We start from the raw sequence: 57,671 nt of genomic DNA, 5'->3' as shown, positions 1-57,671 counted from the left end.
TAGATAATTGAGGGGTGTGGATAGTTAAGCATGGCAGACGTACGCGACCGCCAACAGAAGATACGGAATTTTTCCATTATCGCGCATATTGACCACGGGAAGTCGACGCTGGCCGACCGTATTCTGGAATATACCGGAGCATTGACCTCCCGCGAAATGCAATCGCAGGTACTCGACCAGATGGATCTCGAGCGCGAGCGCGGCATCACCATCAAGCTGCAGGCCGTGCGCCTCGGCTACAAGGCCGATGACGGGGAAGAGTACATCCTGAACCTGATCGATACGCCCGGACACGTCGACTTCACCTATGAAGTCTCCCGCAGCCTCGCGGCCTGCGAAGGCGCGCTGCTGGTCGTGGACGCGGCCCAGGGCATCGAGGCCCAGACGCTGGCCAACGTCTATCTGGCGCTGGACAACAACCTGGAGATCCTTCCGGTCATCAACAAGATCGACCTGCCGAGCGCGGAGCCGGAGCGGGTCAAGCAGGAGGTCGAGGATGTCATCGGGCTCGACGCGAGCGACGCCGTCCTCGCTTCCGCCAAGGCGGGCATCGGCATCAAGGAGATTCTGGAGCAGGTCGTCAAGAAGGTTCCCGCTCCGACGGGAGATCCCGACCAGCCGCTCAAGGCGCTGATCTTCGACTCCCATTACGATCCGTACAAGGGCGTCATCGTCTACGTGCGCGTCGTCGACGGCAGCATCAAGGCCGGCTCCAAGATCCACTTCATGGCGACCGGCGCTGAGTTCGAGGTCATCGAGGTCGGCGCCTTCAAGCCGCGCATGAGCATCGTGGACGAGCTTGCCGTAGGAGATGTCGGCTTCATCGTCGCCGGCATCAAGAATGTCAAGGACACGCGCGTCGGCGATACGGTGACCGAAGCGAAGCGCAAGGCTCCCGAGCCGCTTCCGGGCTACCGCAAGATCAACCCGATGGTATACTGCGGCCTGTATCCGATCGACAACACGGAGTACAACGACCTGCGCGAGGCGCTCGAGAAGCTGCAGCTGAACGACGCGTCCCTCACCTTCGAGCCGGAATCGTCGACAGCGCTCGGCTTCGGCTTCCGCTGCGGATTCCTGGGCCTGCTCCATATGGACGTCATCCAGGAGCGCATCGAGCGCGAGTTCAACATCGACCTCATCACGACCGCGCCGAGCGTCATCTATTCCGTGACGCTCACGAGCGGCGAGGTGCTGAGCATCGACAATCCGTCCAACTACCCGGAGGTCGGCAAGATCGAGCATGTCGAGGAGCCGTACGTCAAGGCAGCCGTCATCGTGCCCAACGATTTTGTCGGCACCGTCATGGAGCTGTGCCAGAACAAGCGCGGCGAATTCGTGAACATGGAGTATCTGGATACGAACCGCGTCACCATTACGTACCAGATTCCGCTGTCGGAGATCGTCTACGACTTCTTCGACCAGCTGAAATCCAGCACGAAGGGGTATGCTTCCTTCGACTACGAGCTGTCCGGCTACCGCCAGTCCAAGCTGGTGAAGATGGATATCATGCTGAACGGCGAGACGGTCGACGCCTTGTCCGTCATCGTGCACCGCGACCGCGCCTATCAGCGCGGACGGGTCATCTGCGAGAAGCTCAAGGATCTGATTCCGCGCCAGATGTTCGAGGTGCCTATCCAGGCGTCGATCGGACAGAAGGTCATCGCGCGCGAGACGGTCAAGGCGATGCGCAAGAACGTTCTTGCCAAATGCTACGGCGGCGACATCAGCCGGAAGCGCAAGCTGCTCGAGAAGCAGAAGGAAGGCAAGAAGCGGATGAAGCAGGTCGGCAATGTCGAGATTCCGCAAGAGGCGTTCATGGCCGTCCTGAAAATCGACGAGGATTGATGGCTGGACATAGGCCGTATGGGCGCTTCCGCCCATTCGGCCGCCAGCTTCGCTGGAGGAGAGCCGCGGCTCTCCTCTTGCAGCGTTTAAGGGAACCCGAAGTGCAGCGGTTCCCGGTAGAGGAGGCATCGCCATGCTGAAGCACGCGCCCAAGGCGCTTTACATTCATATTCCTTTTTGCACGAACAAATGCTTTTATTGCGACTTCAACTCCTATGTGCTGCAAGGGCAGCCGGTGGACAGCTATTTGACCGCGCTGGAGAAGGAGATGGAGCTCACTCTGGCCGCGATTCCGGCCGAGCGCATCGATACGGTATTCGTGGGGGGAGGCACTCCGACGGTGCTGACTCCGCCTCAGATGGAGAGATTCCTTGCCGCCGTAAGGAAGCATTTCCCGCTGCATGAGGGAACGGAATTCACGATGGAGGCCAATCCCGGCACGACCGATCCGGACAAGCTCGCGGTCATGTTCGCGGGCGGGGTGAATCGGCTGAGCTTCGGCGTGCAGTCGTTCGACAACGGGCTTCTGGAGCGGATCGGCCGCATCCATAACGTGGACGACGTGTACCGCAGCCTGGACAATGCGCGGGCGGCGGGCTTCCGCAACTTGTCCATCGACCTGATGTTCGGCTTGCCGAAGCAGACGGTGTCAATGCTGTCCGACAGCGTCGACAAGGCTCTGGAGCTGGATCTGCCGCATTACTCGCTCTACAGCCTCAAGGTGGAGGAGAACACGCTCTTCCACCATATGTACGAGCGCAACGAGCTGCCGCTGCCGACCGAGGACGAGGATCTGGAGATGTATCTCCATCTCATCGAGCGTCTGCAGGGCGCGGGATACGAGCATTACGAGATCAGCAACTTCGCGAAGCCCGGCTTCGAGAGCCGGCACAACTCCACCTACTGGCGCAATGAGCCCTATTACGGGCTTGGAGCCGGCGCGCACGGTTATAGCCACGGGCTCAGGCATGTCAACATCAAAGGCGTGGAGCCTTACATCGATGCCGGTCTGCAGCGGCTGCCCCGCCTGTCGGAGGAGCGGGTCCCGGATACGGACGCGATGGAGGACTTCATGATGGTCGGCCTGCGGCTGCTGGACGGCGTCCGCGACCGGGATTTCGAGCACCAGTTCCCGGGGCATACGATCGAAGGCGTATTCGGAAGCCAGCTGCAGCCGCTGCTGCAGGAAGGCTTGATGCAGCATGTCGACGGCGGCGCCGAGACATTGCCGGGAGGCACGCCGCTTAGTCCGGGCACCGGCTATCGTCTGACTTCGCAAGGGGTGCTGCTCGGCAACGAGGTGTTCGGCGCGTTCGTCGGCGTGCTGGGCGAAGAGACGGCCGACGTATAAACAGCCGGTACGGGCAGCATGATTGATTATGAAGCGATAAAAGGGGAAATTTCCATTGAAACAGGAAGAATTCAAGCCGGAGCAAGAACAAGAACTGGATCCTATGGCGGAGCTCAAGCGCGCGGCTAGCCGCACTTCCGACTGGAAGGCGCGTCTTGCCGCCGTCAAGGAGCTCGGCAAGCACAAGCAGCCTCAGTCGGTTGAGATCATGACGCGCCTGCTCGCGAGCGACCCGGTCTATGCCGTCCGCGAGGCGGCCTACTCGGGGCTCAAGGGCTTCGGCGAGCCGGTTCAAGCTCCGGCACGCAGCAAGTCCGAGCCGGTCAAGGGCGTGTCCAAAATCATCGTCCGCATCCGCAAAAGCCTTCCGGAAGGCCATACCCTGGAGGATTTCAAGGAGAAGCTGCGGAAGACGAGAAGCGACGTGTATGACGTCTACGAAGGCGAAAAAGGCCCTGATTTCGATTCATGGCTGGAAAGCGTTTGGAAAGCTTCGTTCGACCGCAAATAAGCTCTGCAAGCCAAGCCGGGCCGGATCTGTCCAGGACAGATCCGGCCCGGCTTTTTTTTTGGAGCCTGGACGGTCAGCGACTGCCGGCTCTCATCCAGCGTCTTATCTGAACGGCATTCATGGCCCGGCTCTCTTCGTTCCGACCGGTGCCGCATTCGGCATGTTCCAATTCCTGTGCATGCTCTTTTATCGGGACGGGAGGCATCTGATCGAGCAGGGGCATCGCCATATCGCGATGATCAACGGCCACAACGATGCGGCGGTCAGCCTGGAGAGGCTGAGCGGCTACCGGAAGACGCTGGAGAAGCACGGGATCGCCTACAGGCCCGAGCTGGTGTTCAACGGCAGCTTCTCGGAAGAGGGCGGCTGCGAGGCGATGTTCGAGATCCTGCTTCATCATCCTGAAGTGACGGCCGTATTCTCGGCGAGCGACTTGATGGTTCTCGGAGCGCTGAGGGCGGTCGAGCGCAGCCGCGGCAAGGTTCCGGAGAGAATCTCGATCGTGGGATGCAACGACATTGCGATCGCGCCCTACAGTTCTCACAAGCTTACGACCATCCGCCAGAACAAATACGAAATGGGCTATCAGGCTGCCCAGCTGCTCGTTGACCTCATCGAAGGCAGGCCTGTGAACCACAAGATCATGCTCCATAATGAACTGATGATAATCCGGGCTGGTGTCGCCGGAAAGAGCGGAGGCGGTTGCCCGCCGGCTCGTCTCGACGGAGATGTTCAGCGGTTATGGCGTCCGCACGATGGCGGAAGGCGAGAAAGCCTTCAACCCGATGAGCTACCATGACGGCAGCATCTGGCCGCATGACAATTCGCTTTGCCTGATGGGTCTGGCCAGATACGGCCTCAACGAGGAAGCCGCTGTGGTGATGGATGACGATCTTCTTCGGGATGGGGCGGGAGCTGCCGGTACAGGACAAGAGCCAGGATGAAGTTGATTAAACCGATGCAACCGGTGGTGTACAGACGCATCCAGGCGAAGGCGGATAGCTTCGGCGGCCCGTTCCCGATCGGCCCCGTCTTGGGCACGTTCAGAGCCCACCAGATGTCGATTAGAATGAACAGGAAGAAGACGATAAGAATGAGGCTGAAGACGAGATAACCGGTCACGAAGAAGCGATTGTTCCTCATCAGCCGCTTCTTTTCGCTTCATTAAAAGCGTCCGAGCCTCCCCTGGGGATGCTGAGCGTGTGCCAGTCTCCGGAACGGTACGCCTTGGCGGCATATACGATCTGGCCGACATGATGGCTGAAGTGGGCGACCTGGCGCTGGATCGCTTCGACGACGGTGTGCCGCTCGCCGCGGATGAGGACGGTGCCGAGCAGATCTTCCGGCTGCAGGGAGTCGAAGGCCGTCCGGAGAGCGGCCCATCCCTCCTCCCAGCCGGAGAGGACATCCTGCCTGGTCGTCCCGGGCGGAAGCTCGAATTCCCCGTCCCGGTTGCGATCCGGCTTCTCCCCGTCGGCCGTCAGAAAGTCGGTCCATCTGGACTTCAAGTTCCCGGACAGATGGCGGACGATGACGGCGATGCTGTTGGATTCCGGCGAGGGCGCCCAGAACAGGCCCCTGTCGTCGATTTGGCCGAGCGAGCGGTCCGCCAGCTTCTTCTGGCTTTCGAAGGTCGCGAGGCAGCTTTGCAGCAGATGGCTCCCGAGCTGTTGAGAAGACATGAATTTTCCTCCTTAGGCTTGTGCTGTCCCTATCATACTCTTTGATGGAAATATCAGGCAAACCGATTTTATGATCGGCAGGCCAAGCTTTTTCTATCGGTAGACGGCAGGTAGGCGGGCGGATTTTTTTCTTGAGCATTAATTCTATTTGATGTATATTTATTCATATTGTAAAAAGGGCCGAGAGGAGGACCATGGATGCTGGTAAAGGAAGCGTTGTGCCGCAAAGCAAGCCCCCAGGACGTGGATACGCTGTATGAGCTGATCAAAAATTATGCAGAGAAGGGGATCATGCTTCCGAGGTCCAGGGAAGTGCTCCTCCGGCAGATCGATACGTTCGTCATTGCCGAGATCGATGGAGATGTCGTCGGCTGCGGCTCTCTTACGCGTCTTGGGCAGGACCTGGTCGAGATCCGCTCGCTCGGGATTACGGAAGGATACAAAGGATACGGCATCGGCAGCAAAATCGTCGATCTGCTGATCAAGAATGCCCAGGAGCAGGGCATACCCAAGATCATGGCGCTGACCTATGAAGTCCGTTTCTTCGAGCGCAACGGATTTGCCGTCGTGAACAAGGATATCTTTCCGGAGAAAGTATGGACCGATTGCGTTCATTGCTCCAAGCAGCATGCTTGCGATGAAATCGCGGTGCTGCGGAATATTTGATCACGCTGGATTCAGGGCAGGAACTGAAGGGGTCGATCGCGAAGCAGGAGAAGGAGCCGCCCGGGGGACGGGCGGTTTAACTTTTAGGCACGCTGCCTGCCTGAATTGTCCGGATATATAGAGATGGAAGGTGAGTCCTCGGGCCTTAATCCGGCCTGACATGAAAGCGATTTCTTCAACATATGCTTATCTCAAAAGGAGATGCTGCCAAATGTCGTATTTATCCGTCAGCACATGGAGCCTGCATCGGCTCCTCGGTCCTCTTCGCTGGACGATATGGGACAAGGAAGATGGCGTTCACAGGACGGCGCTGGAGCCGCAGCCGGAAGAGCTGACCTTGCTGGAGCTGCCCGCTGCAGCGGCGGCGAAAGGCTTTCAGGCGCTCGAGGTATGCCACTTCCACTTCCCTTCCAGGGAGCCGAACTATCTGATCGAGCTTAGAGCCGCATTTCGGAATGCTGGAATCGCATTCGATACGCTGTTGCTGGATTACGGAAATCTGACTTCACCGGATCTCCGCAGAGTCGAGGCGGACGAGCGATACATCTCGTCCTGGATCGATGCAGCCGCCCTTGCCGGAGCGAAGAAGGTGCGGGTCATTGCAGGAGAAGCGATGCCGACGGATGAGGATGCTCTCGCACGCTCCGCGGCGAGCCTGGACAGGCTGTCGGCCTATGCGCAGGAGTGCGGAGTGCGCATCGTGACAGAGAATTTCAAGCCTCTGACCTCCACCGGCCTCAGCTGCCTGAAGCTGTTGGGGCGGACGGAGAGGCCGCTGGCGATGATAACGGATTTCGGCAATTTCAAGGGAGCGGCCAAGTACGAAGAGCTGGCGATGACGCTGCCGAGAAGCTTGTCCGTTCATGCCAAGGCCGAGTTCGACGAGCACGGCATCCCGGATGAGCAGGAGCTTCGCCTTTGTTTGGAAGCTGTCCGCAATTCGGGTTACGATGGCTCCTACGTCATCATCTACGACGGTCCCGGGGACATGTGGGCCGGAATCGAAAGGGTGCGCCGGATCGTGGAGCCCTATGCGGCCGGCTGAAGCCGGACAGATACCAAATCACTTGACAATTGTCGAGTAGGTTTGGTATTTTTGTATTAAATGTTAGCACTCATCAAGGTGGAGTGCTAACGGTGAACCGGCAATCCGGCCGAAAATGGAAACGCACGGGAGGAGAAAGCGGATGTTGACCGAACGACAGCAGCTGATTCTTGGCGCCATCATCAATGACTATATCCGGTCTGCCGAGCCTGTAGGTTCCCGCAGCATCTCCAAGCGGGGAGACGTAGGGTTCAGCCCTGCGACCATCCGCAACGAGATGGCGGACCTGGAGGAGCTCGGCTTCCTGGAGCAGCCCCATACATCAGCCGGACGCATCCCTTCCATTCAGGGATACCGGTATTACGTCGATCACTTAATGAAGCATGACAGCGTCACGGACAGCGAGCTCAAGACGATGCGTTCGTTTTTTGCGAGCCGGATGATCGAGATGGAGCAAGTCGTCCAGCATGCCGCGATGATTATCTCGAACCTGACCAATTACACCTCGATCGTGCTCGGACCCGACTCGGTCAATCAGGCGCTCAAGCATTTCCAGCTTGTTCCCCTTGGCGGAGACAAGGCAGTCGCGATCGTCGTCACGGATACCGGCCATGTCGAGAACCGCACGGTGACGATTCCGGCCGATCTGGACATGAGCGACATGGAGAAGGCTGTCCGTTTCCTCAACGAGAGGCTGAGCGGAGTTCCTCTGTTGCGGCTCAAGTCGCGGCTGTTCTCGGAAGCCGGGGAAGAAATGGGTCGTTACGCCGAGCAGATCGAAGGCCTTCTGGGCATACTTGAACAGGCGCTGCGGCCGGAGCAGGACGGCAGGCTGTTCGTCTCCGGAACGACCAATATTCTTACGCAGCCGGAATTCAAGGATGTCGACAAGGTCAAGACACTGTTCGATCTGCTCGATGAGACGCCGACGATGATGAAGCTGTTCTCGTCCATGCCCGAAGGCATCCAGGTGCGGATCGGAACCGAGAACGACCATGAGGCGATAGCGAGCTGCAGCCTGATTACGGCGACTTATGCCCTCGATGGACATTCGCTCGGCACGATCGGCATTCTCGGCCCTACCCGGATGGACTATGGCAAGGTAATCAGCCTTCTGGGAGTGCTCAGCAGCAACATGCATTTGATGATCGGGCGTGGAGGGCCGCGCTGAAGCGGAGACATTTGATCCCGCACCGCCATGGTGCGGGTTGGCCGGGGGGGATCCCGGTACATAAGCCGCTAGCGGCGATTATTGCAGGAGGTGAGTATGCTTGGAATCCAAGAAGAATACGCTAGATGAACAGGAACAGCATCACGAAGGGGATATCATGAACCCGGATCAGCAGACGGCCGAGCAGGCATCGGCTGCAGCAGCAGGCGAGCCGGCTCCGGCAGAGGGCGCGGCGGAAGCCGAAGCTCCCGCAGGAGATTCGCGCTACGACGAGCTGTCGAAGCAGGCGGAGGAGCATCAGCAGCGCTATCTGCGCGCGCAGGCGGACTTCGATAATTTCCGCCGCCGCACGCAGAAGGAGAAGGAAGAGCTAGCCCAGTACGCTTCCTCGAAGCTTCTGACGCAGCTTCTGCCGGTCGTCGACAACTTCGAGCGCGCGCTTGCGGCCGCAGCCGGCAGCGGCGATTCCGATTCGCTTGCCAAAGGCGTGGACATGATTTTCCGCCAGCTGCAAGGCGTCCTTGAACAGGAAGGCCTCAAAGCGATGGAAGCGGTAGGCAGCCCGTTCAACCCTGAGTTCCATCAGGCGATCATGCAGGTGGAGTCGGACGAACATGAGGAAGGCATTGTCGTGGAGGAAGTCCAGAAGGGCTATATCCTCAAGGACAAGGTGCTTCGTCCGGCGATGGTCAAGGTCAGCGGTTGAGCCGGCGTCCTGACGCGTTAAGCTGCCTTTAAGATACAGAGGTTATACTTCATTTATAAAATGTGGATGAAAACGAAGGAGGATATACTCATGAGCAAAGTAATCGGCATCGACCTTGGAACAACGAACTCCTGCGTAGCGGTAATGGAAGGCGGCGAAGCCGTCGTCATTCCGAATCCGGAAGGCAACCGCACGACCCCATCGGTCGTCGGCTTCAAGAAGGACGGCGAGCGCATCGTCGGAGAAACGGCCAAGCGCCAAGCGATCACGAATCCGGACCGCACGATCATGTCGATCAAGCGCCATATGGGAACAAGCCACAAGGAAACAGTGGACGGCAAAGACTTCACGCCGCAAGAAATTTCGGCCATCATCCTGCAGAAGCTGAAATCCGATGCGGAAGCCTACCTGGGCCAAGCCGTGACGCAAGCGGTCATTACCGTACCGGCCTACTTCAACGATTCCCAGCGCCAGGCGACCAAGGACGCAGGCAAAATCGCCGGCCTCGAAGTGCTCCGCATCGTCAACGAGCCGACAGCGGCGGCGCTGGCTTACGGCCTCGAGAAAACGGAAGATCAAACGATTCTCGTCTATGATCTTGGCGGCGGCACGTTCGACGTCTCCATCCTCGAGCTCGGCGACGGCTTCTTCGAAGTCAAAGCGACAAGCGGCGACAACCACCTCGGCGGCGACGACTTCGACCAAGTCATCATCGACCATATCGTATCGGAGTTCAAGAAGGAGCACGGAACAGACCTGTCCAAAGACAAAGCTGCCGTCCAGCGCTTGAAGGATGCGGCCGAGAAAGCGAAAAAGGAGCTGTCCGGCGTCCTGACGACGACGATCAGCCTGCCGTTCATCACGATGGTAGACGGCGTTCCCCAGCATTTGGAGATGAGCCTGACCCGCGCCAAATTCGAAGAGATCGCAGCTCCGCTCGTCGAGCGCACTCTCGGACCTACGCGTCAAGCTCTGAGCGACTCCGGCCTGTCCGCGAGCGAGATCAGCAAGGTCGTCCTGGTCGGCGGCTCCACCCGCATTCCTGCCGTGCAGGAAGCGATCAAGAAGCTGATCGGCAAAGAGCCGCATAAAGGCGTCAACCCGGATGAAGTCGTCGCTCTCGGCGCTGCCGTGCAAGCAGGCGTCCTGACCGGCGACGTCAAGGATGTCGTGCTGCTCGACGTCACTCCGCTCTCCCTCGGCATCGAGACGGCTGGCGGCGTGTTCACCAAAATGATCGACCGCAACACGACGATCCCTACGAGCAAATCCCAGGTGTACTCCACCTATGCGGACAACCAGACAAGCGTCGAGATCCACGTTCTGCAAGGCGAGCGCTCCATGGCTTCGGGCAACAAGACGCTTGGACGCTTCATGCTGGGAGACATTCCTCCGGCTCCGCGCGGAATTCCGCAGATCGAAGTCACCTTCGACATCGACGCCAACGGCATCGTGAACGTCAGCGCCTTGGATAAAGGCACGGGCAAGAGCCAGAAGATCACGATCACATCCTCGAGCGGCCTGAGCGACGAGGAAGTCGAGCGCATGATGAAGGACGCCGAGCTGAACGCCGAGGAAGACCGCAAGCGCAAAGAGCTCGTCGAAGCGAAAAACAATGCCGACCAGCTGATCTACTCCGTCGACAAGACGGTTAAGGATCTGGGCGACAAAGTCGATGCGGGCGAGATCGAGAAAGCGAACAAAGCGAAGGAAGCTCTCCAAGCGGCTGTCGGCGGCGAGGATCTCGAAGCCATCCAGAAGGCGACCGAGGAGCTGACTGAAATCGTTCAGCAGCTGTCCGTGAAGCTCTATGAGCAAGCGGCTCAAGCCGAGCAGGGCGCTACTGGCGCAGACGCGGGCGGTGCTTCCGCCGGCGGCGGCAAGGACAACGTCGTGGATGCCGACTACGAAGTCGTCGACGACAAGAAGTAAGCTAGGTGCTTCCTCGACGCGAATGGCGAGGGTGGACTTGAAGGAGCCATTCGCGTTACCATAACAATAGCCATCCATCAAGCGGCTCCGCCTTTTTCCAAGCAGCGCCCTGCGGCCACCCGGCCCGGGGCTCCGGGAGGGAGAGGGCGGCAAGCCGTTTGTTGCGTGTTTGAGCAAGGGTGAAAGAAAGATTTTAGATGCGGAATATGCGGCAGTGGTCTGTTCGAATCTGGAAAAACGTCCGTGGTCGCCTTTGAAGACAAATTTCAACCCTATTAAGGGATTGTGAAAAAAAGAAATTTGTCTTCAACAGCGATTGGAAGATCGAACAGGCACTATAGCATGCTTGAGCATATCTATAAAATCTCATGGGGGTGAGAGAGGTTGGCGGACAAACGCGATTATTACGAGGTGCTTGGAGTCGATAAAGGCGCCTCGGGCGAAGACATCAAGAAGGCCTACCGCAAGATGGCCAGGCAGTACCATCCCGACGTGAACAAGGAAGCGGATGCGGAAGCCAAGTTCAAGGAAGTGAAGGAAGCCTACGATACGCTGAGCGACGACCAGAAGCGCTCGGTGTACGACCAGTACGGCCATGTCGACCCGAACCAGTTTGGAGGCGGCGGCTTCTCGGGGCAGGACTTCGGAGGCGGCGGCTTCGGCGACATCTTCGACATGTTCTTCGGCGGCGGAGGCGCCCGCCGCGATCCCAATGCGCCGCAGCGGGGCAACGACCTGCAGTACACGATGACGATCGAGTTCAAGGAAGCGGTATTCGGCAAGGAAACCGAAATCACCATTCCGCGGACCGAAAATTGCGATACATGCCACGGCTCCGGCGCCAAGCCGGGAACGAAGCCGGAAACCTGCTCCGTCTGCCGCGGCAGCGGCCAGCAGGAGGTCGTGCAGAACACGCCGTTCGGACGCATGGTCAACCGCCGCGCCTGTACGAACTGCGGCGGCTCCGGCAAGATCATCAAGGAAAAATGCGGTACCTGCCATGGCGCCGGCAAAGTCAAGAAGCAGCGTAAAATCACGGTCAAGATTCCTGCGGGCGTGGACGAAGGCGCTCAAATCCGCCTGACTGGCGAGGGCGAGGGCGGAACGAAGGGCGGCCCGAACGGCGACCTGTACATCGTGCTGCGCGTCAAGCCGCATGAATTCTTCGACCGCGAGAACGACGACATCTACTGCGAGATCCCGCTGACGTTCGCGCAAGCCGCTCTCGGCGACGAGATCGAGATTCCGACGCTGACCGAAAAGGTCAAGCTGAAGATTCCGGCCGGCACTCAGACGGGCACGTACTTCCGCCTCAAGGGCAAAGGCGTGCCGAAGCTGCGCGGCTACGGCAACGGCGACCAGCATGTCAAGGTCACGGTCGTCACCCCGACCGCCCTCAGCGACGAGCAGAAGGATCTGCTTCGCCAGCTCGGCGGCTTGGGAGGCTCCTCGGCTCCGGGCCAGGAGCAGGAGCATCACGAGAGTATTTTCGACCGGATGAAAAAGGCTTTCCGCGGCGATTAGTAAATTAAAGTTGAACGTGTCGGTCCCATCGGGATGGACACGTTTTTTTGTACCATCAACGTATTTGAATGCCTTTCAAATACCGGTAAAAAATGAAGCGGATTGAGGTCGACCCGGTGAATATCGCCATGGCAAAGGCGCAACCTAGGAGAGGCCATTCACACGAAGGACACAGGGAGGAAAACAAGATCATGGAAATTCAGGCTGCCTTTACGTCGCAGGAGGGAATCAGGGAAGCCTCCCGCAAGCTGGAAATGCTGCGAGCTGCGGAAATCCGCGCGGGAGAGGATGGAATGCTCACGGCCGTCGTGGACGATACTTATTTCGCCCAGGCGCTGGCGGTCATATCCGGAGCCGGAGGAACGGTGGAAGGATAATCCGCTGCCCGGAAGAGAATTGGAAATGCCGGTGTGCCCGAGTTTGAAATCAGCCGGTCTTAAATGAGAAACAGCCCGGAGGAGGAGGCCTCCGGGCTGTTCGGAATGAGCCTGAGGCCGCTCGGTTCGTCTATCTGTCGCCGTCTGCTGGCAATGATGACCACACCTTCGTGTCCCTTTTAAGATGAGGCTAACCGTTCAAAAAGACCGGAAGCCGTCTAAGCCCGAACATCAGGTTGCTCTCGATCCGCTCCAGCGTCACGGAGCGGTCGCGGCTGAACCGGGGATAGCGTTCCAGCAAGGTTTCCAGGACGATGCGGGATTCCAGCCGGGCGAGCTGGGCTCCAAGGCAGTAGTGGATGCCGCTGCCAAGCCCCACATGGGCATTGGGAGAGCGGCGGATGTCGAAGCGCTCCGGCTCCGGAAATGTCTTCTCGTCATGATTGGCCGAGGCAATGTAGAGGAAGACGGGATCGCCGGCTTTCATGGCCATGCCCCCGAGCTCGGTATCCCGCTTCACCGTCCGGAACATCATCTGCACCGGCGAGAAGTACCGGAACACCTCTTCGATGGCGGAAGGAATGAGCGTGCGGTCGGCGAGCAGCTCCTCGCGTACTTCGGGCAGGCTGTCGAGGCACAGGAAGATCGAGGTGATCAGGTTGGTCGTCGTCTCGTTGCCGGCGACGAGCAGCAGGATGCAGAAGCCGATCAGCTCGATCTCGCTCAGCTGCTCTCCGTCTACCTTGGCATTGACGAGATTGCTGATGAGATCGTCCCGCGGCTCCAGCCTGCGCTTGGCGGCGACAGCCGAGAAGTAAAGGCTCATCTCGCGCTGGCATTGGACGTAGCGCTCCTGGTTCGTTCCAACCAGATCCTCCGACCATTGCTTGAAGCGGCTCAGTTCGTCCTCCGGGATGCCCAGCATGCGGGCGATGACGGAGATGGGCAGCGGGCTTGCCAGATCTTCCAGGACATCGAAGCTGGCTTTGGCTGCCGCCTTGTCGAACAATTCTCCCGCGAGCTTGCGGATGGCGGGCTCCATCGATTCGATGACACGCGGCGTGAAGGCTTTGGACACGAGCATCCGAAGCTGGCGATGCTTCGGCGGATCCTGCCTGAGAATGCTGGCATCGATCGGGTCGTCCGGGTTTTGCTCCCCTTGGGAGGAGAAGCGCTCATAATCCGTAAAGGCGGCCTTGACCTCGTCGTAACCGAAAAGCCTCCAGCCGGTATAGCCCTCTCCTTCGAAACGCTCCACGGGAGACCGGCGTCTCAGCTCTCTGAACCGGTCCAAAGGGATCAGCTGCGGTTCGTTCCATTCCACTGTATTCACCTCGTTGGGGATGCATGATTGTCTGTCCGGTGCTGCAAGGCTGGATTCCGTCTTCTGGCAGTCGTCTCCGATTTCCATTTTAATCCTTATCCAAGCAGGCGGAAAGTCCAGTCTTTCCCGGGTCGGAAGTTTTGTGCCGCCTATCGCTTCTGTTGTAGAATAGACGGGATAGCAAGTTAGGAGGCTTATGCGAAGATGAAATATCATGAACTCACGATATCGACCACCGAGGAAGCGGTGGAGATGATTTCCAACTTTTTGCATGAACAGGGCGCAGGCGGAGTTTCCATCGAAGAATCCGGCTCGCTGAACAGGCGGCGCGACGAGTCGTTCGGCCAATGGTACGAGCTGCCGCTCAACGATATTCCCGAGGGAGACGCCGTCATCAAGGGCTACTTCAGCGAAGACGAGGACATGGACGCCCATGTGGCCGCCATCCGTCCCCGCATCGAGGAGCTGAAGGACTACGACATCAATCCCGGTACATATGATATCACGGTCGTCACGGTGGACGAGGATGACTGGGCGACGGCCTGGAAGCAGTATTTCAAGCCGATCCGGGTCACCGAAAGGCTGACGATCAAGCCGACCTGGGAGCCGTACGAGGGTTCCGAGGACGAGCGCATCATCGAGCTTGATCCCGGCATGGCGTTCGGCACCGGGACCCATCCGACGACCTCCCTATGCCTGCGCGCGCTTGAATCGGCGATCCGCGAGGGAGACGAAGTCATCGACGTCGGCACCGGCTCCGGCATTCTGGCCATCGGAGCTGTCCTGCTGGGCGCATCCAGCGTGCTGGCTGTCGATCTCGATCCGGTCGCTGTCTCCAGCGCCAAGGAAAATGCCCGTCTGAACGGCATGGACGACGTCATCCAGGTGCTGCAAAGCGACCTGCTCGGCGTCATCAGCCGCAGCGCGGGAGAAGGCGCCGGCTGGAACGGCACCGCCAACGCGGCCGAGGACGAGGCTAGGGAGCAGCTGGCCGAAGTGATGGAGCAGGCCGGCCCGCTGCGCGTCGAGGTGCCTTGCGATCTGATCGTCGCCAACATCCTCGCGGAGATCATCCTTCTGTTCATCGATGATGTCTACGAGGCGCTGAAGCCGGGCGGCATCTATATCGCGTCAGGCATATACGAGAACAAGGAGCAGGCCGTCGAAGCCGGGCTTCTGGCATCCGGCTTCGAGATCGTCGACCGCGTCCGCGAGGACAAATGGATCGCCTTCGTGGCCGCCAAGCCTGAAGGGGAGCGGTAAGCCATGGAGGGGTTGGACAACCTTCTCGCTTATCCTGTCGCCGAGCTTCCCTTTGTCCTGCTTGTCCTGATCATCGCCTTCACTCTCCACGAGTTCGCCCATGCCTACTCGGCGTACAAATTCGGAGACGACACCGCCTACAAGCAGGGCCGGGTTACGCTCAATCCGGCTTCCCATATCGATTTTTTCGGCATGTTCCTGATCCTGATCGCGGGCTTCGGCTGGGCCAAGCCGGTGCCGGTCATGAGCTCCCGCTTCAAGCGGCCGCGGCTGATGAGCATCGTCGTCTCCCTGGTCGGACCGCTCAGCAACCTTCTGCTGATGGCGATCGGAGTCTTCATCGTGACGGCTCTCAATTTCTCGGGCGTTCTGAATGACACGCCTCTGCGCTACATCGATGCCCTGAACGTTTTCTTCAAGTATTTCATCTATCTGAACGGCATGCTGTTCCTGTTCAACCTGATTCCGCTGCCTCCGCTGGACGGCTTCCGGATTCTGTACGAGCTGCTGCCTCGCCGCACCCGGATTCTGCTGGATCAGTATTCGCAGTGGGGAGTCCTGGTTTTCCTGCTGCTCGTGTTCATTCCGGCGCTGAGCAATGCGACCATCCGTCCCTATCTGGCTCTGGTCGGCGATCTGCACTTGTTTTTCCTTCGCCTCTTCACGCCCTTGTTCTTTGGATAAATTCAAGTCCGCGCTTCCATGGCGCGGGCTTTTTTATGCCGCTGAGCGGCTGGGATCTCTGCGGCCGAATAGATTTCCCGACTCAAAACGTGTATGATGGAGGATGACTTTTAAAAACAGGAGTTTGGCCTACTATGCAGCGTTACTTTATAACGCCGGAGCAGTTCGGCGACAACGGCGTCACCCTAAGCGGCGAGGACGCCCATCATATCGCGAGAGTCATGCGGATGAAACCGGGAGACGAGATCATCGCCAGCGACGGCGCGGAGCGTGAAGCCCGCATCGTCCTGACGGATGTCGATCCGTCTATAGTCAGAGGCGACATCGCCGAAAGGCTTCCGATGGACCGCGAGCCGCTCTGGCAGGTCACGGTCGCCCAAGGCCTTCCGAAGGGCGACAAGATGGAGCTTGTCATCCAGAAGGGGACGGAGATCGGCGCGGCCGGGTTTCTCCCGTTCCAGTGCGAGCGGATGGTCGTCCAGTACGACGCCCGCAAGGAAGCGAAGCGGCTGGAGCGCTGGGGCAAGATCGCCAAGGAAGCGGCGGAGCAAGCCCATCGCAGCCGGCTGCCGGTCGTCCATGAGGTCCATGCCTGGAAAGAGCTGCTGGCGGCTTTTTCCGACTATGACCTCGTGCTGTTCTGCTATGAAGCGGAAGGACATGAGCCGGGCGAGCTGACCGGACTTGCGGACCGCATCAGGCAAGCCCGCGAGGCGGGCCGGCTGACGGCGGACAAGGCGCATCGGCTTCTGCTGGTCGTCGGGCCCGAAGGCGGCTTCTCCCCGCGCGAAGCGGAGGCGGCGGCAGCGGCCGGCGCGATGGCGGCAGGCCTCGGACGCAGAATTTTAAGAGCGGAGACGGCACCTCTGGCAGGCTTGGCCTGCCTGATGTACGAATCCGGCGAAATGGGAGGAAGATGAAGAAGATGCCATCGGTTGCACTCTACACCTTGGGCTGCAAAGTCAACTTTTACGATACCGAAGCCATCTGGCAGCTGTTCAAGAATGAAGGGTACGAGCAGGTCGACTTCGATACGACGACGGCCGACGTATATCTCATCAATACTTGCCATGTGACGAACACGGGGGACAAGAAAAGCCGGCAGATCATCCGCCGCGCCATCCGCCGCAATCCCGAGGCGGTCATTGCCGTCACCGGCTGCTACGCGCAGACATCCCCGGCCGAGATCCTGGATATTCCGGGCGTGGATCTCGTCATCGGAACGCAGGATCGCGACAAGCTGATGGATTACATCCGCCAGGTGCAGGACGAGCGCACGCCGGTCAACGCCGTGCGCAACATCATGAAGACGCGCGAGTTCGAGGAGCTGGACGTGCCCGACTTCGCGGACCGCACCCGCGCGTTCCTGAAAATCCAGGAAGGATGCAACAACTTCTGCACCTTCTGCATCATCCCTTGGTCGCGCGGGCTGTCCCGCAGCCGCGATCCCAAGAGCGTCGTGGAGCAGGCCCGCAGCCTGGTCGCGTCCGGCTTCAAGGAGATCGTCCTGACCGGCATCCATACCGGAGGCTACGGCGACGATCTGGACAGCTACAAGCTGTCCGACCTGCTATGGGATCTCGACAAGGTGGACGGTCTCGAGCGCATCCGCATCAGCTCGATCGAGGCCAGCCAGATCGACGAGGACATGATCGAGGTGCTCAACAAATCTTCCAAGATGTGCCGTCATCTCCATGTTCCTCTGCAGGCCGGAGACGACATCGTGCTGAAGCGCATGCGCCGCAAATACACGACCGAGGAGTTCGCGGCGACGATCAAGCGCCTGCATGAAGCGATGCCGGGCGTGGCGATCACGACGGACGTCATCGTCGGGTTCCCGGGCGAGAGCGAAGAGCAGTTCGAAGCCGGCTACCGTTATATGAAAGAGCTTGGATTCTCCGAAATGCATGTGTTCCCTTATTCCAAACGGACCGGCACTCCTGCCGCGCGCATGGAGGACCAGGTCGACGAGGAAATCAAAAACGAGCGCGTACATAAGCTGATCGACTTGTCGGAATCTCTTCAGCTGGCATACGCGGAGAAGTACGTCGGCCACGTTCTGGAAGTCATTCCGGAGCGCGAGCACAAAGGCTCGGCGGGAGCGGGACTGATCATGGGATACTCGGACAACTACATCCAGGTCGTATTCGAAGGTTCCGAGGCGCTTGTCGGCAAGCTTTGCCGCGTACGGATCACGGAAGCCGGAGTCAACGAGAGCCGCGGAGTGCTTGTCAGCGTCCAGGAAGAAGCGCCGAGCCTGACGGAAAAAGCCGGAGCCTGACCAGGCTCCGGCGGCGGACTCATCGTGGAAAACGGAAATCATTATCGGGAGGATAAGGAGCGCATGAAGGAAATTTCAGCAGGCGGGGTCGTGTACAGACGGACGCCGGAAAATGGGCTGCAAATTCAACTGATCCAGGACCGTTACGGCAAAGTTTCCCTTCCCAAAGGGAAAATGGAGCCCGGAGAAACGGTGGAGCAAACCGCCCTGCGCGAAATCGTCGAAGAAACGGGGATGGAAGGCCGCATCATCGAGCCGATCGCCCAGATCAAATACCAGTACCGCCACGAAACGAAAGGCGTCGTGGACAAGGAAGTCCACTATTACCTCGTGGAAGCGACGGGCGGTACTCTTCATGCCCAGGTGGAGGAAATACGCGGCGTCGACTGGTTCGAGCCCGAGGAGGCATGGCGCAAGCAGCGCCAATCCGGCTACGACAACAACGACCGGATCGTCGCGGGCGCGCTCCGTCTGCTCGGTCTAAGCACCGAAGAAGCGGATCGCTAGACAGCTTTCAAGCGGCAAGACAGGCAGAGGCAAGAAGCCCCGTCCCTAATTTCTAGGGGCGGGGCTCTTGTTCGGAATGCGGAGCCGCGGGATGTAGCAGAGCGGCAGCACGATCAGCGAGCAGAGGACGTTGAACAGCGTCTGCGCATGGGCGAGCTGCGAAGCGGGGCCGCCGCCGAACCAGGCGGAGGCGGCGGCGAGCCAGCCCGTGAAGGGCAGGAACAGCAGTGCTCCGCCGGCATTGAGCGCGACGTGGAACCAGGCCACCTTGGCCCCTGCCGTGGTGCCGCCGATGGAGGCGAGCACGGCGGTGAGGCAGGTGCCGACGTTGGCGCCGAGCACGATGGCGACGCCCAGCTCCATGGGAAGCACGCCCGATGCGGCGAGGCTCATCGCCATCCCGATGACGGCGGCGCTGCTATGGACGGCCGCGGTCAAGGCTACCCCTGCCAGCAGTCCCCAGAGAAGGCTGTCTCCTGACCGGTCCATGAACCAGTGGAAGAACAGGCTGTTCTGGACGGCGTCGCCGATCGATTTCATGACTGCGATGCCGGAGAGAATGAGGGCGAATCCGCCCAAGACGAGCGAAGCGCTGCGCAGCGGGCGAAGCCAGCGCTGCCTGCGAAGCCCGGCCGACGAGCTCATTTCGCCGAGCAGGGCGGTCAGCAGCCATCCGGCGAGGGAGAGCAGCAGCAGCGGTCCGGCAAGCCGGTCCAGATCGAGGCCGATCAGCTCGGTCGTCAGGCAGGTGCCGATATTGGTGCCCAGCACGATCCCGATCGTACGGGGAAAGGCCATGACGCCGGCGTTGACCATGCCGATGGCGATGACGGTGACGGCCGTGCTGCTCTGCAGCACCGCGCTTGCCGCGGCGCCGGTCAGGAGGCCGTGCAGAGGCGTGCGTGTGAAGCGCTCGATCGCAGCGTTGAGCCAGCGCCCGGCTGCGCGGTGGAGCGCCGCTTCCATCAGCTTCATGCCGAGCATGAAGACGGCGAAGCCGAATGCGGCCGGAAGCACAATGGCAGTGAGCATAAAGAAGGTCTCCTTTTGTACGGCGATTCCGGGAAGCTCCTGGACCAGCGGCTGCCGTTGGCCGGGCAGATAGTCGATGAATTCTAGAAATGAAAAAGCTGGCGGACTAGATGGAATGAAGCCGGAGAAGCAGAGTACATGCCTGGAGGCCACTGGAAAAGTAGTGTAAGGCGCGAAATCGTTCTGGAGAAACGGATGTGGTCGCCTTTGTCCCCGGATTTCAACCGCTAAAAGCGGCAGAAATCAGAGAAATCTGGGGACAACAGCGATCGGAAGAATGATTTTCGTCTGCAGCCCCAAATTTTCAGTGGCCTCCATGCTTGCGAAGTGTTTTTCTCTGAAAACTTTAAACGCGCGCCTTTAAGCCCGGACTTTCCTATCTCAATCTATGATCCGCAGGGGACAAGAATGACAAGCGGCCGATCCGGGACGGTCAGCTTGAACAATGGAAGGATGATAGCGTGAGCAGAGCCAAGGCTATATTGGTCAAGAAAAAAACGAGAAGGCTGGAGCAGGGGCATCCCTGGATCTACGCCGGAGAAGTCGAGCGGATGGAGGGCGAGGCGGAGCCGGGAGCGATGGTGGACGTGCATGCTTCGAACGGCAGGTATATCGCCTCGGGATATTGGAATCCCCAGTCGCAGATCCGCGTGAGAATCGTATCCCGCCAGCCGGAGCAGGAGCTGGACCAGGCTTTCTTTGCGGAGAAGTTCAGCCGCGCCAAGGAGTACCGGGAGCGCTTCGTTGCGGATGCGGACTGCCGTCTCGTCTATGGAGAGGCCGACTATGTGCCCGGCCTGGTCGTGGACCGGTTCGCGGACGTTCTCGTCGTCCAGATCCTGACGCTCGGGCTGGATCTGAAGCGCGACGCCATCGTCGCCGCGCTCGTCGAAGTATTCAGTCCGCGAGGCATCTATGAGCGGAGCGACGTCGGCGTGCGGCGCCTCGAAGGCTTGGAGGAGCGGACGGGCGTCCTTTACGGCGATTGCCCTTCCATCGTGGAGATCACGGAGAACGGCCTTGCCATGGAAGTCGATATCGCCCAGGGCCAGAAGACGGGCTATTTCTACGATCAGCGGGAGAACCGGGCTGCCATCGAACCTCTCATGAAAGGCTGGGGCAAGCGCAGCGGCATCACTCTCGAGCCGCGTCAAGCGGATGAGCTGCCGGAGGATTGGCGCCTCGTGGCTCCGAAGTCCGATGCTTCTGTTTCCGAATCAGGGTCTGTGCTCGTTCCGGTCAACAAAAGCGGCAAAGTCGTCACCTACCCGCTCTGGGACGGGGCGACCGTGCTGGAATGTTTTGCCCATACCGGCAGCTTCACGCTGCATGCCTGCAAATACGGGGCGAAAAAAGTCACCTGCCTGGACGTCTCCGAGCATGCGATCGATACGGCCAAGCGCAACGTGGAACGGAATCATTTCTCCGACCGGGTTGAATTCGTCGTCGACGACGCCTTCCAGTATTTGCGCCAACAGGTGAAGGGGCTGGAGGAACGGACGGCGCGAGCATCCGGAGCGAAGACCGTGGACACGTCCAAGAAGCTGGGCGGGGAAGGCCGCACCTGGGACGTGGTCGTGCTCGATCCTCCGGCGTTCGCCAAGACGAAGGGCGCGGTCGAAGGCGCTTGCCGCGGCTACAAGGACATCAACCTGCACGGCATGAAGCTCGTCAACGAGGGCGGGTACCTCGTCACGGCCAGCTGCTCCTACCATATGAAGCCTGAGCTGTTCCTGGAGACGATTCTCGAAGCGGCGGCGGATGCGGGCAAGTCGCTCAAGCTGGTGGAATGGCGCGCGGCCGGCAAAGACCATCCGCAGCTGCTCGGCGTAGCGGAAGGGCATTACTTGAAGTTTGCGATCTTCGAGGTCCATAGCTTGTAGCTCTTGGGATCATCGAGGTATGCAATTTGCAGGTCTTGCTCATCGAGATCCAAAGCTTGCTTTCGGGGCATGCGATCAACGAGGTTTGAATTTTTCAGGGAGGCGGCGCCGCTGGTGCCGCTTTTTTTTGCGCAATGGATCGGGTGGTCGAATCGATCGGAGAGCGTTGACGAGCGGATGCGGCGATTGGAGCTGCTAGGAAATAAGAAAGAAGCTTGGAGCGGCTGCCTAATGAATGGAGCGTCAGGGTATCGACCGTTTTTGCGGAGTCTGTCCTGCATTGGAAAGGCGCCATTGGACCGTTTCGCATGATCGTTCGGCTCAGCTGCGGCACATGAAGCACGACTCGTGACGTCGAGATGCCAGGATCGGACTGGATGGGTACATTTGCAGCTTCCGCAGGGGTTGTCATCGAGGATGGCTAATGCTACTGTATAAGAACATATGTTCATTGATAGAGTCATAGAATCCGAAGGCGCGGGCACGGCCGGATCGCCCGACGTTCGCGACATAGAAAGGAAGCGGTAAGCTGTGAAATTCCTACATACGGCAGACTGGCATCTCGGCAAGCTCGTGCAAGGGGTCTATATGACGGAGGACCAGCGGCATGTTCTCGAGCAGCTTGTGCGCGCGGTGGAAGAGGAGCGGCCGGATGCCGTCGTCATCGCCGGCGATCTGTACGACCGCGCCGTGCCGCCTACCGAGGCGGTGGAGCTGCTCGACGAGACGCTTTACCGCATCGTCATCGAACTGGACACGCCCGTGCTCGCCATCTCCGGCAATCATGACAGTCCGGACCGGATCAGCTTCGGCACCCGCATGATGTCTCGCCGGGGCTTGCATCTGGCCGGGGCGCTGAAGGCAGACAGCGAGCCCGTCGTCCTGTCCGACGAGCATGGCGAGGTCCATTTCCATCTGGTTCCATACGCTGATCCCGCGATGGTGCGCCATGCCTTCGGCAACGAAGACATCCGCACCCACGACGACGCCATGAAGGCGATCGCGGACCGCATCGCGGCCGGAATGGACCCTTCGGCTCGCCACGTAATGGTCGGCCATGCGTTCGTCACTCCCGGCGGCGTGCCGGAGGTCAACACGAGCGAATCCGAGCGTCCGCTCTCGATCGGGGGAGCGGAGCATGTGAAGGCGGAATATTTCCGTCCTTTTCATTATACGGCGCTCGGGCATTTGCATCAGGCCCACTGGGTGGAAAGGGAGAATGTCCGCTACGCGGGTTCGCCGCTCAAATACTCGGTTTCCGAGGAGCATCACCGCAAAGGCTTTTTCCTCGTCGAGCTCGATGGAGCGGGACAGGCTTCCGCCAGCTTCCGGCCGCTGCTTGCCCGCAGGGACATGCGCCGAGTCGCCGCTCCGATCCGCGAGATCGAGCACGGACACGAGCCCAGCGAGGATTATGTGTTCGTCACGCTGCTGGACGAGAATCCGGTGCTTTTCCCGATGGAGAAGGTCCGCTCGGTATACCCGAACGCTCTCCATGTCGAGAGGAGGCCGGCCGCAGGCATGCTGCCGCCGGAGCCGGGGGCTGGACCTGAAGGGGCCAAAGCCCGCCGCGACCGCGATCCCGTCGATCTGTTCGATGCATTTTATCGCGAAGTGAAAGGCTCCGAGCTCAGCAAGGAAAAAAGAGAGCTGTTCGGAAGGGTCTATGCTGAAGTGCTTCAAGAAGAGGGGGCGGGTCGATGAGGCCGATCAGACTGGTATTGACGGCTTTCGGGCCTTACCGGAACGGGGAGGCGATTGATTTCGAGCCGCTGCACGAGCGGGGTTTGTTCGTCATCTCCGGACAGACCGGAGCGGGCAAGACGACCGTGTTCGACGCGGTCTGTTATGCGCTCTACGGCACCGCCAGCGGCGAGGACCGGGCGGAGGCGCGGATGCTGCGGAGCCATTTCGCGGGAGACGATACGCCGACGTCGGTGGAGCTCGTATTTGCCGCAAGAGGCCGGAAGTACCGGGTATTCCGGCAGATGCCTCATCGCAAGGCCGGCAACAAGAGCGAGACGGGCGGCAAGGCGGAGCTGTACGAGCTTACCGCCGAGGGCGAGGCGCCTTTGACGGACCGCTTCCATATCAAGGAGGTCGACGCCAAGCTGGAGGAGATCGTTGGCCTCAGCCGCGACCAGTTCATCCAGATCGTCATGCTGCCGCAAGGGGAGTTCCGCAAGCTGCTGACCTCCGATACCGAGAACAAGGAAGAAATTTTGCGCCGCCTGTTCCAGACGGGGCTTTACCGCAGCCTGGAGGAAAGCTTCGCGAGGCGCAGCCGCGAGCTGCGGGAAGCGGCCAAGGACAACCGGCAGCGGCTGCTGTATATGAGCGAGCAGGTGCGGGCCAGTCTCCCTGTCCGGGCAGGAAGCCGGCTGGAAGAGCTGCTTGCGCAAGAGCATGCGGCTCCTTCGCGCCTGATGGAAGGGCTCGAGGAGGAAGCCGTTTATTTCGGCAGCCTGGCAACGGGGCTGGAGCGTGACCGGCTGGATGCGGAAGCCGCTTATGAAGCGCAGCGGACGAAGCTCGCGGAGGCGTCCCGCCTGAATGCGAGGCTGGACGAGCTGGAGGCGGCCGAGGGGACGGCGGCGAAGCTGGAAGGCCGCGGCGGCGAGATGGCGGAGCTCGAGGCGAAGCTGGAGCGGGCGGAGAGAGCGGCTCGGCTGGCGCCGTACGAGGAGCAGTCGCGGCGTGCGGCTGCCGAGGCGGAGGCCGTGGAGCGGAGGCGTGCCGACGCTTCCGCCGCAGCCGCAGCCGCGGAAGCGGAGCATAGGGCCGCGGCGGAGGCGGCCGAGGCCGAGGAGGCGCGCGAGCCCGAGCGGCGCAAGGCGGCGATGGAGCTGCAGAAGCTGCGCGAGCTGCTGCCGGCGGTGCGCACGCTCGGCGAGCGGCAGGCGGAGCTGGCGAAGCAGCGCGCGGAGGAGGCAAGGCTTGGACGCGAGGCGGAGAGGCTTGCCTCCGAGCTGGAGCAGGAGCGCATCCGGCGCCGCGCGCAGGCCGACCGGATGAGCGCGCTGGAGCTTGAGACGGAGCGTCTGCCTCAGATGCAGGAGCGGCGCTCTTTCATGCAGGAAAAATACAAGCTGCTGAAGCTGATGGCCGATACCGAGCGGCTCGCAGCCGAGCTGGAGCGACAGCAGGCGGACCAGGAATCGGCCGCGAAGCGCCTGCGGCTCGATGCGGAGGAAATAGAGCAGCGCTGGATCGAAGGGCAGGCGGGCAGGCTTGCGGCGCATCTGCATGACGGGCGGCCATGCCCGGTATGCGGCAGCGCGGAGCATCCCGCGCCCGCTTCCGCCGCAGACGGCGGCGTGAGCCGCGAACAGCTGCAGGAAGCCAAGGAGCGGCTGCTCCATGTGGAGAGGGAGCTCAGCGCCGCAGCCGCGCAAGCGGCAGCAGCCCGAGGCCGCGGCCAAGAAGCTTGGCATCAGGCGGATGCGTTCGGAATCGGCCATGACCGGCTCGACCTGCAGCTGAAGGAGGCTCTGGCCGAGGGGCTTGCCCTCAAGGCGGAATGCGAGAGGCTGGCATCGCTGCAGACGCAGCGGCAAGAGCTTCGTGAAGCGCTCGCTGCCCTCGACCGTCGACTGGAAGAGCTGCAAACAGCCAGGGAAAAGCTGCTGCTGACGCTGCAGCCGCTGGCGCTGGACATAGCCGCCCGGAGCTCCCGCCTGGACGCGGAGCTCGAAGCCGTGCCGGAGCCGCTGCGCGACGCGGCGGCGCTCGAGAAGATGGCGGCCGAGCTGGAGGCGCGCTGCGCCAGGATGGACAGCTTGCTGAAGGCGGCGCGGGAGCGGCTGGCGGGAGGCTCGTCCCGGCTTGCCGAGGCGCGCGCCCGTATGGAGCAGCTGGCCGTGCAGGCAGAAGAAGCGGCCGCAGCCGGCAAAGACGCCGCGGAGAGACTGCGCCTCGAGCTGGAAGCGGCGGGCTTCGCTTCCGGAGCCGAGTACCTGGAGGCAAGGCTGGACGAGGAGATCCGCAAGCAGGGAGTCCGTGTGCTGGAAGCGTACCGGTCGGAGCTTGCCGCGCAGCGGCGGCTTGCCGCCGAGCTGCGCAAGGAGCTCGACGGATGCGTCCGCGGCGATGCGGCGGAGCTGGCCGCCGAAGCGGATCGTCTCAAGGCGGTCCGCGAGGAGGCCGACAACCGCTGGCGCCGCTGCAGGCAGCTCGCGGAGACCGCCGCCTCTCTCAAGGCGGCGGTCGGCGAGGCTTCGCTCCGATTCGAGGATTCGGAGCGGGCGCTGGAGGAAGTGGCCGATCTGCACGAGATGCTCAAAGGCGACAATACGCTGAAGATGTCCTTCGAACGGTATATCCTCATCGAGTTTCTGGAGCAGATCCTGTATGCCGCCAACGAGCGGCTGCGGGTGCTGTCGAGCGGACAGTTCATGCTGGAGCGCAGCGGGCGGCTTGAGGCGAGAGGGCGCCAGAGCGGCCTCGGCCTCGACGTCTACGACAGCTACACAGGCCAGAACCGGGATGTGAAATCCCTCTCGGGCGGCGAGAAGTTCAACGCCTCCCTGGCGCTCGCTCTCGGCATGACGGATGTCATCCAGGCTCATCAGGGAGGGGTCTCCATCGAGATGATGTTCATCGACGAAGGCTTCGGCTCGCTGGACGAGGAATCGCTCGGAAGGGCGATCGCAGCTCTGGCGGACCTGCAGCGGGCGGGCAGGATGATCGGCGTCATCTCCCACGTCCAGGAGCTCAAGGACGCATTCCCGGCCGTGCTGGAAGTAAGCAAGACGAAGGAAGGGCACAGCCGGACGAGGCTGGTGCTCAAATAGCTAAGACTACAGCGGCAATAGCTGCCGGCGCGATTACAGCCATACAAGGAGGTTAGGCCCATGGGGCTTCGCATGATCACAGGAAGAGCGGGTACCGGCAAAACCTCGGCCTGCCTGGACGAGATCCGGGCGCTGCTTGCCGAGGATCCCGGCGGTCCGCCGCTTATCCTGCTGACGCCGGAGCAAGCGACATTCCAGACGGAGTATGCTCTGCTCGGCAGCGGTTCGATTACTTCGAGCCTGCGAGCCCAGGTGCTCAGCTTCCGCAGGCTGGCGCTGCGCGTCATGCAGGAGACGGGAGGAGCGGCGATCATCCCTGTCGGAGAGAACGGCAAGAACATGCTGCTCCACAAAATCGTCCATCGATTGTCCTCCGACCTGCTGCTGTTCCGGGGCGGTGCGGACCAGCAAGGCTTCATCGGCAAGCTCGGCGAGCTGCTGACGGAGTGGAAGCGGTACGGAATCGGTCCGGCCGACATCAAGGCGAGGCTGGGGGACGAGCCGGGAAGCGGACCTGCATCGCTGCTCTCGCGCAAGCTGCATGATTTGTCCCTGATTTACGGCGCCTTGGACGGGGAGCTTGCCGGCCTGTACATGGACGACGAGGATCACCTGGTCCATCTCGCGGAAGGATTCGGAGACTGCGGCTCTCTGCTGGGAGCGCGCATCTGGGTGGACGGCTTCAACGGGTTTACGCCGAATGAGCTGTCTGCTCTCGGATCCATGCTGAAGCATGCGGAGCAGGTGACGGTGACTCTTTGCCTGGACAAGCCCTATGACGACGGCGTCCGACCGCATGAGCTCGATCTCTTCCATCCGGCTGCGGATACGTATATCCGGCTTCGCGCCTTGAGCGAGGAGCTGTCGGTTCCGGTTGATCCGGCAGTCGCATTGCCTGCCGATGCGCCGCCGCGATATGCGCGGGGAGGCATGCTGGCTCATCTGGAGAAGAGCTTCGGCTGGTGGAGCCCGATGCCGAATCCGGCCTCGGCCGAGCCGGCGGAAGGCGTCCTCCTGACGGCCGCCGCGAACCGCAGGGCGGAAGTCGAAGCGGCCGCCAGGCAGATGCTCCGGCTGACGCGGGAGAAGGGCGCGCGCTGGCGTGAAATGGCTGTCATCGTGCGGCAAAGCGCGGAATACAACGATGCCATCCATAACGTATTTACGGATTACGGCATTCCATTCTTCATGGACCAGAGCAAGGACGTCCTGCATCATCCATTGTCCGAATTCATTCGCTCCGCTCTGGAGACGGTCCTATACGGCTGGAAGCATGAAGCGGTCTTCCGCTGCGTCAAGACGGAGATGCTTTTTCCCGAGGACGGCAGGATGGACCGCGAGCGCTACGACCGGCTGGAAAACTACGTTCTTGCCGCAGGCATCGAGGGACGGCAGTGGAAAAGCCCCAAGAGCTGGAAACCGCTCCTGCGCGGCGGAGTGGAGGACGAGCCGGCGGAGGCGGATGCCCGCAGGCTGGCGGAGTTCGAGGATCTGCTGAAGGCGCGCAAGGAGCTTGTCTCTCCGCTGGCGAGGCTCGAGAGGGCCATCGCCAAGGCCGGGACGATCCGGGGCATGTGCGAGGCCCTGTTCGATTTCCTGGACCGTTCTGGAGCCGCATCCAGGCTGGAGCGGCGCAGCGAGAGCGATCTGGCCCAAGGAAGGCCGGGCCACGCCCGCATCCACCGTCAGCTGTGGGACGGCGTCATGAGCTTGCTGGACCAGCTGGTGGAGATGGCTGGAGAAGAGGAAGTGCCGGCGGACTTGTTCGCCGGCATGGTCGAGACGGGGCTGGAGAGCCTCAAGCTGTCCGCCGTGCCGCCTTCCCTTGACCAGGTCGTCGTCGGCACGATGGACCGGACGCGGACGGGAGATGTCCGCTTCAGCTTCGTGCTCGGCGCCAGCGACGGCGTGCTGCCGATGCGCATGCAGGAAGACGGCGTGCTGACCGAAAGGGAGCGGGAATCGCTCGGCGGCCTGGGGCTCGAGATGGCTCCCGGCATGAGAAGGAAGCTGCTCGATGAACGATATTTGATCTACAGGGCGTTCCTGTCTCCTTCGGAAGGGCTTTGGGTCAGCTGGCCGCTCGCCGACGAGGAAGGCAAAGGCCTCTATCCTTCCGAATATGTCCGGCATTTAAGAAAGCTGTATCCTTGGCTGGAATCCCGTCCTGCGTCGGCCTATCCGGAGAAGGACGAGGGAGAGCGGGAGCTGCTCGAATATATGGAGCTGCCGCAGCGCACGCTCTCCTACCTGATGCCGAGAATCCGTTCCTGGATGCAAGGCGGAGAGCTGCCCGGCTTGTGGCGGGATGCGTACAATTGGTTCGCTGTCCGGCCGCAGTGGCAGTCCCGGCTGCAGGCGATGCTGGATTCCTTGCAATACGCCAATCAGGAGGCGGCGCTGACCAAGCGGACCGCGGACAGGCTGTATGGAAGCCGGCTGACGGCGAGCGTAACTCGGATGGAGCGGTTCGTCTCCTGCCCGTTCCAGCATTTCGCCATCCACGGCCTCGGGCTCAAGGAGCGCAAGCTGTACAAGCTTCAGGCGCCCGATATGGGCCAGCTGTTCCATGCGGCGCTCAGCCGAGTCGCCACGGAGCTGGGCGAAGGCTGGGGCAGAGCGGGGAGCGAGGAGATCAAGGCGATATCCGGCCGGGTCGTCGAGGAGCTGTCGCCCCGCCTGCAATCGGAGATTCTGCTCAGCAGCGGACGCTACCGGTACATCGCCGGCAAGCTGAAGGACATCGTCAGCCGAGCCGCCGTCGTGCTGGGAGAGCATGCGCGCAGGGCGGAGTTCCAGCCTGTCGGGCTGGAAGTGGACTTCGGTCCGGACGGCACGCTGCCGCCTCTCGATATCGAGCTGCCGGACGGCGGCAGCATCCGGATCATCGGCAGGATCGACCGGGTTGACGCCGCCAAATCCGAAAAAGGCTTGCTGCTGCGCGTGCTGGACTACAAATCCAGCGCGACTCAGCTTCGCCTCGAGGAAGTTTCGCACGGCCTTTCGCTGCAGATGCTTACCTATTTGGATGTGCTGCTCACGCATGCCGAGAAATGGCTGGGGTCCACTGCCCAGCCTGCAGGCGTTCTTTATTTCCACGTTCATAATCCCGTGCTCAGCGTTCCGTCTGGGCTCGAGCCGGACGAAGCGGCGGCGATGCTGCTCAAGCGCTTCAAGATGCGCGGTCTGCTGCTCGACGACGCGGACACGGTTCGCATGATGGACGGGGCGATGGAAGGACGCTCCGACCTGCTTCCTGCCGGCTTCAAGAAAGACGGGACCTTCCTCAGCGATTCGGCGCTGGCGTCGGGAAGGCAGTGGGAGCTGCTGCGCTCTTCGGTTCGGCGCACGATCGCGACGATCGGACAGTCGGTCAAGGACGGCGAGATCGCCATCCGCCCTTATCGCCTCGGTTCCAAGACGCCTTGCCAATTCTGCTCGTACCGGCCTGTATGCCAGTTCGATCCGCTCAACGAGTCCAACGAGTATCTGAAGCTCGGTACTCCGGGCAAGGAAGAGGTGTGGCGGTCACTGGAGGAGCTGGCGGAAGCCCAGGCAGAGCCGGCTTGCGCTGCGGATATGAATCCGGCATCTCGGGATATGGATCCCGCATCCGGGGATATGATCCCTTTGAAAGGAACGGCGGATCGGGATGAAGATGGAGAAGGAAGGAGGAGTTGAAGATGGCGATGGAAGGCTTGATTCCCAAACCGGAAGGATCGACCTGGACCGATGACCAGTGGCGGGCCATTACGGCGCGCGGCGAGGATGTGCTCGTCGCGGCCGCCGCCGGCTCCGGCAAGACGGCCGTGCTCGTGGAGCGGATCATCCGCATCATATCGGAGGATACCGACGTGGACCGGCTGCTCGTCGCCACCTTCACGAAGGCGGCAGCGGCGGAGATGAAGGAGCGGATCCGGACGGCTCTGGAGGCTGCCCTTGAGCGCGACCCGGCCTCGGAGCATCTGCGGCGGCAGCTGGCGCTGCTCGGCAGAGCTTCGATCACGACTCTGCACTCCTTCTGCCTTGATGTCATCCGCCGCTATTATCCTCTTATCGGCCTCGATCCCGGATTCCGGGTCGCCAACGAGACCGAGGCCGAGCTGCTGCGGCTGGAAGTGCTGGACGAGCTGTTCGAGGAGCGCTATTCCGGAGACGCCGGCGGCGACGGGGATTTCCTCCGCCTGGCGGACCGCTACGGCGGCGAGAAAGGCGACGAGCCCTTGTACCGGCTTGTCCAGCAGCTCTACGATTTCTCGCGCTCGCAGCCTTGGCCGGATGATTGGCTTCGTGCGATGGCGGCCGCTTTTGCAGCCGGCGGACCGGAAGAGCTGCAGGGCAGCCCTTGGGTCGCGGCGCTGGAGGCGGATATTGCGCTCGCGCTTGGCGGCGCCAGGCTCGCGCTTCAGGAAGCGCTCCGGATGGCGCTCTTGCCAGACGGACCTTCCGTTTATGCCGACACGCTCCGGGAGGATCTGAGTCTGGTCGCCGGTCTGTCGGAAGCGGTTGCCGCCCGTCCTTGGGACGAGTGGCGGGACGCCTGGCAGCTGGCGGGGGGCTTCGGAAGGCTGAAGTCCGTGCGAGGCGGCGATGCCGACAAGAGCCTTCAAGAGCGCGTCAAGGATCTTCGGGACGAAGCGCGCTCGCTCGTGGACGAGCTCGGCAAGGAGCTGTTCAGCCGCTCGGCCAAGCAGTATGCGGCGGAGCTGGAGCAGCTGGCGCCGCTCATGCGCGCCCTGGCGGAGCTCGTCATCGAGTTCGACGGGCGCTATCAGCTGGCCAAGCGGAAGAAGGGGCTTCTCGACTTCGGGGATCTTGAGCATTACTGCCTGCAGATTCTGCGGGCGGACGATTCCAGGCCGGGCAGCAATCTGCCTTCCGCCGCAGCGCTCGATTACCGCAAGCAATTCCGCGAGGTGCTGCTGGACGAATATCAGGATACGAACCGGGTCCAGGAATCCATCGTCGAGCTGCTGACCGGAGTCGCCGGAGAAGGCGGCACCCGCTTCATGGTCGGGGACGTCAAGCAGAGCATTTACCGGTTCCGCCTGGCCGAGCCGGATCTGTTCCTGGAGAAATACCGTCTGTTCCAGTCTGCGCAGCGAAGGGAAGCAGTCGGCGAAGCAGCAGGCATCGATGCGGGAGCTTCCGGACGCCGGATCGATCTGGCCCGGAATTTCCGCAGCCGGCTGCAGGTCGTGGACGGGGTGAATGCGGTTTTCAAAGCTCTGATGAGGGAATCCGTGGCGGAGATGGAATACGATGAAGCCGCCGAGCTGGTGCTTGGGGCTTCGTATCCCGACCCGGATCCTCCGCGCGCCAACCGGATCGAATTCGCTCTGATCGACCGGGAAGGCACCGGCGGGCGCAGCGTCCGCGAAGCCCCGGCCGAGCAGGCGGAAGGATCGCCGGAAGCGGAGCAGCGGGAAGAAGCCGCCGATCTGCAGACCGCCCAGCTGGAAGCCCGCTATATCGCCGGACGCATCCGGCTGCTGCGGGAAGAAGGCTTCGCCGTTCATGACCGCAAGGGCAAGCGGGGACTTGCCTGGAGGGACATCGTCATCTTGCTGAGGGCGACGAGATCCTGGGCTCCGATCCTGATGGAGGAGCTGCAGGCTGCCGGAATTCCGGCTTACGCCGAGCTTGGCAGCGGATATTTCGACGCCGTCGAGGTGGAGGTCATGCTCTCGGCGCTGCGGGTCGTGGACAATCCTTATCAGGATATTCCGCTCGCTGGCCTTCTCCGTTCCCCGATGTTCGGCTTGAACGCCGAGGAGCTTGCCGGAATCCGAATTGGCGGCGGAAAAGGCTATTTCTACGAGGCGGTTGTCAAGGCGGCCGACGACCTGCTCACGGAAGAGGGGCTGCGGCGCAAGCTGTCGCTCTTCCTCGGCAAGCTGGACGAATGGCGGGACGCTGCCCGCCAGGGCAGCCTGGCCGACCTCATCTGGCGCATCTACGGCGAGACCGGTTATTATGATTGGGCGGGCGGCCTTGCCGGGGGCATGCAGCGTCAAGCGAATTTGAGGTCGCTGCATGACCGGGCGCGCCAGTTCGAGGCCGGCACAGCTCGCGGGCTGTTCCGCTTCCTCCGCTTCATGGACCGGATGCGGGAGAACGGCGGGGATCTCGGCACGGCCGGCGCTCTCGGAGAGGGCGAGGACGTGGTGCGGATCATGTCCATCCATAAAAGCAAGGGGCTGGAGTTTCCGGTCGTATTCGTCGCTGGATTGGGCAAGAAATTCAACCAGCAGGATATGAGCGCGCCGTTCCTCATGCATAAGGAGCTAGGCTTCGGTCCCAAGTTCATCGATCCGGACCTGAGGCTCTCCTATCCGACTCTTCCATGCCTGGCGATCCGCCGCCGGATGAGAATGGAGATGCAGGCGGAGGAGCTGCGGGTCCTTTACGTGGCGCTCACCCGTCCGAAGGAGAAGATGATCCTCGTCGGCACGACGGACGACGCTGCGAGGACAACCGAACGCTGGGCGTCGGCGCTGGACGAGTCCGGCCGGCTGTCGGATTATCGGATCGCCTCCGCGCGCCGTTTTCTGGACTGGCTCGGACCTTTGGCCGGAGCAGGCATGATGGATATCGCCGCCATGCAGCCTTCCGAGGCGGAACGAACTCCCGAGGCGGAACAAACGGAGCCGGAGGGAACAGAGCGGGAACTTCGAGTCCGCTCGGACGGCGAATCCCCGCCATCTTCTGGGGGAGCAGCCTGCGGATCGACGGTTGTCGGGCCGCAGGCCGGCGGCTTGGAGTCGGCTGTGGAATCAGCGGTTGCAGACCAAGCGGCCGCTGGTTCGGATGCAGCCGCCGAAGCTGCCGCTCCTGCCGGCAAGCCGCGTCCAGGCCGGAGCGGTTTCGAGGAATGGGAAGCCGGAGTCGTGCCTTATTACACCCTCGGCTCCGAGGCGGCCGCAGCCGCCGATGCCGGTCCAGTCGGACCGGACCCGGACGAGCTGCAGGCGGTCCTCGGCATGATTCCGATCGGGGCCGGCGGCTGGGAAGCCGAAGTGGAGCGGCGGCTTTCGTGGGAATACCCTTACGGAGAGGCATCGCGCATAGCGGCCAAAACCTCCGTTACGGAAATGAAGCGCATGCGGGGAGAAGCATACCGGACGGAAGACTCCGCTTCTTACGAAGAAGGTCCTTTCGTCGATAAGAATGGCGGCGGACTTCCGGCTGTGCCGGAGGCGCCCGGCTTCAATGACGGCAGCCGCAGCGCGCAGCAGCGGACAGAAGGTTCCTCCTTCCGTCTCCGCAGGCCTCAGTTCATGGAACGCAAAAAACTGACGGCAGCCGAGAAGGGAACTGTGCTTCATACGGTCATGCAGCATTTGCCGCTGGCCGGCAGCATCGATCAAGCAGCGGCAGAGGATACGGTAGCCGGGCTTGTCCGGAAGCGGATCCTGACCGAGGAGCAGGCGTCTGCCGCCGATACAGCTTCGGTCGTCGCTTTCTTCGAGGGAAGCCTCGGCCAGAGGCTGCTCCGCTCCTCCAAAGTCCGGCGCGAAGTGCCGTTCAGCAGCACGCTTCCCGCAGCGCGGGTCTATCCCGGCACGGGCGCCTCGGAAGCCGACGAGCCCGTGCTGATCCAAGGCGTCGTCGATTGCCTGTTCGAGGAAGGGGAGAGGCTCATCCTCGTCGATTACAAAACGGACCGTCTAGTCGGCGGCGCATCGGAAGCGGCCGAGAAGCACCGGTTCCAGCTGGAGCTGTACGCCTCCGCGATCGAAGCGGCGCTCGGCAGGCCTGTCGATGAGCTTCACATTTATTTCCTGAACAGCCGCGAGGCCGTTCAGCTGACTCCTGACGAAAAGGAATGATCTTGTTGGAAGCATCATCACCACCGGAAACGGCCAAGCGCTCCTATGCGCTCGCCGTGCTGCTCGTGCTGCTCACGGCCAGCCTCATCGGCAACGTGTTCTTGTTCTCCCTGCATCTTCAAGACAAGCAGCAGGAACGCGTGGACCAAGGAAAGACGATCCTGCAAAGCATGGGCGGGACGAGCCGGGCTTTGTCGAATCTCGCGGCTCTGCTGCCTGCGTTGGAAGAAAAAAGCGGGGCGGACAAAGACCAGGCCATCTATGATGCGGGAGCCTTTTTCCTGGGCCAGTCCGGTTCGTTCCTGACATTGATGGACAAAGGCAAGGAATTCAGCGCGGATGCTGCCAAGTGGCCGGCGGATTACAAGCAGTCGGCCATTGCGTTCGTGGATAAGGCCGGAAAGGTTGCCGTCTCCGGTACCAAGGAGGATATAGCTCGTCTTGCGCAGACGGCCAAGGAGCTGGCTCAGCTGCTCGGGGGCGTCGACTTTTCGATCGACAGCAAGGAACGCGCGCTGACGATTCAAGCCGAGAAAGGCTGGCCTGACATCTGCCTGCAAATGCTGATGGTCATGGAAGCATACTTGAAAAGCTGATGACTAAGCTCGGCTTCTTCGCGAAAGGGCGGCCCGTAGGCTGCTTTTTCTGCTTTATGCCCCTCGCGCCAGGCGCGCGGCATGTCGGCGGCCGCCGTTTTTTTCCGGCGATTCTCTTCATTTATCGGGACAAATAACCATCTGCCCGTGGGCTGCATAGGATAAAGCAGAACCTATGAGGAGTTGGTCTTCTTTGGAACCTGTCAATCCTGTTGCGACGACGCTGCCTGCCGCGCATCATAAAACTTCTACGGCGCCGGCCGCAAAGCCGTCTACGATGCCCGTCATGCCGGAGCCGTCGATTCCAGCGCCGATGCCGGCGGCTCCGCCGGTCATGAATACGACGATCAACGTGCTGGTCATGGAAAAGCCGGAGATGAAGCATTTCTGCGACAACCACAAATACCGGTACGTTCTTGCCCACACGAAAGACGGCTGGTGCTGCGACGGCTTCATCGAGCATTATGACGACGAGTATGTCTGCCTTGCCATCCCATGCGACATGGGCGAAGTCCATCCGCGCGCATTCGGACCGGGCTTCGGGCCGGGCTTCGGACCTTATCCGCCGCTGTATCCATATCCATACTACCCGCGCCGCCGCTTCGCGCGCGCCGTATTCCCGCTGGCTGCCCTTGCCGGCATTACGCTGCTGCCCTTCCTGTAGTCTCCGGCATTCCGTTCGCAACGGCCGCGAAGCCGCCCCAAGCCGGCTTCGCGCTTCTTCTCCGGCATGGAAGGACGAGCCTTGGGAGGCCCGATGGGGCCGGCATGGATTGCGGAGGAGAAAGGCCGCATGCCGTTCCCGAAAAAGCTTCTCAACTTCATTAGACGGCAAGCCTCTTTTGCGCTACAATAGGGGGATCAAGGTCTGGAGACGAAGGAGCTGTCGGGAGCTGTGAGCGATTGTATATTTTGCAAGATCGTTGAAGGAACCATTCCCTCCACCAAAGTCTATGAAAGCGCCAATGTTCTTGCTTTCCGCGATATCATGCCTGCGGCGCCCGTACATATTCTGGTCATCCCCAAACGCCATATACCGACGATGAACGACGTGCTCCCCGAGGACGGAGGGCTCATCGCCGAATTGGTCCAGACGGCCGCGTCGCTTGCAAAGGAAGAGGGCATCGACGAGTCGGGCTACCGTCTGATCAACAACTGCAACGCCGACGGAGGGCAGACGGCTTACCATCTGCATTTCCATCTGCTTGGCGGCCGCAAATTAGGCGCTTTGGTGGAAGGACACTCGAGTTGACACCGGCTTTCTCTTTGAATTATAATGAAGATTGATAAGCCGTGTTCATGCTCTGGACCGTCTGTTTCGGAGGGAGGGATAACAAGTGTCTGAAACGAAAGTTCGCAAAAATGAGACCATCGATGCTGCACTCCGCCGCTTCAAGCGTTCCATTGCTAAGGACGGTGTCCTTGCAGAGGTCAAGAAGCGCAAGCATTACGAGAAGCCGAGCGTTAAGCGCAAGAAAAAATCCGAGGCTGCGCGTAAGAGAAAGTTTTAGGAGGATCCTTCCGATATGAACCTGAGCGAACGATTGAACGACGATATGAAGCAAGCCATGAAGAATCAGGACAAGTTCAGACTCACTACGATTCGAATGGTGCGCGCCGCAGTGAAGAACCTGGAGATCGACCTCAAGCGTCCGCTTGAAGACGAAGAGGTTCTTGACATTGTGAGTCGTGAGATCAAACAGCGTAAAGATTCCCTCCAAGAATTTCAAAAAGCGGGCCGCGAAGATCTTGCAAAAGATGTCGCAGCAGAAATTGATATTATTAGTGTTTACCTTCCCACGCAGCTGACCGAAGAAGAAATCAAAGCAATAGTAGAGCAGACCATCCAGGAAACCGGTGCTTCTTCCAAGGCCGAGATGGGTAAAGTCATGAGCGCCCTTATGCCTAAGGTCAAGGGACGCGCTGACGGTAAGCTAGTAAACCAAACGGTACTGCAATTTCTGCCCTAACTCGGACCACTCAGACACTCCCCTCCGGGGAGTGTTTTTTGGTTTCAACGGGGAAATGCTTGTCATGCGGGACTCATACACGCCATACAGCTACTTATAGCGGTATTTGCGCCGAATTTAAGCGAAACCAACCGCATTCGGCCAACGTATGTAAAAGGTATACGAATAAAAGGTTACCAATTGAAACAAGGGGGTGTTTCAGTGGGAATAGGAAAAAAAGCAGGGCAGGCGATCGAATCAAGATTTCGATACGAAAAGGCAAAGGAGTCCGGCCATTCTCATTTCTCCGGGTTCAAGAAAATGATGGCTCTAACTGCGGCAGGGCTGCTCTTGCTGCCGTCCCAAGGGTTTGCGTCGGAATCCGGCATGCTCCTTGGTGCCCAGGCGGAGCCGGCAGGCAGCTGGCTGTCGAGTCCAGCGGTGGCGGCGATCCTGCTCTTCATCGGATTTGCCGGGACGATGCTGGCGCTGCTGCTGTCGGGCTTCGCTGCTCCGGGCCTGATCGGCATCGCGGCATTCGGACTCTTTTTCCTTGGTGCCCATCAGGCGGGATACAGCGACGGTTATGACGTCTTCTTCTTTATTCTAGGCGTTTTGCTGCTGGCGCTCGAGCTGTTCGTGCCGAGCTTCGGCATTTTGGGCATACTGGGAGCATTGGCTTTGTTCCGAGCGGTTCTGATGAGCTTCGAGGACAGCTTCACCGCGGTCGTCTGCATGCTTACCGCGCTTGCCCTCGCGGTCATTGTTGTAACCGCTGTAGCGCGGCGTTTCAGGGACCGGGGCATATGGAACCGGTTTGTTCTGCGGGACAGACTTACATCCGAGGAAGGGTTTCTGCCCGCCGCCTCCAAGGAGCAGCTGCTGGGACAGCGCGGCATTACCATTACTCCGCTTCGTCCTGCAGGAATCGTAGAGATTGGCGGGGAAAGAATCGACGTCGTGACTTCCGGCGAGTTCATCGCCCAGCACGCCTCGGTTCGGGTATCGCGCGTCGAAGGCACCCGCGTCATCGTCAAGGAATCAACGAATAACGACCAATAAAGGAGTCGATGGAATGGACTATAGTTCCGTAGGGTATGTAATTGCCGCAATTTTGGTTATCGTCGTCATCGCATTGTTTCTGAGTTTCTTTCCCGTCATGCTGTGGATCTCGGCGCTCGCTTCGGGCGTGCGGATCTCGATCCTCACGCTGTTCGCGATGCGCTTGCGCCGCGTAACGCCAAGCCGGATCGTCAATCCGATGATCAAGGCGACGAAGGCCGGTCTCGGCCTGTCGATCAATCAGCTCGAGAGCCATTACTTGGCCGGGGGCAACGTCGACCGTGTCGTCAATGCCCTCATTGCCGCGCAGCGCGCCAATATCGAGCTCGAATTCGCCCGCGCCGCCGCCATCGATCTGGCCGGCCGCGATGTGCTGCTCGCCGTGCAGATGAGCGTCAACCCGAAAGTCATTGAAACGCCTACCGTCGCTGCTGTCGCCAAGGACGGCATCGAAGTGAAAGTCAAAGCCCGCGTAACGGTGCGCGCCAACATCGAGCGCCTCGTCGGCGGCGCCGGCGAAGAGACGATCATCGCCCGTGTCGGCGAGGGCATCGTTACGACCGTAGGCTCCTCGAATTCCCATAAGGACGTTCTGGAGAATCCGGATCTAATTTCCCGCACCGTGCTCGGCAAAGGCCTTGACGCCGGAACGGCTTTCGAAATTCTGTCGATCGATATCGCGGACGTCGACGTAGGCAAGAACATCGGGGCGAACCTGCAGACCGAGCAAGCGGAAGCCGACAAGCGCATCGCCCAGGCGAAGGCGGAGGAACGACGCGCGATGGCGGTTGCCCAGGAGCAGGAAATGAGGGCGAAGGTCGTCGAGATGAGAGCCCGCGTCGTGGAATCCGAATCGCAGGTTCCGCTCGCCATGGCCGATGCCCTCAAGTCAGGCAAAATCGGCGTGATGGATTACATGAACCTCAAAAATATCGAAGCGGATACCCAAATGAGAGGCAGCATCGCAAAACCGGAAGGCGGAGCGGACGACGGCAAGCAGGACCGCTGATCCCATGCCTGCTTTTCTTCCAGAGGAGGTGGGTACCTGCCCGTGGACAACAATCCAATCGAAGCTTTGATCCGCTTTATCGTAGAGCACATTTATCTCGTCTTTATTGTCGGCGGCGTCATCTGGTCGATTTTCAGCAAAATGGCGAAGCCAGGCGCCGGGCCTGGTCCCGGACCGCAGCGGCGGCCGTCGGGAATGCCTGATTTCGGAGGGGGCGGCATGCCGCAGCGCACATCGGGTCCCCTGCAGCGCACCGAGGTCCCGGCACAGCGTCCGGAACCCCCCGTTCCGGGGCCGGCCCGTCCGCCTTCAGTTTCCGCTCGTCCATCGTCCGCCGGCCCGCTCGGACGTGCCGCAGATCGCCGTACGGGCTCCATGGAGCCTTCCGAGGAAGGCCTGAGCGGCGGCGAAGGGAGATCGTCCGAATGGGCGGAGCCCTGGACAGATGCTCCCGCTTTTCCCGAAGCATTGCCTTCCGTACGCAGAGGCGAGCTCGACGACCGGAGCATGGACGGCTCCAGGCGTCAGCCGCTGCGCCAGCAGCAGGCTTCGCCTCACGAAGCTGAGGCCGCGCGCGCTTCCGGCCTGACAGGGGAAGAGATAAGACAGGCGGTGCTGTGGGCCGAAATCATCGGACCGCCGCGCTCCCGCAAGCCTTACCGCCGCTAAGCCGTTCAGCTTGATGTCCTGCCTAAGGCCGCAGCATGGAGAACATCCATGCTGCGGCCTTTTTGCCATGGACAAGGGATGAACGTCATCGCACCGTTGCGGAGCAAAGCTCGCGAGATGCGCCGCCCCGGCCTTCGAACTGATCCGGCAACATGTCTCCAAGCCGCTCTCGTCCGTTCATAATCGGGCCGCTCCCTGCATACTTTTTAAGAAGAAAAGACAGCGGATGGATGCAGGCATTCTGTTCTACTCTTCGCAAAGCAGCGGCCTTCCGCCCTTATTGCCGGCGGCGAAGCCGATGTCCTTGCAGAGAAAAGCTGTACGGAGGGAGAATGGACACCTCAATGGGCAAGCTGAGCCGAAGAATGCGCAAATGGACGGCCGATATCCTCGATCTGCCCCAGGATGTGGCCTATGATCTTCCCCGGATGATCATGATCGGGGACCGTCAGCTTTATATTGAAAACCACCGCGGCGTGATTCATTTCTCGTCGGAGCAGCTTAGGCTCAAGCTCAGCAAGGGAGAGCTCGAAGTCAACGGGATGGACCTCATCATCCGTACGATCTGGACGGAAGAGGTGTTCATCGAGGGCAGAATCACTTCCGTAAACCTGAAGGACGGGGAGGGAAAACGATGAATGAGGGATGGTTGCCGCGGCTGCGGGGAATCGTCACGGTGCGGCTGCGCGGTGGCGCCCAGGAAGAGCTCGTCAACGACTGCTTGAAGGACGGGCTGGCGCTGTGGTCGATCCGGCGGACAAGCCCGGAGGAAATGGAGTTTGCCGTGCAGGTGCCGGACTTCTTCCGGCTGAAGCCGTATTTGAAGCGGACGGGCTGCCGGATTCATGTGACGCGGCGGCGGGGGCTGCCGTTCTGGCTTCGCAAAGCGGCGAAGCGCAAGTTTTTTGCGGCCGGCATCGTCCTCTTTTTCGCGACGATGTTCCTGCTCTCTTCTCTGGTATGGACGATCGAGGTGCGGGGGACGGAGCGGATCAAGCAAGAGGATCTGCTTGCCGCGGCGAAGGCGGAAGGGGTGTATCCGTTCCAATGGTCCTGGAAGCTTCCCGAGCCCAGCCTGCTGGCGGCCAAGCTGTCGGCGCGCTTGCCGGATGCGGCATGGATCGGCGTGGAGAAAAAAGGGACAAGAATCATTTTCCAGGTGGTGGAGTCCAAGCGTCCCGATGCCGCCAAGCTGAACAGCCCGCGCCATATCATCGCATCCTCGGATGCGGTCGTGACCCGCATCATCGCCGATAAGGGAAGGCCGGTCGTCCGAGTCAATACCAAGGTGAAGAAGGGCCAGACCTTGATTTCCGGTACGATCGGAGAACCGCCCAATACGGCTACCGTCGTTGCCGATGGAGAGGTGCGCGGCCTCGTCTGGCATGAATATGCGATCGTTTCTCCGCTAAGCATCCAGACCCATGTCTATACCGGGGAGAGCAAGACAAAATGGTCGGTTGTCCTGTTCGGCAGGGCGCTGCAGGTGAGCGGGTTCGGAGCCAACCCCTTTGCCCAGTCGCAGACGCAGGAGAAGCAGGAGAATCTGGGCTGGCGGGGACTGAGGCTGCCGGCAGGACGGCTCAAGGAGACGGTCATGGAAACCCGGGTGGAAGAGAAGACGCTTACCCGGGAGGAGGCCGTGCAGGCGGGCATAGAGAGAGCAAAAGCGGATCTGATGTCGAAGGCGGGGGCGGATGCTGTCGTGAAGGAGCAAAAAATTTTGCATGAGAAGACGGACAATGGTAAAGTTTATATGAAAGTTCTGTTGGAAGTGGACCAATCGATCGTGAAGGAAATGCCACTAGTTCAGATGCAAGGAGAATGAGGAACGCTTGCCAACTGAGACGAAAACCGCCAAGATCGTGTTAGACAACGCTGCGGAAGGGCTTGCTTTGTTCGGTCCCCGCGATCACTATTTGAGAATGATTGAAGCTCTGACGTCCTCGCAGATCCGGTCCCGCGATGCCGAAGTCGTCATCAGCGGGCCGGCCGAAGAGGTCGATTCCCTGGAGCAGCTCTATTCCGTCCTGCTTCAGCTCTTCCGAGGGGGCTACACCCCGAGCGAGAGAGATATCATGTACGCTTTCGAATTGTCCCGCACGCTTGAAGCCGACCAGCTGCTTGACTTGTTCAAGACGGAGCTGACGACGACTTTCCGCGGCAAGCCGATTCGGGTCAAGACTTTGGGCCAGCGCCATTACGTCAAGATGATCAAGGCCAGGGACGTCGTGTTCGGCATCGGACCGGCCGGCACGGGCAAAACCTACCTGGCTGTCGTCATGGCTGTCGCTGCGCTGAAGGAAGGCGCGGTCAAAAGAATTCTGCTTACCCGTCCTGCCGTCGAGGCGGGCGAGAATCTCGGCTTCCTTCCCGGCGACCTGCAGGAGAAGGTGGACCCGTACTTGCGCCCGCTCTACGACGCGCTGCATGACGTCATGGGGCCGGAGGCGACCGCCAAGGCGTTCGAGCGGGGAATCATCGAGATCGCGCCGCTCGCGTACATGCGCGGACGGACTTTGGACGACTCCTACATCATTCTGGACGAGGCCCAGAATACGACTCCCGAGCAGATGAAAATGTTTCTGACGAGGCTTGGCTTCGGATCCAAGATGATCGTAACGGGCGACGTCACCCAGATCGACCTTCCGAGAGGCAAGAAATCCGGTCTCAAGGAAGCGCAGCGCATCCTTACGGACATTCCGGAGATCGGCTTCATCCAATTCGTGGAGCAGGATGTCGTCCGGCATTCCCTTGTGCAGAAAATCATCATGGCCTACAATGAGGATGCTGAAATCCAAGCATAGAGAGGACTGTTGGCGGCATGGACCGGAAAAGGGAAGACAGCCGGAATCCGGCTGAGCAGCCTTCATGGATCTATAAATGGAAGCAGAGCCCAGTAATTCGAACGGGGCTCTGCATTTTGTTCGTGCTGCTGTTCTACTTCAACTTGTCCCCGCATCTTGTTCCGGAGACGTACAACATCACCCTGGATCAAGCGAGCGACCGCGACATCGTCGCTTCCAAAACCGTGGAGGACAAGATCGCCACGAAGCGGGCGCAGGAGCAGGCCGCCGAGTCGGTGGAGCCGATCTCCAGCTCTCTGCCGCTCAAGCCGGATTCCATTCTCAACCGGGTGTTCAACCGGATCGAGCTGCTGAATCAGGATGAGGGCGTCACCGAAAGCAACAAGATCGACATCTACCGGAGCGAAATTCCGAGCTACTACAGCGAATACTTGGACGAGTTCAGCCGCCTGAACCAAGGCAAGCCGGGAATCAGCGATACGCTGCTGGAGGAGATGGCCAAAGCCGCCAAGGCGCAAGCCTACGCCGTCCCTGCCGAAGTGTTCTACAAGCTTCCGAGCCTGACCTCGGCCCAGATCGCGGAGATGAGGCAGGTCGGAGTGACCGTCGTCCGCAAGCTGTCGGCCGATCCGATCCGGGAAGCCGAGACGGCGCGCGCCAAGGTGGCCGAGCTCGTGAACGCCAGCTCGCTCACGCAGCGCACGACCCGCGAGATCGTGCAGGAGCTCGCCCGCATGTCGCTCATGCCGAACAAGTTCCCGGACAACGCGGCGACCGAGGAAGCCAGGAATCTCGCGAGAGAGAACACGACCCCCGTCATGATCAAGGAAGGCGGCATCATCGTCAAGAAAGGCGAGGTCGTCGGCAAGGAGAAATACGACATGCTGGCGGGAGCGGGCATGCTCGGCGGGCAGCGCACCTACTGGCCGCAGCTTGGGCTTTTGCTGGCGAGCGTCCTGTTCGTGCTCATGATCATGGTCTACTTGCAGCAGTCCGGAAGCATCAGCGGCGTGAAGCCCCGCTACAACAACATGCATCTATTCATGCTGTGGCTGATCAATCTGCTCAATCTGGCCTTGATGCAGGCAGCGGGGCTTACGCAGTCGGCTTCAATGCCTTACGCGGCCTACATCGCTCCGGCAGCCGTCGGCACGATGCTCATCACGCTGCTGCTCGACAAGCAGCTGGCGATCGTCAGCTCATTCCTGTTCGCCATCATGGGCAGCGTCATCTTCAACGCCGACCAGAACACGCTGTTCGACTTCCGGTACGGCTTCGTCATCAGCGTCGTCTCGTTCAGCGCGATCTTCAGCGTTCACCGCGCGAGCCAGCGCTCGACGATTCTGAAGGCGGGCATCATGGCGAGCCTGTTCGGGACGGTGTCGGTACTGGCGATCCTCCTGCTGGGCGATCTGCCGGAGCGCAAGGACATCCTGTACTCGCTCGGCTTTGCCTTCGGCAGCGGACTCGTCACCGCCGTGCTCGTCATCGGGCTGATGCCGTTCTTCGAGCTTACGTTCGGCATCCTGTCCGCGCTGAAGCTCGTGGAGCTCTCGAATCCGAACCATCCTCTGCTCCGCAAGCTGCTGACGGAGACTCCGGGTACGTACCATCACAGCGTAATGGTCGGCAACCTGTCGGAGGCGGCGGCGGAGGCGATCGGGGCAGACGGGCTGTTATGCCGGGTAGGGTCGTTCTATCACGACATCGGCAAGACCAAGCGGCCCAACTACTTCATCGAAAATCAGACGAACATCGACAATCCGCATGATTCCATCGATCCAAAGCTGAGCAAGTCGATCATTACGGCGCATGCCAGAGACGGAGTGGAAATGCTGAAGGCTCATAACATGCCGAAGCCGATCCGCGATATCGCGGAGCAGCATCACGGCACGACGTCGCTGAAGTTCTTTTATTTCAAGGCGGTCAAGGAAGCGGAGGCGGAAGGAAAGGAAATCGCCTTCACGGAGGATGATTTCCGGTATCCGGGGCCGAAGGCGCAGTCCAAGGAGGCCGCGATCGTCGGCATCGCCGACTGCGTGGAAGCCGCCGTACGGAGCCTGCGCAACCCGACGATGGAGAACATCGAGTCGATGATCCACAAAATCATCAAGAGCCGGCTGGACGACAATCAATTCAATGAATGCGACCTGACGCTCAAGGAGCTGGACCGGATCGCCCAGACGCTCAAGGAAGCTGTCATCGGCATCTTCCACTCGCGGATAGAATACCCGGAAGACGTGAAACCAAAGGAGAAGCTGGCATGAGTCTGAAATTGGAATGGAGCAGCGAGCAGGAAGCGTTCGATATCCCCGCGGAGTGGGGACAGAGGCTGGAGCAGCTGCTGCAGCTTGCAGGAGAAGCCGAGGGAATGACGGAGGGCGAGGTTGTCGTCACGTTCGTGGACAACGCCCGCATTCATGAGCTCAACAAGGAATACCGCGGCATCGACCGTCCGACGGACGTTCTCAGCTTCGCCATGCAGGAGGATGGGGAGGACGAGCCGGAAATCGTATTCGAGGTCGAGGACGAGAGCGAGCCGCTGCCTTACCCGGACTCGCTTGGCGATATCGTGATATCCGTCGAGACGGCTCGGAGCCAGGCGGAGGAATACGGACATTCCCTGGAGAGGGAGATCGGCTTTCTGTTCGTGCATGGCTTTCTTCACCTGATCGGATACGACCATCAGGACGAGGAAGCGGAGGCGGTCATGACGGCCAAGCAGGAAGCCGTCCTGCAGAAGGCCGGCCTCCCCCGGACGTAGAAGGACATGAGACGCTTTCTTGCCAGCCTGGGGCTCGCGGGATCGGGCATCGGCCATGCGGTTCGCACCGAACGTCACATGAGAGCGCATCTCTTCATGTTCGTGCTGGCGATGGCCTTGGCTTCCTGCCTTGGACTCAAGCGGACGGAGTGGGCGCTGCTGCTGCTGGTATCCGCCCTCGTGCTGGCAGCGGAGCTGATCAATACCGCCATCGAGAGGGCGGTCGACCTGGCTTGCGGCGGCGAGCTTCATCCGCTGGCCAAGCTGGCGAAGGATACGGCATCCGGCGCGGTGCTGGTCTGCGCGGCAGCGGCAGCGGCGGTCGGCATCATCATCATGGGGCCGCCGCTGTGGCGGCTGCTCGTGACATAAGAAGAACCGGGGTTATATTCCCCCATAAGGAGATTAGGAAGCTAGATGAAGGCAGATCCGGTAATTGAGCAACTGAGTGAGCAGCTGTATGAATCGGCGCGCGAAGCGATGAGCAGGGCATACGTACCTTATTCCCATTTTCAGGTCGGAGCCGCGTTGCTCGATGAGCATGGCCATATTCATCTTGGCTGCAACATTGAAAATGGCGCCTACAGCCCCGGCAACTGCGCGGAGCGCACCGCGTTGTTCCGCGCCGTCGCCGACGGCTGCGCGCCGAAAAGCTTCAAGGCGATTCTTGTCATCGGCGATACGCCGGGGCCGATCTCGCCATGCGGCGTATGCCGCCAAGTGCTGTCGGAGCTGTGCGCTCCGGACATGCCGGTCATCATGACCAATCTGTCCGGCTCCAGAAGCGTCATGACGGTTGCCGAGCTTCTGCCCGGCGCTTTCTCTCTGGAAGAGAGCCGGAACAAGAAGGAGGACAACTAAGATGGCAGGTGGAGCAGCAGGCAAAGGTCCCGATAGCACCGGCAAGGGAAATAAAGGATTCCGCTCGGGATTCGTCGCGATCGTAGGCCGTCCGAATGTCGGCAAATCGACTCTCATGAACCATATGATCGGACAAAAAATCGCGATCATGTCCGACAAGCCTCAGACGACGCGCAACAAGATCCATGGCGTGCTGACTCGCGAAGGCTCGCAGATCGTATTCCTGGACACTCCAGGCATCCATAAGCCTCAATCCAAGCTGGGCGACTATATGATCAAGGCAGCCGAAGGAGCGCTGTCCGAGGTCGAGGCGGTCCTGTTCCTGATCGACGTCTCCGAAGGAATCGGCGGCGGCGACCGTTTCATCATCGAACGGCTGAAATCGGTCAAAACGCCGGTATTTCTGATCTTGAACAAAATCGACAAGGTCGAGCCGGAGAAGCTGCTCGAGACGATCGTCCAGTACAAGGACCTGTACGATTTTGCCGAGATCGTTCCGATCTCCGCGCTTCAAGGCAGCAACGTCGACCGGCTTCTGGAGCAGCTGGAGCGCTACTTGCCGGAGGGACCGCAATATTATCCCGCCGATCAGGTCACCGACCACCCGGAACAGTTCGTCTGCGCCGAAATGGTGCGCGAGAAGATTCTCCAGATGACGCGCGAAGAAGTGCCGCATTCCATCGCCGTCACGATCGAGGACATGAAAGTCCAGGAAAACGGCGTCGTTCAGATCGGAGCCGTCATCTTCGTCGAGCGGGATTCGCAGAAAGGCATCATTATCGGCAAGCAAGGCGCGATGCTCAAGGAAGTCGGCAAGCGCGCGCGCCGGGATATCGAAGCGCTGCTGGGCTCCAAGGTATTCCTGGAGCTGTGGGTCAAGGTCAAGAAGGACTGGCGCAACCAGGACCGCGTGCTCAAGGACCTCGGCTATCGCAGCGAATGAATTCCTGCATGGAATTGTCAGCATAGCCGACGCTCCTTTATCGCATTCTAAAGAGGACGACGCCTGCGGGGGCGTTTTCCACTTCGAGAGGCGAAAGGGTGTTGCTTCATGCGGGATTTTTCGTGGACCTATTTTGCGCGGACCGGTGATGTAGAGTCATTTCTGCTTTACAAGGAAGTGGATCAGCTTCGCGAGGCATCCGGCACAGCCGGAATGGCCGCCGCGGCGGAAGCTGCCGAAGAAACGGGAGAGGCGGAGCAGGCTGCCATCTTCTGACTTCCGGCAGCATGAGCAGGTCCGGAGCGAGCGCTCCGGACCTTTTGCATGCGGAGAGTCCGAGGATTCCCTCCGATGGGCGAAAGGGGATGGTGTCCATGCTGTACCGAGTCGAAGGGATTGTGATCCGCAGCACGGATTACGGGGAAGGCAACAAAATCGTGACGCTGCTGACGGATACGGTCGGCAAGGTCGGAGTCATGGCGAGGGGAGCGAAAAAGGTCAGAAGCCGGCATACGTCGCTCGTGCAGCCGTTTACATATGGGGAATTCGTTTTTTTTCGCAATGCAGGATTGGGAACGTTGAATGCCGGAGAGATCATGGAATCGAACCATCGGCTTCGCGAGGATCTGGATTTGTCGGCTTATGCCGCCTATGCGGCCGAGCTGTGCGACAGAGCCTTCCAGGACGAAGAGGCGGGAGCCTATCTGTTCCATCAGCTCAAGGCCTGTTACGAAGGGCTTCGGGAAGGAAAGGATCCTGCGGTCGTCATTCATCTGTTTGAAATGAAGATTCTCGAAGCCGCCGGATACGGCCCGCAGCTGTTCGAGTGCATTAATTGCGGATCGGATCAGGGTCCTTTCCGGCTGAGCGCGGAAGGAGGCGGAATCCTTTGCCGCCGCTGCCACGGCAGGGACCCGCGCGCGATTCCGCTCGAGGAAGGGACGCTGCGGCTGCTCCGGGTATTGTCGGCTCTCGACATGCGCAGGCTGGGCAATATCCAGGTTCGTCCCGAGACGAGCAAGCAGCTGAAGACGGCGCTGCGCGTTCTGATGGACACTCATCTCGATCTTCGGCTGAAATCGCGCTCCTTCCTGGATTCGCTGGAGCGGTTCGCTCCGGATCCGGCGGCGCAGGCCGTTCCGCGCCGGCGGCTGCCGGCGGCCGAGTCTGCCGAGGATAGTCTCTCGGAGGCAGCGCCGTCCGGCCGCGAGGAAGCGGCGGACCCGGAGGACGCCTGATCGCGGATCGAGGATCGTTCCCGCGCGGCTTGCCGCAAAACGGCGATTTGCTCTCTCCTGCCCTCCATCCATGCTGCTTGAACCTTTTCCCGATAGGGTAAGCATCTTTACCCGAGGCCGTGGATGGCCGGATACGGGACCAACGACGTTCAAAGGAGAGTGGCCGGCATGGCAGATAAAATCAATGCAGGAAATCCCGATGAGCGGGACAAGCAAAACCCGGAGAACAATTCTAAGGAGCAGACACGAAAAATCGAGCAGGGGCAGAACATAGATCCTCAAGCGGAAGGCAGCAGCAAGCCTGCTCCGGCAGAAAAGCAGTCCTGAACTTGTCGGGAACATGGATTCCTTCATGAGGCTGAGCCCGGGAGTTGACAAACCCGTTCCTGAATAATACAATGAGTCAATATGTATAACGGACTATGATGGAGAAGGTAGTCTGCGGCAGATCCGATCAGCGAGCCGGGGGCAGTGCAAGCCCGGCCGGACGATGCAGATGACAGGCGCTCCGGAGTGCGTGTTGTTCAGGAAAGAGGGCTTTCGAACGGCGGTCAGCCGGAAGAAGCCAAGTAGGGTGGAACCGCGGGAGCAGACTCTCGTCCCTACGTCTGTGCGTCAGACGTAGGAGGCGAGGGTTTTTTGCGTGCAAATACAGCCCCTCTCCCTTCCATCTGACGGCATCCCCGGATCCTTTTATCCGGGATTCCATCCCACTTGAAGGAGAGTGCATATGATGAATTTTCAAGGCATGATTCTTACGCTGCAGCAATTCTGGGCGGAACAGAACTGCATTCTGGTCCAGCCATACGACGTGGAGAAGGGCGCCGGAACGATGAATCCGATGACTTTCCTGCGCTCCATCGGCCCGGAGCCGTGGAACGTAGCCTACGTGGAGCCATCCCGGCGTCCTGCTGACGGCCGTTACGGCGAAAATCCGAATCGGCTGTATCAGCATCATCAGTTCCAGGTCATTCTCAAGCCGTCGCCGGACAATATCCAGGAGCTTTATCTGGAGAGCCTCAAGCGTCTGGGCATCGATCCGCTGCATCACGACATCCGCTTTGTCGAGGACAACTGGGAAAACCCGTCTCTGGGCTGCGCGGGCCTTGGCTGGGAAGTATGGCTGAACGGCATGGAGATTACGCAGTTCACCTATTTCCAGCAGGTCGGCGGCATCGAGACAAGCCCGGTATCCGGCGAGATCACGTACGGGCTGGAACGACTGGCGTCCTATATCCAGGAGAAGGAAAATGTTTTCGACCTCGAATGGGTAGAAGGAGTCTCCTATGGCGATGTCTTCCTGCAGCCTGAATACGAGCATTCCAAATATACGTTCGAAGTCAGCGATTCGGCGATGCTGTTCCAGCTGTTCTCCATGTACGAAGGCGAAGCCCGCCGCGCCATGGAGCAGAACCTCGTGTTCCCGGCTTACGATTATGTGCTGAAATGCTCCCATGCGTTCAACCTGCTGGATGCGAGAGGCGCGATCAGCGTTACGGAACGGACGGGCTATATTACGCGTGTCCGCAACCTCGCCCGCACCTGCGCGGCCACTTACCTGGAGGAGCGGGAACGCCTCGGCTTCCCTTTGCTGAAGAAAGGAGCTGAGCAGAATGGCTAAGGATCTGCTGTTCGAGATCGGTCTTGAGGAAGTGCCTGCCCGCTTCGTGCGCGCAGCCGTGAACCAGCTGAAGGACCGGACGGCCAAATGGCTGGACGATTCCCGAATCGGCCATGGAGACATCCGCGCCTACGCGACTCCGCGGCGTCTAGCCGTGCTTGTGGAAGGCGTGGAGGAAAAGCAGGCCGACGTGCATGAGGACGTGAAAGGGCCTTCCCGCAAAATCGCCCAGGATGCCGAGGGCAACTGGAGCAAGGCGGCCGTCGGCTTCGCCCGCAGCCAGGGCGTGGAGCCCGAGGCTCTGTTCTTCAAGGAGCTTGCCGGAGTGGAATACGTGTATGCCAGCAAAAGCAGCATCGGCACCGACACCGCTTCGGTGCTGCCGGAAGGTCTCGCCGGTATTTTGGCCGCGATGACCTTCCCCAAGAACATGCGCTGGGGCAGCTGCGACCTGAAGTTCGTGCGTCCGATCAAATGGCTGATCGCGCTGCTGGGAACCGATGTGATCCCTCTGGAAATCGCCGGCGTCCGCAGCGGCAACGTGACGCGCGGACATCGCTTCCTCGGAGGCGAGACGGCAGTGGAAGAGCCATCCCGCTATATCGACGCTCTCCGCTCCCAGCATGTCATCGCCGACATCGTGGAGCGCGAGAAGCTGATCGTGGAGCAGATCGAGGCGCTTGCCGCGGAGAAAGGCTGGACGATCTCCATCAAGGACGATCTGCTGGAGGAAGTGCTGTTCCTCGTCGAAACGCCGACCGTGCTGTTCGGAACGTTCGACTCCGCCTTCCTGGAAATTCCGCAGGAGGTTCTGATCACTTCGATGCGGGAGCATCAGCGGTACTTCCCGGTGCTGGACGGCAGCGGCAAGCTGCTGCCGTACTTCGTGACGGTGCGCAACGGGGATTCCGTCTCGCTCGTGAATGTCGCCAAAGGCAACGAGAAGGTGCTCCGCGCCCGCTTGTCCGACGCGAAGTTCTTCTATGACGAAGACCAGAAGCTTCCGATCGCCGAAGCTCTCGGCAAGCTGGAGAATGTCGTCTATCATGAGGAGCTCGGCACGGTGGCGGACAAGGTCCGCCGGATCGTCAAGCTGTCCGGAAGCATCGCCGAAGCTCTGAAGGCGGATCCGCAGGCCGCCGGCGATGCCGTACGCGCGGCCGAGATCTGCAAGTTCGATCTCGTGACGCAGATGGTGTATGAATTCCCCGAGCTGCAGGGCATCATGGGCGAAGACTACGCCCGCAAAGCCGGCGAGCGCGAAGAAGTGGCCCGGGCTGTCAACGAGCATTATCAGCCCCGCTTCTCCGGCGACCAGGCTCCGGCTTCCCTGGCGGGAGCGATCGTCAGCCTGGCGGACAAGATCGACACGATCGTCGGCTGCTTCTCGATCGGAATCATTCCGACAGGATCCCAGGATCCTTACGCCCTGCGCCGCCAGGCGGCCGGCATCGTCCAGATCGTCCTGAGCCATCGGATGGCGGTCGGCCTCGGCGAGCTGTTCGGCTTCGCCCTTGATGTTCATGCCGAACGGGGCTTGAAACGGAACGGGGACGAGATCCGTAAAGAGCTTTACGATTTCTTCGCCTTGCGCCTAAAGAACGTGCTTACGGAACAAGGCAATCGCTACGATGTGATCGATGCGGCGCTGGCTGCCGGATTTGACGATCTCAATATGGCCGTCAGCCGCGCGGGAGCGCTGATCGCGCTGGCGACCGGACCGGACAAGGACGAATTCAAGAGCGTCGTGGACGCCTTGACGCGTACCGCCAATCTTGCTGCCAAAGCGGAGGAGGGAGCAGCGGTCGACGCTTCCTTGCTGGAAGCGGAAGCCGAGCGCAGCCTGTTCGAGCATGCCAACGGCGTTCACGCCCGGTTCGCGGCTTCCATGGAAGCTGGCGACGCCCATGGCGCTCTGGCCCGTCTGTCGGAACTGCGCGGCCCGATTACGGCGTTCTTCGACAGCGTCATGGTCATGGCCGAGGACGCAGCCGTCCGCCGCAACCGCTTGGCGCTCCTGTCGCAGATCGCCCGCGATGCGGCGGCCTACGCAGACTTCTCCAAGCTGGTCTGGTCCTGACATTTTCTCGGCCCGCCTTAAGGCGTACCCCTTAAGGCGGATTATATTTGGATAGGGGGTATGATCGGCATGAATCAGCCGGCTCAGATTCGCGATGTGATCGTATATGTCGTATCCGATTCCGCCGGGGATACGGGCGAGCTCGTCGTCCGTGCCGCAGCGGCCCAGTTCCATCCTATCGTGCCCCAGATCCGGCGGGCTCCGTTCGTGGCGGACGAGCAGTCGCTGGCCAAGGTGGTCGAGCTTGCCAGGGGCAACGGAGCGATCATTCTGTATACGCTCGTCCTTCCCCATTTGCGGGAAGCGATGACCCGTCTGGGAGCTACAAGCGGAGTCGAGACGATCGATCTGCTCGGCCCGCTGGTCGCCAGCCTCGAGAAGAAGACTGGAATGCCGTCCAGGCAGGAGCCCGGCCTCAACCATGTGCTTGACGAGGATTACTTCCGCAAGGTCGAAGCGGTTGAATTCGCGGTCAAATATGATGACGCGAGGGATACAACCGGCGTCAAAAAAGCCGATATTGTTCTTGTAGGCGTATCGCGGACGTCGAAAACTCCGTTGTCCATGTATCTCGCCCACAAGAAATACAAAGTCGCCAACGTCCCGCTGGTGCCGGAACTGAAGCCGCCGGACGAGCTGTTCACGGTTCCCAAGGAGCGGATTGTCGGCCTTACGATCGACGTCCATTATCTCAACGTCATCCGCAAGGAGCGGCTCAAGGCGCTCGGCCTGCCCGACAGCGCCTCCTATGCGACGGCGCAGCGCATCGAGCGGGAGCTTCTCTACGCCAAGGAGATCATGGACCGGATCGGCTGTTTTGTCATCGACGTGTCGCACAGGGCGGTCGAAGAAACGGCAAGCCTCATCATGGAGCATATCCGGAGCAGCTGAAGCCTCATCAAGGAGCATATCCAGGGAAGCATAAGTTGCGATGGCATGACGGGTTGACGGGAGGATCCTATTGAGCGAGCCGTTTGTGATCGTTGTCGACGCCGATGCTTGTCCGGTCAAGCGGGAAATAATCGATACGGCAGCCGCCGCATCCGTGCCGGTGGTGCTTGTCTCGTCCTATGACCATCGCTTGGAAAGGGAGCCCGGCACGGAAGTGGTCCATGTGGACCGGAGCAGCCAGTCCGCCGATCTTTATATCCTGAACCGGATCCGCCGCGGAGATATCGTCATTACCGGAGACTTTGGACTCGCTGCCATCGCGCTGGCCAAGGGAGCCGAAGTGATCGGATTTCGCGGCCAGAGCTACACGGACGGGAACATCGACTTCCTGATGGCCCGCCGGCATGAGCAAAGCGTGATCCGCCGCAGCGGCGGAAGGACCAAAGGGCCTAAGGCCATGACGTCGGAAGACCGAATTTGCTTTCAACAAAAGCTGACAAAAGTTTTGGAGCACAGGCAGGAAAACGATAGGGTCTAGCGAATAGTATTACGTGTTATTAAGACGAAGGTGATGAACGAGTGGCATATGGCAAGATACCGGACAGCGTCATCGATGAAGTGCGCCGGCATCATGAAATTGTGGACACGGTAGGGAAGTACGTTCATCTAACCAAGAACGGCAAATACATGAAGGGGCTGTGCCCGTTCCATTCCGAACGGACTCCCTCCTTCACGGTCACGCCGGAGCTGCAGATTTTTCACTGCTACGGCTGCGGCAAAGGCGGCAACGTCATCCGGTTCATTGAAGAGATCGAGGGCTACACTTTCCCTGAAGCCGTCCGCCATTTGGCGAAAGAGGCGGGGATGCCCATTACATGGGACGCGTCCGACGATAGCTCTTCGCCTCGTGACCCCGAGCTCGAGCGCCATTATGAGGCGCATGAGCTTGCCGCCAAGTTTTACCATTATCTGCTCAACAATTCCGCCCAGGGCCAGGAAGCTCGCGCTTATCTGCTTTCAAGGGGGCTGAACAGCAAGCTGATCGACGAATTCTCCATCGGTTTTGCGCCTGAAAGTTGGGACACGCTCTCCAGATTTCTGACATCGAGGGGCTACGAGCCCGAGCTGCTGGAACGAGCGGGACTGCTTTCGGCCAAATCTGACGGAAGCGGCCACGTCGACCGTTTCCGAGGACGGGTCATGTTCCCGATCCGCAATCGGGACGGCAAAGTATGCGGCTTCGGCGGACGAATCATGGACAACTCCCAGCCCAAATACTTGAACTCTCCCGAGACGAGGCTGTTCGGCAAAAGCAAGCTGCTGTACAACCTGCATGCTGCGCGGCCGGTCATGCGCAAAAAGCGTTCCGGAGTGCTGTTCGAGGGGTATATGGACGTCATCAAGGCATGGAGCGCCGGAGTCAAAAACGGCGTGGCTACGATGGGAACCGCTCTGACCGACGAGCAGGCGACAAGGCTTTCAAGGGATTTGGAAGAGATCATTCTCTGTTATGACGGAGACGACGCCGGCCAAGCCGCCGTCATGAAGAACATCCCGATCCTGGAGAAGGCCGGGCTTCGCGTGCTCGTCGCCATGCTGCCCAAGGGCATGGATCCGGACGAATGCATCACTCGTTTCGGTGCGGAGACATTCATGCGGGAGACGATGGACAATCCCGTGTCGGTCACGAAATTTAAACTACTATATTCACGCAGGAGTCATACACTCATAGGAGAAGAGGGCCGCAAAAATTATGTCATGGAAGCCGTTGGCATTGTAGCGGAACTGGATTCCCGAACGGAACAGGAAGTGTATCTGAAGGAATTGTCGCGAGAATTCGAAATTTCCCTGGAATCGTTGAAGCAGGATTGCCACAGGCTGTTCAGCGAACGCCAGAAATCCAGGCCGGACAGGGATAAGAACGACAATTCGTGGAATAATGGTAGGAATGAAACGAGGCGTGCGCCTGCCGCGCCTGCTCTGCTGCCCGCTTACCAACGCGCGGAACGCAGGCTGCTCGGCGTGATGATACGGGATGCTGAAGTCGCACGGAGCATTTACGATCGGCTCGGAGATGCATTCAACGTAGAGGATCACGCGGCGCTTGCTGCTTATTTATACGCCTATTACGCACAAGGGCATGAGCCGGATGCAAGCCGGTTCATCGCTTCGCTGCAGGATGACCGCCTGGAGAGGGCAGCGGCTTCCATTCTGATGCACGAGGATTCATCTCCTTTTGACGAGCATCTGCTTTCGGCCTACATTCATGAGATTCTGAAGGTGCCGCAGCTGAGGGAAATCGAGCTCAGGAGAGAAGAAGCCCTGCGGGCGGAGCGGAGCGGCGACGTGCTGAAGGCGGCCAAGATCCAAAGTGAGATTATCGCCCTAGAAAGACAGCTAATGAAACGGCAGGATGGACATTTCTAGGGAGGAGGGAGTCGGGAATATGGCGAATGACCAACATACTGAGCTGGACAACGAACAAAAAATGGAGCTGGTGAAAGATCAGCTCATTGAACAGGGCAAAAAGCGTTCTTCCCTGTCCTATAAAGAAATTATCGACAAGCTTGCTCCGTTCGACCAGGAGCCGGAGCAGATCGACGAATTTTTCGAGCAGCTGGACGATCTCGGCATCGAAGTGACCAACGAGACCGAGGACGGCCGCACCCCAATGGGCAGCGAAGATCAGGAACGCGAAAGCGACGATTTCAACTTCGACGACGATCTTTCGCTGCCGCCGGGCATCAAGATCAACGATCCTGTGCGCATGTATCTCAAGGAGATCGGCCGCGTCCCGCTTCTGCTGGCCGATGACGAGATCGAGCTGGCCAAGCGTATCGAGAAAGGCGATGAAGAAGCGAAGCGCCGTCTTGCGGAAGCCAATCTTCGCCTCGTCGTCAGCATCGCGAAGCGTTATGTCGGCCGCGGCATGCTGTTCCTGGATCTTATCCAGGAGGGCAACATGGGCCTCATCAAGGCTGTCGAGAAATTCGATCACCAAAAAGGCTTCAAGTTCAGCACGTACGCGACATGGTGGATTCGTCAGGCGATTACCCGCGCCATCGCCGACCAAGCCCGGACCATCCGTATTCCTGTCCACATGGTGGAGACGATCAACAAGCTGATCCGCGTCTCGCGTCAGCTGCTGCAGGAACTGGGACGCGAACCTACGCCGGAGGAAATTGCCGCCGAGATGGATCTCAGCACGGACAAGGTCCGCGAGATCATGAAGATTGCTCAGGAGCCTGTATCGCTGGAAACGCCGATCGGGGAAGAGGATGACTCGCATCTGGGGGATTTCATCGAGGATCAGGAAGCCCTCGCGCCGGCCGATGCCGCTGCTTACGAGCTGCTGAAGGAGCAGCTTGAGGATGTGCTGGATACGCTGACGGAGCGGGAGGAGAATGTCCTCCGCCTGCGCTTCGGCCTCGATGACGGCAGGACAAGGACGCTCGAGGAAGTGGGCAAGGTATTCGGAGTCACGCGCGAGAGGATCCGCCAGATCGAAGCCAAGGCACTTCGCAAGCTTCGCCATCCTAGCCGCAGCAAGCGGCTCAAGGATTTTCTGGAGTAGGCCGTCAAGGAATGACCTTCTGCCCTCGGCAGGGGGTCTTTTTTTGGTCATGGAGTCTGTTCAGGGTGCAAATTCCTGTGGGACCATGGTCATCGGGGACCGAAGTCCCTTCAACATCCGAAGCTTGTTGTCGATGACTACGGTATACCGTTCCGGCTGCGGCACACTTGCCTCGCCGGCCTGAGCCTTTGCGTGAAAAGGAGCCGAATATGGAAGCTGACCGACGCCGCATCATCGTGCAGGAAATCCAGCAGTGGAGAAAAGGGAAGCTGCTTCCCGACCATTATTGCGACTTCCTGCTCAATCTGTATGTCACCGGGAAGGAAGCGCAACCCGATTTTTCGAATGAACCGGCAGCTGGCCGTGCCGGAAGTTTTTCGGCCTGGAAATGGATATCTATTTTTGTTATCTTTTCCTTTTTCTGTTTGATTGTTCTTCATTTTAGCTCTTTTCATCCGGCATTGCAAATAGCTCTCTGCCTGTTGATGACGGGGGGCATGCTTACGGCGGGGACGATCCTGAGACCGCGCAACGAAACGGTCGGGCTGAGCTGGATCGGGCTCGCCATGCTGTCATTGGCCGGCTCGTCGCTGTATCTGCTGCACCTGCACGAGCTGGATGCGTGGGGGTGGAAAGCTCTCGTGCTCGGACTTTGCGCTGCGTTCTGGATCGCCTACGGCATTGCCGCGCGCATTCCGCTGCTGCATTTCAGCGGCTGGGCTTGCCTTGCCATCGTCTACTCCTTGCTGCTCCGTAACCATTCGCACTCTTATTCGCTGCTTCAAGCCCAGCTGTACTGGCTGCCGCTTGCCGGCCTGTTCTCCTGGTCGGGATGGTTCGCTCAGCGGTGGAGCAAGCGCGATTGCGCGGTGCTGCTCGGCTTCTCGACGCTTCTTGTCCTTATGCCGGAAATCGCTTTCCTTGCGAATTCCGGTTCGGGAGTTTGGCTCCAGACGCTGTTTGTTGGTAAACTGGTCATAGGCGGAGGGGCTCTTTTCCTTCTGCGAAAACATTGGATAGCGTGGGTTGCCTGATATGTTGATTTCCAAACGACTTTCCGCCATAGCGGGGTTTGTGTCCAAAGGATCGCGAATCGCGGATATCGGATCGGATCATGCGCTGCTGCCCGTTTATCTCGTGCAGAGCGGCACCAGTCCGTCCGGCATTGCCGGAGAGCTTAACGAAGGACCTCTGG

The 57,671-nt window shown here is 60.2% G+C and carries 53 protein-coding genes (1 of these 53 running past the window's edge); 49 read left to right on the top strand and 4 right to left on the bottom strand.

Features of this window, described 5'->3' with window-relative positions; all coding sequences use genetic code 11:
• The first annotated feature begins 30 nt into the window (after nt 1-30).
• From lepA to ACLBWT_RS02475, 5 genes are all read left to right on the top strand, one after another.
• A complete protein-coding gene (gene lepA / locus ACLBWT_RS02495) occupies nt 31-1,848 on the top strand; it encodes a translation elongation factor 4 (RefSeq protein WP_076354714.1) in 1,818 nt (605 codons plus the stop codon).
• A gap of 133 nt (nt 1,849-1,981) precedes the next feature.
• Nucleotides 1,982-3,199: a radical SAM family heme chaperone HemW gene (gene hemW, locus ACLBWT_RS02490; RefSeq protein WP_447661490.1), complete on the top strand. Its 1,218-nt coding sequence runs from the start codon at nt 1,982-1,984 to the stop codon at nt 3,197-3,199.
• A gap of 103 nt (nt 3,200-3,302) precedes the next feature.
• On the top strand, nt 3,303-3,710 hold the full coding sequence (locus ACLBWT_RS02485; RefSeq protein ID WP_447661680.1) for a HEAT repeat domain-containing protein: 408 nt from the start codon (nt 3,303-3,305) through the stop codon (nt 3,708-3,710).
• A 160-nt stretch (nt 3,711-3,870) separates the two neighbouring features.
• A complete protein-coding gene (locus ACLBWT_RS02480; protein WP_447661489.1) occupies nt 3,871-4,509 on the top strand; it encodes a substrate-binding domain-containing protein in 639 nt (212 codons plus the stop codon).
• On the top strand, nt 4,439-4,654 hold the full coding sequence (locus tag ACLBWT_RS02475; protein WP_447661488.1) for an MGH1-like glycoside hydrolase domain-containing protein: 216 nt from the start codon (nt 4,439-4,441) through the stop codon (nt 4,652-4,654). The genes ACLBWT_RS02480 and ACLBWT_RS02475 overlap by 71 nt, the downstream gene beginning before the upstream one ends.
• Here ACLBWT_RS02475 and ACLBWT_RS02470 read toward each other — a convergent pair.
• Both ACLBWT_RS02470 and ACLBWT_RS02465 read right to left on the bottom strand, forming a co-directional pair.
• On the bottom strand, nt 4,569-4,853 hold the full coding sequence (locus tag ACLBWT_RS02470; protein WP_447661690.1) for a hypothetical protein: 285 nt from the start codon (nt 4,851-4,853) through the stop codon (nt 4,569-4,571). The genes ACLBWT_RS02475 and ACLBWT_RS02470 overlap by 86 nt on opposite strands.
• A complete protein-coding gene (locus ACLBWT_RS02465) occupies nt 4,853-5,392 on the bottom strand; it encodes a DUF1572 family protein (protein ID WP_447661487.1) in 540 nt (179 codons plus the stop codon). The genes ACLBWT_RS02470 and ACLBWT_RS02465 overlap by 1 nt, the downstream gene beginning before the upstream one ends.
• Before the next feature lie 198 nt (nt 5,393-5,590).
• Here ACLBWT_RS02465 and ACLBWT_RS02460 point away from each other — a divergent pair, with 198 nt between their 5' ends.
• The 7 genes from ACLBWT_RS02460 (at nt 5,591) to ACLBWT_RS02430 (ending at nt 12,813) form a co-directional block, all read left to right on the top strand.
• Entirely contained in the window at nt 5,591-6,058 is a 468-nt protein-coding gene (locus ACLBWT_RS02460) for an N-acetyltransferase (protein WP_447661486.1), read from the top strand.
• Nucleotides 6,059-6,269: 211 nt separating this feature from the next.
• The gene (locus ACLBWT_RS02455) at nt 6,270-7,103 is read left to right on the top strand and encodes a sugar phosphate isomerase/epimerase family protein (protein WP_447661485.1); all 834 of its coding nucleotides are present in this window, start codon (nt 6,270-6,272) and stop codon (nt 7,101-7,103) included.
• A 142-nt stretch (nt 7,104-7,245) separates the two neighbouring features.
• On the top strand, nt 7,246-8,274 hold the full coding sequence (gene hrcA / locus ACLBWT_RS02450) for a heat-inducible transcriptional repressor HrcA (RefSeq protein ID WP_447661484.1): 1,029 nt from the start codon (nt 7,246-7,248) through the stop codon (nt 8,272-8,274).
• Between the two features lie 157 nt (nt 8,275-8,431).
• Nucleotides 8,432-8,980: a nucleotide exchange factor GrpE gene (grpE, locus tag ACLBWT_RS02445; protein WP_447661679.1), complete on the top strand. Its 549-nt coding sequence runs from the start codon at nt 8,432-8,434 to the stop codon at nt 8,978-8,980.
• 90 nt (nt 8,981-9,070) lie between these two features.
• Nucleotides 9,071-10,912, top strand: a complete 1,842-nt coding sequence (gene dnaK / locus ACLBWT_RS02440; protein ID WP_447661483.1) for a molecular chaperone DnaK — start codon at nt 9,071-9,073, stop codon at nt 10,910-10,912.
• A gap of 384 nt (nt 10,913-11,296) precedes the next feature.
• Complete coding sequence (gene dnaJ, locus ACLBWT_RS02435) at nt 11,297-12,436, top strand: molecular chaperone DnaJ (RefSeq protein ID WP_447661482.1); 1,140 nt, start codon at nt 11,297-11,299, stop codon at nt 12,434-12,436.
• 191 nt (nt 12,437-12,627) lie between these two features.
• Nucleotides 12,628-12,813 (top strand): hypothetical protein, encoded by a 186-nt coding sequence (locus tag ACLBWT_RS02430; protein WP_447661480.1) that lies wholly within the window; start codon nt 12,628-12,630, stop codon nt 12,811-12,813.
• Between the two features lie 190 nt (nt 12,814-13,003).
• Here the strand turns inward: ACLBWT_RS02430 and ACLBWT_RS02425 are convergent, their stop codons facing one another.
• Nucleotides 13,004-14,224, bottom strand: a complete 1,221-nt coding sequence (locus ACLBWT_RS02425; protein ID WP_447661479.1) for a cytochrome P450 — start codon at nt 14,222-14,224, stop codon at nt 13,004-13,006.
• A 117-nt stretch (nt 14,225-14,341) separates the two neighbouring features.
• On the opposite strand from ACLBWT_RS02425, the gene prmA reads away from it, so the two are divergent.
• From prmA to ACLBWT_RS02400, 5 genes are all read left to right on the top strand, one after another.
• Entirely contained in the window at nt 14,342-15,400 is a 1,059-nt protein-coding gene (gene prmA / locus ACLBWT_RS02420; protein ID WP_447661478.1) for a 50S ribosomal protein L11 methyltransferase, read from the top strand.
• Nucleotides 15,401-15,403: 3 nt separating this feature from the next.
• Nucleotides 15,404-16,084: a site-2 protease family protein gene (locus tag ACLBWT_RS02415; RefSeq protein ID WP_447661477.1), complete on the top strand. Its 681-nt coding sequence runs from the start codon at nt 15,404-15,406 to the stop codon at nt 16,082-16,084.
• Nucleotides 16,085-16,218: 134 nt separating this feature from the next.
• Nucleotides 16,219-17,004 (top strand): RsmE family RNA methyltransferase, encoded by a 786-nt coding sequence (locus ACLBWT_RS02410; protein WP_447661476.1) that lies wholly within the window; start codon nt 16,219-16,221, stop codon nt 17,002-17,004.
• A gap of 5 nt (nt 17,005-17,009) precedes the next feature.
• Nucleotides 17,010-18,365, top strand: coding sequence for a tRNA (N(6)-L-threonylcarbamoyladenosine(37)-C(2))-methylthiotransferase MtaB (gene mtaB, locus ACLBWT_RS02405; RefSeq protein WP_076356874.1), 1,356 nt, complete (start codon nt 17,010-17,012; stop codon nt 18,363-18,365).
• A 63-nt stretch (nt 18,366-18,428) separates the two neighbouring features.
• Nucleotides 18,429-18,872: an NUDIX hydrolase gene (locus tag ACLBWT_RS02400; protein ID WP_447661475.1), complete on the top strand. Its 444-nt coding sequence runs from the start codon at nt 18,429-18,431 to the stop codon at nt 18,870-18,872.
• A 45-nt stretch (nt 18,873-18,917) separates the two neighbouring features.
• Here the strand turns inward: ACLBWT_RS02400 and ACLBWT_RS02395 are convergent, their stop codons facing one another.
• Nucleotides 18,918-19,904: a Na/Pi cotransporter family protein gene (locus ACLBWT_RS02395; protein ID WP_447661474.1), complete on the bottom strand. Its 987-nt coding sequence runs from the start codon at nt 19,902-19,904 to the stop codon at nt 18,918-18,920.
• A gap of 461 nt (nt 19,905-20,365) precedes the next feature.
• On the opposite strand from ACLBWT_RS02395, the gene ACLBWT_RS02390 reads away from it, so the two are divergent.
• The 32 genes from ACLBWT_RS02390 to ACLBWT_RS02235 form a co-directional block, all read left to right on the top strand.
• The gene (locus ACLBWT_RS02390) at nt 20,366-21,787 is read left to right on the top strand and encodes a class I SAM-dependent rRNA methyltransferase (protein WP_447661472.1); all 1,422 of its coding nucleotides are present in this window, start codon (nt 20,366-20,368) and stop codon (nt 21,785-21,787) included.
• A 531-nt stretch (nt 21,788-22,318) separates the two neighbouring features.
• A complete protein-coding gene (locus ACLBWT_RS02385) occupies nt 22,319-23,491 on the top strand; it encodes an exonuclease SbcCD subunit D (protein ID WP_447661470.1) in 1,173 nt (390 codons plus the stop codon).
• On the top strand, nt 23,488-26,580 hold the full coding sequence (locus tag ACLBWT_RS02380; RefSeq protein ID WP_447661469.1) for an AAA family ATPase: 3,093 nt from the start codon (nt 23,488-23,490) through the stop codon (nt 26,578-26,580). Before ACLBWT_RS02385 ends, ACLBWT_RS02380 begins: the two co-directional genes overlap by 4 nt.
• 60 nt (nt 26,581-26,640) lie before the next feature.
• Nucleotides 26,641-30,261 (top strand): helicase-exonuclease AddAB subunit AddB, encoded by a 3,621-nt coding sequence (addB, locus tag ACLBWT_RS02375; protein WP_447661468.1) that lies wholly within the window; start codon nt 26,641-26,643, stop codon nt 30,259-30,261.
• Nucleotides 30,262-30,263: 2 nt separating this feature from the next.
• Entirely contained in the window at nt 30,264-34,412 is a 4,149-nt protein-coding gene (addA, locus tag ACLBWT_RS02370; RefSeq protein ID WP_447661467.1) for a helicase-exonuclease AddAB subunit AddA, read from the top strand.
• A 5-nt stretch (nt 34,413-34,417) separates the two neighbouring features.
• The gene (locus ACLBWT_RS02365) at nt 34,418-35,008 is read left to right on the top strand and encodes a hypothetical protein (RefSeq protein WP_447661466.1); all 591 of its coding nucleotides are present in this window, start codon (nt 34,418-34,420) and stop codon (nt 35,006-35,008) included.
• A gap of 193 nt (nt 35,009-35,201) precedes the next feature.
• Entirely contained in the window at nt 35,202-35,672 is a 471-nt protein-coding gene (locus ACLBWT_RS02360; protein ID WP_447661465.1) for a hypothetical protein, read from the top strand.
• A 231-nt stretch (nt 35,673-35,903) separates the two neighbouring features.
• On the top strand, nt 35,904-36,260 hold the full coding sequence (locus ACLBWT_RS02355; RefSeq protein ID WP_049867688.1) for a histidine triad nucleotide-binding protein: 357 nt from the start codon (nt 35,904-35,906) through the stop codon (nt 36,258-36,260).
• An 85-nt stretch (nt 36,261-36,345) separates the two neighbouring features.
• Nucleotides 36,346-36,519, top strand: coding sequence for a 30S ribosomal protein S21 (rpsU, locus tag ACLBWT_RS02350; protein WP_005547957.1), 174 nt, complete (start codon nt 36,346-36,348; stop codon nt 36,517-36,519).
• A gap of 15 nt (nt 36,520-36,534) precedes the next feature.
• Nucleotides 36,535-36,978 (top strand): GatB/YqeY domain-containing protein, encoded by a 444-nt coding sequence (locus ACLBWT_RS02345; protein ID WP_021881737.1) that lies wholly within the window; start codon nt 36,535-36,537, stop codon nt 36,976-36,978.
• Nucleotides 36,979-37,278: 300 nt separating this feature from the next.
• Entirely contained in the window at nt 37,279-38,019 is a 741-nt protein-coding gene (locus tag ACLBWT_RS02340) for an NfeD family protein (RefSeq protein ID WP_157060191.1), read from the top strand.
• Nucleotides 38,020-38,032: 13 nt separating this feature from the next.
• Nucleotides 38,033-39,028: a flotillin-like protein FloA gene (floA, locus tag ACLBWT_RS02335; protein WP_048744630.1), complete on the top strand. Its 996-nt coding sequence runs from the start codon at nt 38,033-38,035 to the stop codon at nt 39,026-39,028.
• Nucleotides 39,029-39,070: 42 nt separating this feature from the next.
• Entirely contained in the window at nt 39,071-39,697 is a 627-nt protein-coding gene (locus tag ACLBWT_RS02330) for a hypothetical protein (protein ID WP_048744632.1), read from the top strand.
• Nucleotides 39,698-40,041: 344 nt separating this feature from the next.
• On the top strand, nt 40,042-40,335 hold the full coding sequence (yqfC, locus tag ACLBWT_RS02325; RefSeq protein ID WP_048744633.1) for a sporulation protein YqfC: 294 nt from the start codon (nt 40,042-40,044) through the stop codon (nt 40,333-40,335).
• Nucleotides 40,332-41,525, top strand: coding sequence for a sporulation protein YqfD (gene yqfD / locus ACLBWT_RS02320; protein WP_048744634.1), 1,194 nt, complete (start codon nt 40,332-40,334; stop codon nt 41,523-41,525). The genes yqfC and yqfD overlap by 4 nt, the downstream gene beginning before the upstream one ends.
• A 7-nt stretch (nt 41,526-41,532) precedes the next feature.
• Nucleotides 41,533-42,504 (top strand): PhoH family protein, encoded by a 972-nt coding sequence (locus ACLBWT_RS02315; RefSeq protein WP_021877527.1) that lies wholly within the window; start codon nt 41,533-41,535, stop codon nt 42,502-42,504.
• Between the two features lie 17 nt (nt 42,505-42,521).
• Nucleotides 42,522-44,771, top strand: coding sequence for an HD family phosphohydrolase (locus ACLBWT_RS02310; protein ID WP_049867682.1), 2,250 nt, complete (start codon nt 42,522-42,524; stop codon nt 44,769-44,771).
• Entirely contained in the window at nt 44,768-45,268 is a 501-nt protein-coding gene (ybeY, locus tag ACLBWT_RS02305; RefSeq protein ID WP_021877525.1) for an rRNA maturation RNase YbeY, read from the top strand. The genes ACLBWT_RS02310 and ybeY overlap by 4 nt, the downstream gene beginning before the upstream one ends.
• Before the next feature lie 6 nt (nt 45,269-45,274).
• Nucleotides 45,275-45,640, top strand: coding sequence for a diacylglycerol kinase (locus ACLBWT_RS02300; protein WP_021877524.1), 366 nt, complete (start codon nt 45,275-45,277; stop codon nt 45,638-45,640).
• Nucleotides 45,641-45,685: 45 nt separating this feature from the next.
• Nucleotides 45,686-46,129 carry a cytidine deaminase gene (cdd, locus tag ACLBWT_RS02295; protein ID WP_048749905.1) on the top strand — a complete coding sequence of 148 codons (444 nt, stop codon included), beginning with the start codon at nt 45,686-45,688 and terminating at the stop codon, nt 46,127-46,129.
• 1 nt (nt 46,130) lies between these two features.
• Nucleotides 46,131-47,072: a GTPase Era gene (era, locus tag ACLBWT_RS02290; RefSeq protein WP_048749906.1), complete on the top strand. Its 942-nt coding sequence runs from the start codon at nt 46,131-46,133 to the stop codon at nt 47,070-47,072.
• A gap of 108 nt (nt 47,073-47,180) precedes the next feature.
• On the top strand, nt 47,181-47,348 hold the full coding sequence (locus ACLBWT_RS02285; RefSeq protein WP_083436658.1) for a YqzL family protein: 168 nt from the start codon (nt 47,181-47,183) through the stop codon (nt 47,346-47,348).
• Nucleotides 47,349-47,446: 98 nt separating this feature from the next.
• Nucleotides 47,447-48,310, top strand: coding sequence for a DNA repair protein RecO (gene recO, locus ACLBWT_RS02280; RefSeq protein WP_447661463.1), 864 nt, complete (start codon nt 47,447-47,449; stop codon nt 48,308-48,310).
• Between the two features lie 168 nt (nt 48,311-48,478).
• Nucleotides 48,479-48,637: a hypothetical protein gene (locus ACLBWT_RS02275; RefSeq protein ID WP_447661462.1), complete on the top strand. Its 159-nt coding sequence runs from the start codon at nt 48,479-48,481 to the stop codon at nt 48,635-48,637.
• A gap of 406 nt (nt 48,638-49,043) precedes the next feature.
• Complete coding sequence (gene glyQ / locus ACLBWT_RS02270) at nt 49,044-49,931, top strand: glycine--tRNA ligase subunit alpha (RefSeq protein WP_049869661.1); 888 nt, start codon at nt 49,044-49,046, stop codon at nt 49,929-49,931.
• Nucleotides 49,924-52,011 (top strand): glycine--tRNA ligase subunit beta, encoded by a 2,088-nt coding sequence (gene glyS / locus ACLBWT_RS02265; protein WP_447661461.1) that lies wholly within the window; start codon nt 49,924-49,926, stop codon nt 52,009-52,011. The genes glyQ and glyS overlap by 8 nt, the downstream gene beginning before the upstream one ends.
• 69 nt (nt 52,012-52,080) lie before the next feature.
• A complete protein-coding gene (locus tag ACLBWT_RS02260; RefSeq protein ID WP_447661460.1) occupies nt 52,081-52,902 on the top strand; it encodes a pyruvate, water dikinase regulatory protein in 822 nt (273 codons plus the stop codon).
• Between the two features lie 64 nt (nt 52,903-52,966).
• A complete protein-coding gene (locus ACLBWT_RS02255) occupies nt 52,967-53,440 on the top strand; it encodes a YaiI/YqxD family protein (RefSeq protein ID WP_447661678.1) in 474 nt (157 codons plus the stop codon).
• A 41-nt stretch (nt 53,441-53,481) separates the two neighbouring features.
• The gene (gene dnaG / locus ACLBWT_RS02250; protein ID WP_447661459.1) at nt 53,482-55,329 is read left to right on the top strand and encodes a DNA primase; all 1,848 of its coding nucleotides are present in this window, start codon (nt 53,482-53,484) and stop codon (nt 55,327-55,329) included.
• A 19-nt stretch (nt 55,330-55,348) separates the two neighbouring features.
• Nucleotides 55,349-56,476, top strand: coding sequence for an RNA polymerase sigma factor RpoD (gene rpoD / locus ACLBWT_RS02245; RefSeq protein ID WP_447661458.1), 1,128 nt, complete (start codon nt 55,349-55,351; stop codon nt 56,474-56,476).
• Between the two features lie 188 nt (nt 56,477-56,664).
• On the top strand, nt 56,665-57,510 hold the full coding sequence (locus ACLBWT_RS02240) for a hypothetical protein (RefSeq protein WP_447661457.1): 846 nt from the start codon (nt 56,665-56,667) through the stop codon (nt 57,508-57,510).
• Between the two features lies 1 nt (nt 57,511).
• Nucleotides 57,512-57,671 carry the 5' end (the start) of a tRNA (adenine(22)-N(1))-methyltransferase gene (locus ACLBWT_RS02235; RefSeq protein ID WP_447661456.1) on the top strand. It continues 626 nt past the right edge of the window, so the window shows 160 of its 786 coding nt (coding positions 1-160); its start codon is at nt 57,512-57,514; its stop codon lies off the right edge, out of view.

It is taken from the genome of Paenibacillus sp. D51F (assembly GCF_053345695.1).
Note: the sequence above shows the minus strand (reverse complement) of the source record. Positions and strands in the feature narration are given on the sequence as shown.

Bases quoted from the DNA above. Each gene is read 5' to 3' on its own strand.
- ACLBWT_RS02475 (WP_447661488.1), top strand. From the start codon at position 4,439: ATGTTCAGCGGTTATGGCGTCCGCACGATGGCGGAAGGCGAGAAAGCC.
- ACLBWT_RS02285 (WP_083436658.1), top strand. From the start codon at position 47,181: ATGCGGGATTTTTCGTGGACCTATTTTGCGCGGACCGGTGATGTAGAG.
- yqfC (WP_048744633.1), top strand. From the start codon at position 40,042: ATGGGCAAGCTGAGCCGAAGAATGCGCAAATGGACGGCCGATATCCTC.
- rpoD (WP_447661458.1), top strand. From the start codon at position 55,349: ATGGCGAATGACCAACATACTGAGCTGGACAACGAACAAAAAATGGAG.
- ACLBWT_RS02410 (WP_447661476.1), top strand. From the start codon at position 16,219: ATGCAGCGTTACTTTATAACGCCGGAGCAGTTCGGCGACAACGGCGTC.
- mtaB (WP_076356874.1), top strand. From the start codon at position 17,010: ATGCCATCGGTTGCACTCTACACCTTGGGCTGCAAAGTCAACTTTTAC.
- glyQ (WP_049869661.1), top strand. From the start codon at position 49,044: ATGAATTTTCAAGGCATGATTCTTACGCTGCAGCAATTCTGGGCGGAA.
- addA (WP_447661467.1), top strand. From the start codon at position 30,264: ATGGCGATGGAAGGCTTGATTCCCAAACCGGAAGGATCGACCTGGACC.
- ACLBWT_RS02415 (WP_447661477.1), top strand. From the start codon at position 15,404: ATGGAGGGGTTGGACAACCTTCTCGCTTATCCTGTCGCCGAGCTTCCC.
- ACLBWT_RS02380 (WP_447661469.1), top strand. From the start codon at position 23,488: ATGAGGCCGATCAGACTGGTATTGACGGCTTTCGGGCCTTACCGGAAC.
- addB (WP_447661468.1), top strand. From the start codon at position 26,641: ATGGGGCTTCGCATGATCACAGGAAGAGCGGGTACCGGCAAAACCTCG.
- ACLBWT_RS02460 (WP_447661486.1), top strand. From the start codon at position 5,591: ATGCTGGTAAAGGAAGCGTTGTGCCGCAAAGCAAGCCCCCAGGACGTG.
- ACLBWT_RS02455 (WP_447661485.1), top strand. From the start codon at position 6,270: ATGTCGTATTTATCCGTCAGCACATGGAGCCTGCATCGGCTCCTCGGT.
- ACLBWT_RS02275 (WP_447661462.1), top strand. From the start codon at position 48,479: ATGGCAGATAAAATCAATGCAGGAAATCCCGATGAGCGGGACAAGCAA.
- ACLBWT_RS02470 (WP_447661690.1), bottom strand. From the start codon at position 4,853: ATGAGGAACAATCGCTTCTTCGTGACCGGTTATCTCGTCTTCAGCCTC.
- ACLBWT_RS02340 (WP_157060191.1), top strand. From the start codon at position 37,279: ATGATGGCTCTAACTGCGGCAGGGCTGCTCTTGCTGCCGTCCCAAGGG.
- ACLBWT_RS02345 (WP_021881737.1), top strand. From the start codon at position 36,535: ATGAACCTGAGCGAACGATTGAACGACGATATGAAGCAAGCCATGAAG.
- ACLBWT_RS02400 (WP_447661475.1), top strand. From the start codon at position 18,429: ATGAAGGAAATTTCAGCAGGCGGGGTCGTGTACAGACGGACGCCGGAA.
- ACLBWT_RS02425 (WP_447661479.1), bottom strand. From the start codon at position 14,224: ATGGAAATCGGAGACGACTGCCAGAAGACGGAATCCAGCCTTGCAGCA.
- ybeY (WP_021877525.1), top strand. From the start codon at position 44,768: ATGAGTCTGAAATTGGAATGGAGCAGCGAGCAGGAAGCGTTCGATATC.
- ACLBWT_RS02310 (WP_049867682.1), top strand. From the start codon at position 42,522: ATGGACCGGAAAAGGGAAGACAGCCGGAATCCGGCTGAGCAGCCTTCA.
- cdd (WP_048749905.1), top strand. From the start codon at position 45,686: ATGAAGGCAGATCCGGTAATTGAGCAACTGAGTGAGCAGCTGTATGAA.
- ACLBWT_RS02260 (WP_447661460.1), top strand. From the start codon at position 52,081: ATGAATCAGCCGGCTCAGATTCGCGATGTGATCGTATATGTCGTATCC.
- ACLBWT_RS02480 (WP_447661489.1), top strand. From the start codon at position 3,871: ATGTTCCAATTCCTGTGCATGCTCTTTTATCGGGACGGGAGGCATCTG.
- ACLBWT_RS02430 (WP_447661480.1), top strand. From the start codon at position 12,628: ATGGAAATTCAGGCTGCCTTTACGTCGCAGGAGGGAATCAGGGAAGCC.
- ACLBWT_RS02465 (WP_447661487.1), bottom strand. From the start codon at position 5,392: ATGTCTTCTCAACAGCTCGGGAGCCATCTGCTGCAAAGCTGCCTCGCG.
- lepA (WP_076354714.1), top strand. From the start codon at position 31: ATGGCAGACGTACGCGACCGCCAACAGAAGATACGGAATTTTTCCATT.
- dnaK (WP_447661483.1), top strand. From the start codon at position 9,071: ATGAGCAAAGTAATCGGCATCGACCTTGGAACAACGAACTCCTGCGTA.
- ACLBWT_RS02485 (WP_447661680.1), top strand. From the start codon at position 3,303: ATGGCGGAGCTCAAGCGCGCGGCTAGCCGCACTTCCGACTGGAAGGCG.
- floA (WP_048744630.1), top strand. From the start codon at position 38,033: ATGGACTATAGTTCCGTAGGGTATGTAATTGCCGCAATTTTGGTTATC.
- glyS (WP_447661461.1), top strand. From the start codon at position 49,924: ATGGCTAAGGATCTGCTGTTCGAGATCGGTCTTGAGGAAGTGCCTGCC.
- hrcA (WP_447661484.1), top strand. From the start codon at position 7,246: ATGTTGACCGAACGACAGCAGCTGATTCTTGGCGCCATCATCAATGAC.
- grpE (WP_447661679.1), top strand. From the start codon at position 8,432: ATGAACCCGGATCAGCAGACGGCCGAGCAGGCATCGGCTGCAGCAGCA.
- prmA (WP_447661478.1), top strand. From the start codon at position 14,342: ATGAAATATCATGAACTCACGATATCGACCACCGAGGAAGCGGTGGAG.
- yqfD (WP_048744634.1), top strand. From the start codon at position 40,332: ATGAATGAGGGATGGTTGCCGCGGCTGCGGGGAATCGTCACGGTGCGG.
- recO (WP_447661463.1), top strand. From the start codon at position 47,447: ATGCTGTACCGAGTCGAAGGGATTGTGATCCGCAGCACGGATTACGGG.
- era (WP_048749906.1), top strand. From the start codon at position 46,131: ATGGCAGGTGGAGCAGCAGGCAAAGGTCCCGATAGCACCGGCAAGGGA.
- ACLBWT_RS02395 (WP_447661474.1), bottom strand. From the start codon at position 19,904: ATGCTCACTGCCATTGTGCTTCCGGCCGCATTCGGCTTCGCCGTCTTC.
- hemW (WP_447661490.1), top strand. From the start codon at position 1,982: ATGCTGAAGCACGCGCCCAAGGCGCTTTACATTCATATTCCTTTTTGC.
- ACLBWT_RS02300 (WP_021877524.1), top strand. From the start codon at position 45,275: ATGAGACGCTTTCTTGCCAGCCTGGGGCTCGCGGGATCGGGCATCGGC.